The sequence below is a fragment of the Bacillus pretiosus genome (assembly GCF_051294775.1).
GTDB classification, from domain to species: Bacteria; Bacillota; Bacilli; order Bacillales; family Bacillaceae_G; genus Bacillus_A; species Bacillus_A wiedmannii.
Window position 1 is genome coordinate 1454907 of the sequence record NZ_JBPPHF010000001.1, and the last position, 57671, is coordinate 1512577.

The 57671-nt window shown below is 33.5% G+C and carries 58 protein-coding genes, 3 pseudogenes and 1 riboswitch (2 of these 62 cut by a window edge); of the genes and pseudogenes, 14 read left to right on the forward strand and 47 right to left on the reverse strand.

Going from position 1 to position 57671, the window contains the following annotated elements:
- Window positions 1-643: the start of an MFS transporter gene (locus tag ACSG5Z_RS07285; protein WP_435711183.1), read on the reverse strand. The gene continues 815 nt to the left of window position 1, outside the view; 643 of the gene's 1458 nt are visible here — the first part of the coding sequence; it begins with the start codon at window positions 641-643; the stop codon falls past the left edge of the window.
- Window positions 644-1046: 403 nt separating this feature from the next.
- Here ACSG5Z_RS07285 and ACSG5Z_RS07290 point away from each other — a divergent pair, with 403 nt between their 5' ends.
- Both ACSG5Z_RS07290 and ACSG5Z_RS07295 read left to right on the forward strand, forming a co-directional pair.
- Window positions 1047-1307 carry a hypothetical protein gene (locus ACSG5Z_RS07290; protein WP_087984622.1) on the forward strand — a complete coding sequence of 87 codons (261 nt, stop codon included), beginning with the start codon at window positions 1047-1049 and terminating at the stop codon, window positions 1305-1307.
- A gap of 87 nt (window positions 1308-1394) precedes the next feature.
- On the forward strand, window positions 1395-2882 hold the full coding sequence (locus ACSG5Z_RS07295) for a glycosyltransferase (RefSeq protein WP_435711184.1): 1488 nt from the start codon (window positions 1395-1397) through the stop codon (window positions 2880-2882).
- Window positions 2883-3023: 141 nt separating this feature from the next.
- Here ACSG5Z_RS07295 and ACSG5Z_RS07300 read toward each other — a convergent pair whose 3' ends face one another.
- The 6 genes from ACSG5Z_RS07300 to ACSG5Z_RS07325 form a co-directional block, all read right to left on the reverse strand.
- Window positions 3024-3266, reverse strand: coding sequence for a hypothetical protein (locus ACSG5Z_RS07300; RefSeq protein ID WP_431148607.1), 243 nt, complete (start codon window positions 3264-3266; stop codon window positions 3024-3026).
- Window positions 3267-3375: 109 nt separating this feature from the next.
- The gene (locus ACSG5Z_RS07305; protein ID WP_431148608.1) at window positions 3376-3576 is read right to left on the reverse strand and encodes a hypothetical protein; all 201 of its coding nucleotides are present in this window, start codon (window positions 3574-3576) and stop codon (window positions 3376-3378) included.
- A gap of 261 nt (window positions 3577-3837) precedes the next feature.
- Window positions 3838-6159 carry a glycosyltransferase gene (locus ACSG5Z_RS07310; protein WP_435711263.1) on the reverse strand — a complete coding sequence of 774 codons (2322 nt, stop codon included), beginning with the start codon at window positions 6157-6159 and terminating at the stop codon, window positions 3838-3840.
- 52 nt (window positions 6160-6211) lie between these two features.
- A complete protein-coding gene (locus tag ACSG5Z_RS07315) occupies window positions 6212-7729 on the reverse strand; it encodes a glycosyltransferase family 2 protein (protein WP_435711185.1) in 1518 nt (505 codons plus the stop codon).
- Between the two features lie 223 nt (window positions 7730-7952).
- Window positions 7953-8975 carry a hypothetical protein gene (locus ACSG5Z_RS07320; RefSeq protein ID WP_327971100.1) on the reverse strand — a complete coding sequence of 341 codons (1023 nt, stop codon included), beginning with the start codon at window positions 8973-8975 and terminating at the stop codon, window positions 7953-7955.
- A 296-nt stretch (window positions 8976-9271) separates the two neighbouring features.
- Window positions 9272-10489, reverse strand: coding sequence for an aspartate aminotransferase family protein (locus ACSG5Z_RS07325; RefSeq protein ID WP_435711186.1), 1218 nt, complete (start codon window positions 10487-10489; stop codon window positions 9272-9274).
- Between the two features lie 271 nt (window positions 10490-10760).
- Here ACSG5Z_RS07325 and ACSG5Z_RS07330 point away from each other — a divergent pair, with 271 nt between their 5' ends.
- A complete protein-coding gene (locus ACSG5Z_RS07330; protein WP_435711187.1) occupies window positions 10761-12140 on the forward strand; it encodes a catalase in 1380 nt (459 codons plus the stop codon).
- Window positions 12141-12348: 208 nt separating this feature from the next.
- On the opposite strand, the gene colA is transcribed toward ACSG5Z_RS07330, so the two are convergent.
- The 4 genes from colA to ACSG5Z_RS07350 all read right to left on the reverse strand — a co-directional run bounded on the left by colA (window position 12349) and on the right by ACSG5Z_RS07350 (window position 19046).
- A complete protein-coding gene (gene colA, locus ACSG5Z_RS07335; RefSeq protein WP_435711188.1) occupies window positions 12349-14985 on the reverse strand; it encodes a collagenase ColA in 2637 nt (878 codons plus the stop codon).
- Between the two features lie 512 nt (window positions 14986-15497).
- On the reverse strand, window positions 15498-16010 hold the full coding sequence (locus tag ACSG5Z_RS07340; protein ID WP_087984613.1) for a hypothetical protein: 513 nt from the start codon (window positions 16008-16010) through the stop codon (window positions 15498-15500).
- A gap of 118 nt (window positions 16011-16128) precedes the next feature.
- Window positions 16129-17877, reverse strand: a complete 1749-nt coding sequence (locus ACSG5Z_RS07345) for an adenine deaminase C-terminal domain-containing protein (RefSeq protein ID WP_435711189.1) — start codon at window positions 17875-17877, stop codon at window positions 16129-16131.
- A gap of 290 nt (window positions 17878-18167) precedes the next feature.
- Entirely contained in the window at window positions 18168-19046 is an 879-nt protein-coding gene (locus ACSG5Z_RS07350; protein WP_087984611.1) for a LysR family transcriptional regulator, read from the reverse strand.
- A gap of 124 nt (window positions 19047-19170) precedes the next feature.
- Here ACSG5Z_RS07350 and ACSG5Z_RS07355 point away from each other — a divergent pair, with 124 nt between their 5' ends.
- Complete coding sequence (locus tag ACSG5Z_RS07355) at window positions 19171-19746, forward strand: sugar O-acetyltransferase (protein ID WP_087984610.1); 576 nt, start codon at window positions 19171-19173, stop codon at window positions 19744-19746.
- Window positions 19747-20032: 286 nt separating this feature from the next.
- Here the strand turns inward: ACSG5Z_RS07355 and ACSG5Z_RS07360 are convergent, their stop codons facing one another.
- From ACSG5Z_RS07360 to ACSG5Z_RS07395, 8 genes are all read right to left on the reverse strand, one after another.
- The gene (locus ACSG5Z_RS07360; protein WP_000624898.1) at window positions 20033-20671 is read right to left on the reverse strand and encodes a LysE family translocator; all 639 of its coding nucleotides are present in this window, start codon (window positions 20669-20671) and stop codon (window positions 20033-20035) included.
- Complete coding sequence (locus tag ACSG5Z_RS07365; RefSeq protein WP_087984609.1) at window positions 20664-21425, reverse strand: YqcI/YcgG family protein; 762 nt, start codon at window positions 21423-21425, stop codon at window positions 20664-20666. Before ACSG5Z_RS07365 ends, ACSG5Z_RS07360 begins: the two co-directional genes overlap by 8 nt.
- 23 nt (window positions 21426-21448) lie before the next feature.
- Entirely contained in the window at window positions 21449-21925 is a 477-nt protein-coding gene (locus tag ACSG5Z_RS07370) for a YbaK/EbsC family protein (protein WP_087984608.1), read from the reverse strand.
- A 737-nt stretch (window positions 21926-22662) separates the two neighbouring features.
- Entirely contained in the window at window positions 22663-23829 is a 1167-nt protein-coding gene (locus tag ACSG5Z_RS07375; RefSeq protein ID WP_087984607.1) for a serine hydrolase domain-containing protein, read from the reverse strand.
- Between the two features lie 213 nt (window positions 23830-24042).
- Window positions 24043-24549, reverse strand: coding sequence for a DUF3902 family protein (locus ACSG5Z_RS07380; RefSeq protein ID WP_087984606.1), 507 nt, complete (start codon window positions 24547-24549; stop codon window positions 24043-24045).
- 404 nt (window positions 24550-24953) lie between these two features.
- Window positions 24954-25247 (reverse strand): putative quinol monooxygenase, encoded by a 294-nt coding sequence (locus ACSG5Z_RS07385; RefSeq protein WP_087984605.1) that lies wholly within the window; start codon window positions 25245-25247, stop codon window positions 24954-24956.
- A gap of 44 nt (window positions 25248-25291) precedes the next feature.
- Window positions 25292-25930 carry a nitroreductase family protein gene (locus ACSG5Z_RS07390; protein WP_087984604.1) on the reverse strand — a complete coding sequence of 213 codons (639 nt, stop codon included), beginning with the start codon at window positions 25928-25930 and terminating at the stop codon, window positions 25292-25294.
- Between the two features lie 17 nt (window positions 25931-25947).
- On the reverse strand, window positions 25948-26376 hold the full coding sequence (locus tag ACSG5Z_RS07395; protein WP_087984603.1) for a MarR family winged helix-turn-helix transcriptional regulator: 429 nt from the start codon (window positions 26374-26376) through the stop codon (window positions 25948-25950).
- A gap of 264 nt (window positions 26377-26640) precedes the next feature.
- Between ACSG5Z_RS07395 and ACSG5Z_RS07400 the strand changes: the two genes are divergently transcribed.
- Window positions 26641-28584, forward strand: coding sequence for an elongation factor G (locus tag ACSG5Z_RS07400; protein ID WP_098082541.1), 1944 nt, complete (start codon window positions 26641-26643; stop codon window positions 28582-28584).
- Between the two features lie 31 nt (window positions 28585-28615).
- Here the strand turns inward: ACSG5Z_RS07400 and ACSG5Z_RS07405 are convergent, their stop codons facing one another.
- From ACSG5Z_RS07405 to ACSG5Z_RS07460, 12 genes and pseudogenes are all read right to left on the reverse strand, one after another.
- Entirely contained in the window at window positions 28616-29275 is a 660-nt protein-coding gene (locus ACSG5Z_RS07405; RefSeq protein WP_000679141.1) for a hypothetical protein, read from the reverse strand.
- A 20-nt stretch (window positions 29276-29295) separates the two neighbouring features.
- Window positions 29296-29763, reverse strand: coding sequence for an NUDIX hydrolase (locus ACSG5Z_RS07410; RefSeq protein WP_000366257.1), 468 nt, complete (start codon window positions 29761-29763; stop codon window positions 29296-29298).
- A 360-nt stretch (window positions 29764-30123) separates the two neighbouring features.
- A complete protein-coding gene (locus ACSG5Z_RS07415; protein WP_048526222.1) occupies window positions 30124-30417 on the reverse strand; it encodes a YfzA family protein in 294 nt (97 codons plus the stop codon).
- 29 nt (window positions 30418-30446) lie between these two features.
- The gene (locus ACSG5Z_RS07420; RefSeq protein WP_000933342.1) at window positions 30447-31064 is read right to left on the reverse strand and encodes an ABC-2 transporter permease; all 618 of its coding nucleotides are present in this window, start codon (window positions 31062-31064) and stop codon (window positions 30447-30449) included.
- Entirely contained in the window at window positions 31052-31924 is an 873-nt protein-coding gene (locus ACSG5Z_RS07425) for an ABC transporter ATP-binding protein (protein WP_000432454.1), read from the reverse strand. Before ACSG5Z_RS07425 ends, ACSG5Z_RS07420 begins: the two co-directional genes overlap by 13 nt.
- Window positions 31912-32301 carry a GntR family transcriptional regulator gene (locus tag ACSG5Z_RS07430; RefSeq protein ID WP_001167593.1) on the reverse strand — a complete coding sequence of 130 codons (390 nt, stop codon included), beginning with the start codon at window positions 32299-32301 and terminating at the stop codon, window positions 31912-31914. Before ACSG5Z_RS07430 ends, ACSG5Z_RS07425 begins: the two co-directional genes overlap by 13 nt.
- 432 nt (window positions 32302-32733) lie before the next feature.
- Window positions 32734-32823: pseudogene (locus ACSG5Z_RS07435) on the reverse strand (SMI1/KNR4 family protein); the annotation flags it as partial.
- A 41-nt stretch (window positions 32824-32864) separates the two neighbouring features.
- Complete coding sequence (locus ACSG5Z_RS07440) at window positions 32865-33890, reverse strand: SDR family oxidoreductase (protein WP_098082542.1); 1026 nt, start codon at window positions 33888-33890, stop codon at window positions 32865-32867.
- Window positions 33891-33989: 99 nt separating this feature from the next.
- Window positions 33990-34925, reverse strand: a complete 936-nt coding sequence (locus tag ACSG5Z_RS07445; RefSeq protein WP_098082543.1) for a serine hydrolase domain-containing protein — start codon at window positions 34923-34925, stop codon at window positions 33990-33992.
- 23 nt (window positions 34926-34948) lie between these two features.
- Window positions 34949-35839, reverse strand: a complete 891-nt coding sequence (locus tag ACSG5Z_RS07450; protein WP_098230651.1) for an AraC family transcriptional regulator — start codon at window positions 35837-35839, stop codon at window positions 34949-34951.
- A 48-nt stretch (window positions 35840-35887) separates the two neighbouring features.
- Complete coding sequence (locus tag ACSG5Z_RS07455) at window positions 35888-36358, reverse strand: GNAT family N-acetyltransferase (protein WP_098082545.1); 471 nt, start codon at window positions 36356-36358, stop codon at window positions 35888-35890.
- 17 nt (window positions 36359-36375) lie between these two features.
- A complete protein-coding gene (locus ACSG5Z_RS07460) occupies window positions 36376-36777 on the reverse strand; it encodes a DUF3980 domain-containing protein (RefSeq protein WP_097858987.1) in 402 nt (133 codons plus the stop codon).
- Window positions 36778-36873: 96 nt separating this feature from the next.
- Between ACSG5Z_RS07460 and ACSG5Z_RS07465 the strand changes: the two genes are divergently transcribed.
- A complete protein-coding gene (locus tag ACSG5Z_RS07465; protein ID WP_098147947.1) occupies window positions 36874-37341 on the forward strand; it encodes an NUDIX hydrolase in 468 nt (155 codons plus the stop codon).
- Between the two features lie 18 nt (window positions 37342-37359).
- Here the strand turns inward: ACSG5Z_RS07465 and ACSG5Z_RS07470 are convergent, their stop codons facing one another.
- Entirely contained in the window at window positions 37360-38271 is a 912-nt protein-coding gene (locus tag ACSG5Z_RS07470) for a DMT family transporter (RefSeq protein ID WP_088063852.1), read from the reverse strand.
- Between the two features lie 125 nt (window positions 38272-38396).
- On the opposite strand from ACSG5Z_RS07470, the gene pdxR reads away from it, so the two are divergent.
- Both pdxR and ACSG5Z_RS07480 read left to right on the forward strand, forming a co-directional pair.
- Window positions 38397-39839 carry a MocR-like pyridoxine biosynthesis transcription factor PdxR gene (gene pdxR, locus ACSG5Z_RS07475; protein ID WP_097890260.1) on the forward strand — a complete coding sequence of 481 codons (1443 nt, stop codon included), beginning with the start codon at window positions 38397-38399 and terminating at the stop codon, window positions 39837-39839.
- A gap of 232 nt (window positions 39840-40071) precedes the next feature.
- Complete coding sequence (locus tag ACSG5Z_RS07480) at window positions 40072-40512, forward strand: YaiI/YqxD family protein (RefSeq protein ID WP_016077523.1); 441 nt, start codon at window positions 40072-40074, stop codon at window positions 40510-40512.
- Window positions 40513-40598: 86 nt separating this feature from the next.
- Here ACSG5Z_RS07480 and ACSG5Z_RS07485 read toward each other — a convergent pair whose 3' ends face one another.
- The 10 genes and pseudogenes from ACSG5Z_RS07485 to ACSG5Z_RS07530 all read right to left on the reverse strand — a co-directional run bounded on the left by ACSG5Z_RS07485 (window position 40599) and on the right by ACSG5Z_RS07530 (window position 48208).
- A complete protein-coding gene (locus tag ACSG5Z_RS07485) occupies window positions 40599-40913 on the reverse strand; it encodes a DUF3892 domain-containing protein (RefSeq protein WP_435711190.1) in 315 nt (104 codons plus the stop codon).
- Window positions 40914-40976: 63 nt separating this feature from the next.
- Entirely contained in the window at window positions 40977-41972 is a 996-nt protein-coding gene (locus tag ACSG5Z_RS07490; protein WP_426706287.1) for a sensor histidine kinase, read from the reverse strand.
- Window positions 41969-42640 carry a response regulator transcription factor gene (locus ACSG5Z_RS07495; RefSeq protein ID WP_088609207.1) on the reverse strand — a complete coding sequence of 224 codons (672 nt, stop codon included), beginning with the start codon at window positions 42638-42640 and terminating at the stop codon, window positions 41969-41971. Before ACSG5Z_RS07495 ends, ACSG5Z_RS07490 begins: the two co-directional genes overlap by 4 nt.
- 34 nt (window positions 42641-42674) lie before the next feature.
- A complete protein-coding gene (locus ACSG5Z_RS07500; protein ID WP_435711191.1) occupies window positions 42675-43661 on the reverse strand; it encodes an alpha/beta fold hydrolase in 987 nt (328 codons plus the stop codon).
- A gap of 106 nt (window positions 43662-43767) precedes the next feature.
- The gene (locus ACSG5Z_RS07505) at window positions 43768-44592 is read right to left on the reverse strand and encodes a DUF2785 domain-containing protein (RefSeq protein WP_097890263.1); all 825 of its coding nucleotides are present in this window, start codon (window positions 44590-44592) and stop codon (window positions 43768-43770) included.
- 236 nt (window positions 44593-44828) lie between these two features.
- Complete coding sequence (locus tag ACSG5Z_RS07510; protein WP_098147946.1) at window positions 44829-45371, reverse strand: GrpB family protein; 543 nt, start codon at window positions 45369-45371, stop codon at window positions 44829-44831.
- 99 nt (window positions 45372-45470) lie between these two features.
- Entirely contained in the window at window positions 45471-45602 is a 132-nt protein-coding gene (locus ACSG5Z_RS07515) for a hypothetical protein (RefSeq protein WP_435711265.1), read from the reverse strand.
- Window positions 45603-45713: 111 nt separating this feature from the next.
- On the reverse strand, window positions 45714-46457 hold the full coding sequence (locus tag ACSG5Z_RS07520) for a metallophosphoesterase family protein (protein WP_097858963.1): 744 nt from the start codon (window positions 46455-46457) through the stop codon (window positions 45714-45716).
- Window positions 46458-46470: 13 nt separating this feature from the next.
- Window positions 46471-47396, reverse strand: a pseudogene (locus ACSG5Z_RS07525) (aminoglycoside phosphotransferase family protein).
- A gap of 14 nt (window positions 47397-47410) precedes the next feature.
- On the reverse strand, window positions 47411-48208 hold the full coding sequence (locus tag ACSG5Z_RS07530) for a VOC family protein (protein WP_435711192.1): 798 nt from the start codon (window positions 48206-48208) through the stop codon (window positions 47411-47413).
- Window positions 48209-48306: 98 nt separating this feature from the next.
- Here ACSG5Z_RS07530 and ACSG5Z_RS07535 point away from each other — a divergent pair, with 98 nt between their 5' ends.
- Window positions 48307-49317, forward strand: coding sequence for a sulfite exporter TauE/SafE family protein (locus ACSG5Z_RS07535; protein ID WP_435711193.1), 1011 nt, complete (start codon window positions 48307-48309; stop codon window positions 49315-49317).
- Window positions 49318-49356: 39 nt separating this feature from the next.
- Here the strand turns inward: ACSG5Z_RS07535 and ACSG5Z_RS07540 are convergent, their stop codons facing one another.
- A complete protein-coding gene (locus tag ACSG5Z_RS07540) occupies window positions 49357-49806 on the reverse strand; it encodes a GNAT family N-acetyltransferase (RefSeq protein WP_435711194.1) in 450 nt (149 codons plus the stop codon).
- A 385-nt stretch (window positions 49807-50191) separates the two neighbouring features.
- A riboswitch (Lysine riboswitch) is annotated at window positions 50192-50384 on the forward strand.
- 112 nt (window positions 50385-50496) lie between these two features.
- Between ACSG5Z_RS07540 and ACSG5Z_RS07545 the strand changes: the two genes are divergently transcribed.
- From ACSG5Z_RS07545 to ACSG5Z_RS07560, 4 genes are all read left to right on the forward strand, one after another.
- Window positions 50497-51963 (forward strand): amino acid permease, encoded by a 1467-nt coding sequence (locus ACSG5Z_RS07545; protein ID WP_001083377.1) that lies wholly within the window; start codon window positions 50497-50499, stop codon window positions 51961-51963.
- Window positions 51964-52076: 113 nt separating this feature from the next.
- A complete protein-coding gene (locus tag ACSG5Z_RS07550) occupies window positions 52077-52382 on the forward strand; it encodes an iron-sulfur cluster biosynthesis family protein (RefSeq protein WP_137014358.1) in 306 nt (101 codons plus the stop codon).
- Between the two features lie 33 nt (window positions 52383-52415).
- A complete protein-coding gene (locus ACSG5Z_RS07555) occupies window positions 52416-53186 on the forward strand; it encodes a DNA alkylation repair protein (RefSeq protein ID WP_262746459.1) in 771 nt (256 codons plus the stop codon).
- 307 nt (window positions 53187-53493) lie between these two features.
- Complete coding sequence (locus ACSG5Z_RS07560) at window positions 53494-54255, forward strand: methyltransferase domain-containing protein (RefSeq protein ID WP_435711195.1); 762 nt, start codon at window positions 53494-53496, stop codon at window positions 54253-54255.
- Between the two features lie 49 nt (window positions 54256-54304).
- Here ACSG5Z_RS07560 and ACSG5Z_RS07565 read toward each other — a convergent pair whose 3' ends face one another.
- Both ACSG5Z_RS07565 and ACSG5Z_RS07570 read right to left on the reverse strand, forming a co-directional pair.
- Complete coding sequence (locus tag ACSG5Z_RS07565; RefSeq protein ID WP_376903893.1) at window positions 54305-55162, reverse strand: PhzF family phenazine biosynthesis protein; 858 nt, start codon at window positions 55160-55162, stop codon at window positions 54305-54307.
- Between the two features lie 150 nt (window positions 55163-55312).
- A pseudogene (locus ACSG5Z_RS07570) lies at window positions 55313-55498 on the reverse strand (hypothetical protein).
- Window positions 55499-55723: 225 nt separating this feature from the next.
- Between ACSG5Z_RS07570 and ACSG5Z_RS07575 the strand changes: the two are divergent.
- Window positions 55724-56347, forward strand: coding sequence for a CmcI family methyltransferase (locus ACSG5Z_RS07575; RefSeq protein ID WP_033658741.1), 624 nt, complete (start codon window positions 55724-55726; stop codon window positions 56345-56347).
- A gap of 178 nt (window positions 56348-56525) precedes the next feature.
- Here ACSG5Z_RS07575 and lepB read toward each other — a convergent pair whose 3' ends face one another.
- Together lepB and ACSG5Z_RS07585 are read right to left on the reverse strand one after the other, a co-directional pair.
- On the reverse strand, window positions 56526-57047 hold the full coding sequence (lepB, locus tag ACSG5Z_RS07580) for a signal peptidase I (protein ID WP_000806886.1): 522 nt from the start codon (window positions 57045-57047) through the stop codon (window positions 56526-56528).
- 82 nt (window positions 57048-57129) lie between these two features.
- Window positions 57130-57671 carry the 3' end of a peptidoglycan D,D-transpeptidase FtsI family protein gene (locus tag ACSG5Z_RS07585; protein WP_435711196.1) on the reverse strand. 1612 nt of this gene lie beyond the right edge of the window, so 542 of the gene's 2154 nt are visible here — the last part of the coding sequence; the start codon falls outside the window, past its right edge — the gene reads right to left on this strand; it ends in the stop codon at window positions 57130-57132.

The window sequence follows — 57671 nt, forward strand, 5'->3', positions numbered from 1 at the left end:
AACCGACCAAACCAATTGGTGCAGCTATTAAGAAAGGAATACGCCAGCCCCAGCTGAGCATTTGCTCATCTGTTAACAATAACGTCAAAATGGTAACAATTACCGATGCAGCAATGTAACCTGAGAGTGTTCCAATTTCAAGACCACTACCGAGTATACCACGCTTTTTATCTGGAGAAGATTCTGCGATATAAACCATTGCTCCTGAATATTCGCCGCCTGTAGAGAAGCCTTGAATCATTCGCGCAACTAAAAGTAGTATTGGTGCCCATGCACCAATTTGTTCATAGGTTGGTAGTAATGCGATGAATAATGTAGAAAGTGCCATTAAAATAATAGTAGTACTTAACACGATTTTTCGGCCGTACTTATCTCCTATTCTACCAAAGAATACACCTCCGATTGGTCGAACGAGAAAGGCTGCTGCAAATGTACCGAATGTAAGTACAAGTTGCAATCCACTATTATCAACACCTGAGAAGAATAATTGACTTAAGATAACCGCTAAATACGCGTATAATCCGAAGTCAAACCACTCCATTGCATTCCCTATACCAGTAGCAATTACTGCTTTCCTGGCTTGTTTAGAATTGACAATATTAACGTCTTGAGGTTCAAAATTTAAATCATTATTTTGTTGCATATAATAAATCAGCTCCTTTTTTAATTTAACTTCTTTAAGCACACCTTCTCTTATTGAATAAAATTAATTCGAAGCACTTAAGGAAAATCAACGTCTCCTTGTCTGTTATTATTATTTCACATAATTAATTATTTGTCCAATTAAATGCTCTTTTTGTATAAATTTACACCCTATTTAACTTTTTATAAAATGAAGTTTAGGCTATATAATATATACCTTTACACTACAAATGAACCTTTCATTTATTTATATTTATAACGTTTCTATAATTGCTTCCTATAACCTAGAAACCAGTAACTTTTACTAAAGATTTGCATATATTTAAAAAGTGAACTCATTAGCTCGAATTCTGTTTTATTACATTCAACTATAATATTATTATAGTTTTAAAGGAGGCTATTTTATGTTGGAAATAATACTTTCACTTACTACTGTTTCTTTTCTCTTAATTATTTCTGGATTTTTCATTACCTTAAAACAATATAAAGAAATTAAAAATATAAAGACTATATTAACTACAAAAAAAGAAAATGAGAAAACTCCATCCGAAAACTCCATCCCTCTGCAATTAGACCTTAGCGTTCTCAATAATTTACTCGCTTCTGGAATAAATAAAGGTTCTAATACAAGTAAAGAAAATTGTGAGTCTAATAAAACTAAATGATTGTTATGCTTATAACAAGAAGAAAATATATCTCCTCTTTTATCTAATCTTATTAACAACTACCTCTGATTAAAAAGGAGACTGCTTATGTGTAAAAATTCAATTTCTATTATTATCCCCATACAACATAAAATAAAAAATTTACCTAAAATTTTGAAAGCATGTGAACAACTACAACCTTTTGAAATTATCCTTACTATTATCAGTAGTGTCGATGATTCTATTGATATTGCGCGATCTTACAATTGTGAAATTATTACACTAAAAGAGCCGATAGAATCTACTAATTGTTATGTAATTGGTGCAAAAAAAGCAAAGGGAAAGTACCTCTTATTTTTAGATGAAAATTACATTATTCACTCCCCCTCACTTATACAATTTCTTCAACCATTACTAAAACAATCGGCTGACGTCGTATTAAATAATTTAGATAATTTTTTCTATCAAAAACAACAGCCAAATATAGCAATGATTTGGCAGCAAGTTACGAATCATTTTTTTCATCGCCCAGATTTAAATGTTAACTCCTTATTATTTCCTCCCTATGCAATGACAAAAGAAGTACTTGAGGTAATTACTTCAGATAGTTTATCAAATCCAATATTGGCACAAATGAAAATTATTGAACATAAATTTCGGATTTGCGATCAATTAAACATTTCTATCCCTCAAGTTCCCTTTTTTCCTTCAACTCAACTCATTCATTATCATCTTGCAGCCATTGCAAATTGGATCAATCTAGTGCGAGATCAAAGAGGAAACTATACCGATAATAATCGAAAGCGGGATATTATTTTAGGGCTTCACAACGGGGAACAAAAATCCACTCCAAAAATAATTACAGGTAAAGAGTTTTATTCGAATACTTATGGAGATAAACAATTATCAGTTATCATCCCTGTTCAAAATGAAGAAAAAACGATAGAATCTGTCATTTTTGAGGTGCAGAAATTAAAACCTTTTGAAATTATCGTTATTGTTAATGGATCAACAGATAAAACAGAGGAATTGGCGAAGGATTGCGATGCAACAGTTATTAGTTACGAAGAAGCACTTGGAAATGATACGGGACGTGCTGTTGGTGCCTATTTTGCCAAAGGTGACATATTATTATTTATAGATGGAGATTTCTTAATTTCTAGTTGTGATTTATTACCATTTGTACAATCTATTCAAAATGGAACGGACTTAGCTTTAAATAAACTAGATTACTACTATATGTATCGTCTCCCCTATTCTATCGTCACCGCATGTAAATATGCTATTAACTTAGCATGTAATCGAAAAGATTTAGGTATGGGATCCACAATTGCTGTCCCTCATGCTTTTAGTCGAAAATGCATTCATACAATTGGGTTTGATTCACTTCTTTCACCAACCTTAAGTCAAGTTAAAACAATTTTAGCAGGCTTTCATGTGCAAAATGTCCATTCTGTCGACGTCGATAAAATGAATCGTGTTCGACCTGAAAAACACTTCTCTGAGCAAGGTTGCCTTTCATTAGCAACACAACAAATCATTGGTGATCATATAGAAGCAATTTCTTACTTGATCGAACAAAAAGAGTACTTTTAATTATACATCCTGCCTACTAAATACTATATTATCTCATTTTTAATATATCACAGAATAAAAAAGATGGTTTGTAACCATCTTTTTTATTTTTACATCAGCTCAAAAGAAAAGTAGAAGGCAGGCTTTTCATTTCTTATTTTCTTAAGAAGTTTGAAAAGAGAGGCTTGTTAATGAAGATTCAACACTTAAATCATCTTTTAGTGCAATTGAGAAACATGCAACTAATGGTAAAGTAATAACAATTGATCCACTAGGACTAATTACAATTGTAGGACTTGTCCCACATGTGCCCCCACAATCCACTTCTGCATCAATTCCACTACCAGGGGTAATTGTAATTTTAAGACACACATCTAAACAAACATTATTCGTAATACATGCCATAACTCTCCCTCCTTTCCTTTAACAATATATGCAGTTAATTAAATTCGGACACGACTCTCTTACTAAATTTTATAAATTAGATGTTATTTTACTATTCGTTTTATAGCAATTAACGTTTTATTAAACTATCTAAATCAACTAAGAAACTCAAATCATCTTTTACTGAAATAGAAATACATGCAATAAATGGTATTACATTAAAATTAGATGAACATTCATCATTGCACCTTACAAATATTTCTGCGCCACCATTTGGATTGACTTTAGTTTCTAAACAAATATTAAAACAACTTTTATTGACGCAAGACAAGGTATTCCCTCCTTTCCTGTATCCGATATTAATTTATGCAGAAATAAAAATACGGTTACAGCTTTATTTAACCTTTACTTTATTTACTTAAAATAAATTGAAATAAAAAAGTAAAAACCTCTTCATGTATTTGAAGAAGTTTTTACTTTTCACTTACACTTGAATCAAAAAAGTAATTTTAAAAATTTTGTTTTTATTCCAATACGTAACTCATACTTTACCCGTTGCTATTTCAAGCCTATTAATAAAGTAGCTTCCAAATTAAAATAAATCTTTAAACTCCCTATTCTTTAGTAAATAAGAAAGCCCTTCTACATGATCGCCGGTAATTCTCAATACAGCTGGTGGATGTCCTACTGTTGCAAAGTGCTCATTTGGACGAATACGATTTGGTTTCATTACATCTACAAAATGGACACATTCAACTTTATATCCTTCTAATATTGCCTTTACTTGCGCAACACACGCTGTATGAAGAGTATCCCAGCCAATTCCCTCTAAACATTTTCGACTAATAGCGTGGGGAACAGCAATTGTAGATCCCACTCCTAAATCTTTACGGTTACAAGCAATATTCAACATATATTTATATAAATTTACAATATATAGGGGGAATCTAAGATTTAAATTTAAATCGTTTAAAGCTATATCAACACCATCCGTAACAGCCTGTGTTAACGGATGAAGATCTTTTGCTGGAATAGCAAAATCAGCATCAATAAAGAGAAGTATATCCCCTGCGGCTTCTTGTGCACCAATTGCCCGTCCTACATCATGCCCTAATGCTTCTTGATAAACAATTACGGTTGCCCCTAATTGCTTAGCAATTACTTCTGTCCGATCTGTTGACCCATTAATGACAACAATTATTTCTTTCGGTTCAACTTTTCTTGCCTCAAGAATAACTTCTTTAATCGTCGCTTCTTCATTTTGTGCTGGTATAATAATTGATAACTGTTTCCCATTATAAATCGATGAATCCATACCCCATCCTTTATGAGAACTTGAATAATTCTTTTGTTGTTTTAGTTGCTCTATAATTTCTCTTTTTCTTCCTCCATCTGTATAGTTACCTCTAGCATTTTTTCGTTGTAACCAACTTTCCAAAGCTTTTATGTTCTCTTTAATCTCACATACTTCTAATTTAGTTAATTCATTTTTATAGAAAGAGGTTTTGTTTGCGGTTATATTATTCAAAGAGGTGTTAGTGATGGCTGACGAGGATTGTAGTCGCCACCCTTTCTCAATAAGAGTTATTTGCGCTAGAACGGGATTTTGCAAGGTGTCATATCCAATGTCTTCAATTGCTTTTTTTATAATGGCATATGGCATAGATAACATCGAATCATATTTTAAATTCATATGCCCCAATACATCATTTACTATTTTTCTATACACCATAGCAATACTTGGCCATTCTACTCTCATCTTTTCAAAACATACAGAGTCTATGTTATTCAAGATTACATCCTGTTCCTTTTTCAGTAGTGGTTCTATAAATCGTTCTAATTCTACCGAAAAAATAACATCTTCTCCATTTAAAAATAAAATTACATCTCCATTAGCGATTTTCGCCCCATGAACTGGTGCTTTCCATTTATTTTTTTCTTCAATCACAACAACGTTACTCTCAACAAATGTAGGTATGGATTGTATCGCACTCATTCTATCATCAGCTACAATGATAATTTCTAATGGTTTTATATGGTGCACTTTGTTTAAAATTTGATTCAATTTCGATTTTTCTTCTCCTAAAACTATAACGACTGACAGTGCCACTTCTTTTTGTTCTTTTTTTACAGTCTGATTAGGCTTTACTTTTTTTATATATTCAATTGTTTCACTCTTACCTACCGCTGCATGCCCTGCTTTTTTATCGAAATATAAGTCTATTACAATTTGATTTACTTCTGTATCTTTATCCAGTTGTTCTAATTCAGAAATGAATGGTATTAAATGATTTTGCACATCAAATTCACACGCGAAATTTTGCAAAAAATAAATATTCGGTACATATTTAATGTGATTAAAAAATTTCACAACATTAATTCTTTCGCCAAATTTCTCCTCAACTTCTTCTCTTGATAAACCTGGATAAGACAAATCGAAAACTAGATTTATTGGTACAGGTATCCATTTTAATAAATTTGTTTGAGGATTATTAATTAAAACTGTGGAGCCCTTAACGAATCCAGCTAAAATTAAAGACATAAACCCTCCCCCGGAACTGCCATAAAACAACACATTTTTCGAATCAATTTTTAACTTTGTAAATAATATTTCTAAAATATTTGCTATATCTTGTAAGTAAAATCTATCTAACTCCCCTTGTCCCCAACCTAAAGATAATTTTCCAAGATATAATGTAGGATCATTATAATATATAACAGTATCTTCAAACTCTTCCATCCAAGAATGTCTATGAAAAATAGGTGGACCGATTGGCTGTTCTTGAAATCCACCTGCTCCGGATCCAAAAACAATAGTGTTAGAAGCACCCGGCTTAATACGAATTAAAAATTCATACGTTACTTTACCCCAATCAACCTTGAGTATAAATGGTTCTGTAGTTTGAAAATCCATTTGCCATAATTCTTCATATGAAATGTTAATTTTTTTGTACTGGTCTAACAGTTTAATCACCCTTTCCATCTATTTCAAGGTGTTCTATTAAGTAAGAGAGAGCTTCAACGTGATCACCAATTATTCTTAATACCGCTGGAGGATGTCCATTATGACTTACATTCTCCATTAAGCGAATTCTATTCGGTTTTACAACATCAACGTAATGTACACATTCTACTCTATACCCTTGTAATATAGCTTTTACTTGTGCAAGACTAGGGCATAGTAAACTTTCCCAGCCTATTGCATCTAAACATGATCTACTCATAGCATGTGGAATTGCTACTAATGAGCCATTACTTAATTCTGGACGATTATATGCTAAATTAAGCATATACTTTACGACGTCTACAACATAAAACGGAGGATGTAACATCGGATTCAAATCATTTAATGCTATGTCTACACCAGCTGAAACTGCTTTTGTAAAGTGATGCAAATTACTTCCTGAAACACTAAAATCACCATCAATAAATAAAAGAATATCTCCTGTAGCTTCAAGCGCTCCAATAGCACGTCCAACATTATGACCAAGTCGTTCGTTATATTCAATAATAGTAGCACCAAGTCTTTTAGCAATATTGGCCGTTTGATCTGTCGAACCATTTACAACGACAATTATTTCTAGCGGTTCTATTTTTCTTGCCTCAAGTATTACTTGTTCTATAGTCTCTTCTTCATTTTGCACTGGTATAATGACAGATAGTTGTTTCCCGTCATAAATTGAAGAATGCATTCCCCAACCTCGATGATACGAAGGATACTGCTTGCTTTCACCTAATCTTTGAATAATATCTCTTCTTTTTCCTGCATCAGTAAACCCTACTCTTTTTCCCTTTTTCTCTATCCATTTAGAAATACCGATTAAATATTTTCCCACTTTCTCCCTTTCATTTTCTGACAATTCTTTTTTAACTAAATAACCTTCCTCTTCTAACGTTTCATCTCTAGATAACGTTTTTATTGCATATTGATCGTTAATCCGCCAGCCTTGATTAACTATGTTCATATGAGCTAGAACGATATCTTTTATATAATCAAAGCCGATATTTACCACTACTTCTTTCGTAAGTGCATATGGTAATGAAAGTATTGAATTGCTTTTTAAATCTGGTCGACTTAAAATTTCATTTAACATTTTTCTCCAAACAATATCCGTATTTGGACATTTACCAACTTCTATAAAATTATCTATTTTGTTTAATACTACATCAGCCTGATTTGTAACAACTGGCTCAATAAAATTCTTCATTTCATTTGAAGATAATAAAAAATTACTATCTACAAATAACAATACATCTCCTTTAGCTGCCTTTACAGAAGCTTCATACCCATCATAATACGTACTATATTTATCCATCAAAACAATATGGCATTTATGTTTCTTTACTATTTCATACAAATTACTTCTATCGTTAGGAACGAAAATTATAATTTCAAGAGGATTTAGCTTCCATATAGATTGAATTGACTCTTCTAATATTTGTGCTCTTTCACTATACAAAATAATAACCGTTAACGATTTCATTACACGCCCCCTTTACACATCATGTGACATAAAATATTAAGTATTACCATTTCCTATGAATTTGCTACTTTATTAACATATTCAAAAGTGAATTATACTGTGTAAAAACAACCGTCTATTTTTGAAAATATAAGTTCTGCACTTACCTCCTTCCTCTTATCATTGTTTGTTACAACTCTCACCATTTAAAAACAAAAAAAGTCCTAATTTCTTTAGGACTCTATTAAACAAATTTATCAATATTATTAATTTTATATACTACCTTTTTCCATGTTATACCGCGATCTGTTGTAGTAAATATTTCTTTTTTATTACACGCCCAACCTTTACGCCGATTAAAAAAATGCAAACAAAATACATTTTTTAACAATGGATTACTTGCTACTTTTATCCATTTTGATCCTTTTTTTATTATTTGATATACACTTCCATTTTCACTATTTATAACCCAGCCATAATAGGAACTAAAAAAAGAAACAGCCACTTTACTAGTATTTATTGTTTTATTTGAAATATGCCACGAATTCCCCTTATCAAATGAGTAATTCATTAAAAATTTATCATCATTCATTTTAGTTGGTATTACTAATAGGTTATTTTTGTAGATTGCTTTATAAGCCATAGCAGTCCCAGTATTAATCCCTTCAAGACTTGGAATATCTTTTATAGCTTGCCAACTTTCCCCACCATTTATTGTTTTAAATACCGTTGATGTTTCATATTGTTTTTGTAATGAAATAAATCCGACTAAATCGTTTATAAATGTTATCCCTGAAATACTATCACTAATACTTATATTTTTTATTACTTTCCAAGCTTTCCCTTTCGTTTTCAAATAGTATAAATTATGTTCAAATTTATTTGATGCAAGCTTTCTAGATAATACAATCCATATACTATCCATATTCGTAGCATGCAATTGCACTTGAACATCAGTCGATTTCTCCCAATCTTCTTCAACCGGTAAAATAAACTCACTCCATCTTTCCCCTCTATTAACTGTATAAAATATAGCTGGCAATAGATCGTCATTCGTTTTTGTTAAACCATATGCCCAAGAGCTTCGAGCGTTTATTGGATATACAAATAATACAATTGAATTTAGAGGATTAACAACATCCCATTCTACTCCTCCGTTTCGAGTATATAAGATGGCTTGCTTTTTATTTGTATATTGAATACTAGCCCAACCATATTTATCCGTTCTCATTTGTAAAGAAGTAAATTGAATATCATTATTTTCCAATATATCACCTCATTCTTATTATTTATATATTCGTATGCTATTATTTTCAAAACGTTCTATCACTCGTTGTTAGTACCACTCGTTTTATCTACTATCTTTATATTTACTTTCTCTTTTCTTCAACAGTAAAATATCATTCAATCATGTATCAAATATAATGGAATCCCTTCTATTTTTTTCGTTATCATTTACCAACAACTGTATTTTACAAAATTCAACTATAAAAAATGCACCCCAATTGTAAAACTATTTTTAACAATTAGAGTGCACTTTATATAAAATTTAGCTTTTAACTTTTAAGCACTTACTACAGCAGCAACTTTATCCATACAAGAAATAAATTGAGTAATAAATGCATCAATTTCTTCTTTTTTAATTATATATGGAGGAAGTAAACGGATGATATTCCCTTGTGTAACATCAACTAACATCCCTTTCTCCATTAGCTCTACCTGTAATTTCTTTACATTTTCATTCGTATCATTCAAACTAATTCCAAACATCATACCAGCATGGCGTACTTCCTGAATATAATAAGAATTTTCTTTCTGAATTTCTTGCAATTTATCATTTAGATAGTGTGACGTTTCATACGCTTCTTGCATTAAACCATCGTCAATCAATGTGTTTAATACCGTTAACCCTAAAGCGGTTCCCATTGAAGAATGAGCAAACGTTGTGCCGTGATCTCCTGGTGCAAACACATCACATAACTTTTCACCTACAATAATTCCGCCAAGCGGTATCCCGCCTCCTGCTCCCTTACCAATTTGAATAATATCCGGAGTAATATTGAAATTTTGATAAGCAAATAGTTTACCAGTTCTCCCCATACCACTTTGAACTTCATCAACGATAAGAATAACATTATATTTATCACATAAGTTTTGAACACCATGTAAATATTCACTTGATAAAGGGTATATCCCCCCGCTTCCTAATACAGGCTCTAGCATAATCGCAATTGGATTTTCTTTAACGATTGTTTCTTCTAATTGCTCTATATTCTCACGCTCTACTTCATATACCGGAATCGATGTTTTAGGAAAATTTTGATATACACTTTCTTGTCTCGTAAAATGAAGTGCTCCTAACGTACGCCCATGGAAACTATTCTTCAGCACTACGATTCCTTCACGTTCCTCTCCCGTATTAGCTCTATATTTATCAATTAATTTTAATGTCGTTTCTGTCGCTTCCGTACCAGAGTTTGTAAAAAAGACCTTTCCGTTTTTTAAAGAGCAGTCAACTAATTTCTTTGCATACTCAATCGCAACTGGATTTAAAAAATGAAATGGAAGATGCAACGATCTCGTAACTTGTTCCATTGTCATTTGCACGATTTTCGGGTGATTGTATCCTAATACATTCACTCCGACACCAGAAAATAAATCTACATATTCTTTACCATCCACATCATATAGTTTGCAACCTTCTCCTCTTTCTATCGCAACCTTCGTACGACAATACGTAGACATCATATATTCTTTATCTAATTGAAACCAATCCGACATTTTAAATTCCTCCTAGTTATTTTCCCTGTTTATTTATGTTCATTCTCTATAAAGTCATGTATAAATTCATTTTTCAGATTAAAATTTTCATAGTAATTTTCTTCACGATATTCATTTTTCCATAATTTCTTCTATTTCAACAGGTCCACTACATGTACATTTTTTTCATCTAGCGGTCTGTTACCATTTTGGACTTTGCGTGTCATACATAATCAAGGCTATGAAATCATATTTAGTAACAATGGACAAAAAAGATTTGGAGGCTATATAGATGGATGAAAACTATGATAAACAGGGGCAATCTTTACTAGGGAATGACTTTAATGAAAATAGAGAACGTAATGAACAAGCTATACTTCACTCACAAACAGTTGGTTCACGTGGACCTATTCTAAAGCAAGATAGTGTACTTCACGAGACGCTACAAGAATTTATTCACGAAAAAATTTTAGAAAGACCTGTTCATGTAAAAGGATTTGGTGCGTTCGGTTATTTTCAAACGATCTATCCAATGTCTGAACATACTAAACTACGTTTTTTACAAAATTCTAATGCGAGAGTTCCTGTTATGGTGCGATTTTCATTAGCCGTTAGTACGAAAGGAACACCTGACACTTCTAGAAATGTACGCGGTTTTTCTACAAAGTTTTATACAGAAGAAGGCATTTTCGACCTTTTATGTAATCACATCCCTGTCTTTTCCGTTCGTGATCCGATGCGTTTCCCTGAAACGATTCAAGCATTGTTACCTTCACCTATAAATAACTTAATAGACCCTAATAGATTTTGGAGCTTTGTCGCTAGAGCGCCTGAATCCATTCATTTCGTTGTTCATTTATATTCTGATGCTGGTACGGCCAAAAGTCTTCGCCACATCCCAGGACATAGTGTTAATACATATGTATGGAGAAATGCAGAAGGTAATCGAAAGTATGTAAAGTATCATTGGTACCCCTTTGAAGGTGTACAATACATTACTAGTGAGGAAGCGAATAAACTGGCTGCTGAAAACCCTGATTATAGCGGGAAAGATTTATATGATGCAATTGCAAATGGTAAACCAGTAGAATACGGTTTATATGTCCAGCTCATGGATCCGAAAGATGAAGCACATCTTTCTTATGACCCTTTAGATGATACAAAAGTATGGGATGAAAAGAAGTATCCTCTTATACCAGTAGGCAAAATGGTATTAAATAAAAATCCTGAAAATTATATGGAGCAAGTAGAAAAAGTCGCCTTCTCCCCTTCTAATTTACTAGACGGTGCAGAACTATCAGATGATAAAATGCTGCAAGGGCGTGCTAACATTTACAGTGATTCTCAAAGAAGAAGAATTGGTTCCGAATTTCGCAAATTGGCGATTAACAAACAACAAAATTGGACGCCTGCTAATCAAATAACGAGCGGTGACGGAAGATACGTTGAAGGTAAATTTGAAAGAACTTCTATTACGAAACAGGATGACTTTACGCAGCCTACTGAATTTTATACGAAGTTAAAACCGATAGAAAAAGAACATCTTGCTAAAAACTTAGCTAGTGATTTGAAAGTTATATCCCATGATATTAGGAAGATAGTTTTGGGGTATTTCAATCAAGTATCAACTGATTTGAAAACAAGCATTGAGACAAAAATGAAAGAGCATTAAGAAGATTAAAACATGCTTTACGAATGAGAATTCAAATCTATATTAATTATTTTCTTGTCAAAATCCAATGAAGTTATTTAATTTAAAAATATAAAGCCAATATATCCCTGTTCTATAATTAGAACAGGGATATATTGAAGTAGTTTAATGTTTAACATTAAATACTTTATTTAGCTAAAAAATGCAATAAGCAGCCTTTCAAAACAAACTATTTTACTTGTACCGTATAATCCCCTGTTCCACCACCATACTTATATACACTTAAGTAATATTTCCCTGGCTTTGCATTATAATTTCCAAGTAATTTGTTTCCATCACGTTTTGTTGCATAAGCTACATAATTATTTAGATCTGATTCAGAATATAATACCCAGTTCAGTCCAAGATTTTGTTCGTTCGTAACAGAAATCTGTAAATCTTTTTGATCCTTTACATCAATAACAAATTTATCCCCCTGATCTTGATCGCTCAAGGTTCCTTTTAACAAAATATTCAAGGATAGTGGATTTGCTGTTTCAAATGAATTATTTGGTTCTTTTTCTACAGCCGTACCTTCTTCTGTATCCACTCCGCTAAACACAACATCATATTCATATTGTCCAGCATTATTTACACGGTAATTTACAAAATAAGCAGTCAATGTTTTATATCCAGTCCACTCTTTTCCTGAAAGGCGTTTCAACATATCATTTGTTGCTTCATTCATCACTTTCCAGTCCTCAACTTCTCCTTTAGCCGCACTTCCTGTATATGTCCCCTGTAGTGTAAATGTATTAAAGAATTGTGATTTATTCTTTGTTACTTTCACATCTTTTAATTTCGCTTCATTCGTAATATCTGAAGTAACGTCCGAAAGCGATTTTGGATCATGCTGAGTTAAATACTCATCTGATACTTGTGGAATTGTATACTTATCGCGATTATCAATAAGCATTTGCATATAAGATTGATATTCTTCATTTAACTTATTATCTTTGCTTAATGTAACACGGTATGCATCGTAACTTGAAACATCATTTGCGCGAATTAAATCATGTACTTTATCGAACATTTCTGGGCGTTTATTATACATATATGATTGCAGTGCAAACGAATAATTATAAAAATCCCACGTTCCATATTTCGCATTTAATGTTTGTGATGCTGTATAACGTTTTGCAGGATCATTAGATAACCCACCAATTATACTTTTTCGCGGTACTACACTATCTAATCGCGTTGCACCTGCAAAGAACTCTGCATTCCCTTCTTCAAACCATGTTAAACGTTCATTTTGATACATTTCTCCTTGTCCCCATAATCCCTGAACTTCGTACCTTCCTTGTAAGTAGTGCGTAAATTCATGGCGGAACAATTCTTCCAAACTATAAATACTTTGCTCTGGTGTACGTTCATATGTAAAGAAAGTCCCTGTCCCTTCAATATAAATCCCACCATTATTCGTTTCATATCCGTACAGTTGACGATTAAATTGATACTCATCTGGGCTATTATAAATAACCATCGTTAACACATCATCAGCATGTCCACTTTCAAGTGGTTTATCGCTACCAACTGTACGATAAAATTGAGAACGCACTTCTTTTGCCGCCCAGTATAGACGTTTAATTTTCTCTTCGCTAACTTTATCCCCAGCTTTAAAGACAATTGCTCCATCATCAAACGTATACGTTTTCGGTAAATATTTCTCTTTACCCTCTTCTCGAATTTGATCTAAATTTACAGTTTTTCCGTTCGCATCTATTCCTCCATAATTTGTAGTAATTTGTTCTGCCGCAACAAAGTATTGCTCTCCTAAATATGGATAAATTCGCATTGCATCTGTAACAACTTGTTGTCCTTTTGTCGGCGTGCTATGAAGCTTGCCCAATCGGCCAGCATAGTAAATTCCGTTATTTATTAACCATCCATTTTTATCTGATACAGTACCAATAAGTGCGAAACGACTTACTTCATTAATAAAGTTATCGATATTTCGATACCACATCGTATCTTTCGGCTCTTTTCCAGTCGTGTACATATCCGTCTGAATATCAAAGTCAATTCCCTTCATCAACTCATATATAGCGTCTCCTTTTGTTCGGTCTTCAATGAAAGTTGCAAGATTATCGTTATATTGTTTAAAAATTTCACCTGCATATAAAACCGTTTCAACATCTGCTGATGCATTTCCGATTAATTTTCCATATGATGCAATTACTTTATTTTGTTCTGATGTACCAAGTTTGAAATTTGGATTTTTTGCAATTGTTTTTAAAGCTGGTAAACATTTATCATGGTAGCTACGCTCATTTAGTTTGCTTAATTCATCATGGTAAAAACCTAAATAAAATGCTGCACGTAGAGCTTCTACTAGTGTTTCAATCCCTTTTGAATCATCTTTCGCATAAGCTTGTCCTTGTTCTGCTAGTTTATTAATAATTGCTTGCATTCGGTTATCATCTTGATAGAATTTAAGACTATCACTATTAAACTGAAATAATTCCGGAATTTGATACCATTTAATTGTCACAAGAAGATCAGTTAATTGTTTGTTATTTAATTGATTTAACTCAGCCATCGAATACTTTTTTTCTTCAGCTAACGGTTTAATATTATCGGTTGGTGCTAGTGGACGCTGCGATAAATCCGCTAATTTTAACCGTTTTGTAAAAGATGCATTTTCTTGTACTTTTGAAGGGTGCGCCAATTCATCAACAGATTTCTGTATTCCTACCGGCTCCATTTGTAATACATTCTTCACATTTTTCTCTTTTGTCTCTGCTTGAATCTGCAAACCATTACATGTTATTGTCACTAGTCCAACACCAAGAATCCACTTAGAAATTTTCGAATATTTAACCATACCATTGCCCCCTAGCGCTTTAAAAGAAAATTCTGAATTTTAAAATCAAAAAAACAATTATTTGTATGTATTTACAGTTCCGCTATAAATACAACTATGATCAATAATGCAATAGTAGCTTGTTTTATACTATTACGAGTACAGATTCCTTACATACAATCTCCCTTCCTTACATTTAGTACAAGCAAAAACTGTGCCAATCATATTAATCATATTTCTTATGAATAGCCAACATTCTTTTATAAATACTGTAGAATAAAATATACATAGGTGGTTCGGCAATGTATAAATCATTTGACACAAAATCTAATGTTTATGAAGAACAAATTCATTGAATGTTATAAGTTCATTAACCAGTAAATAATTTTCAACTAACAACATTCCCAATTTTTAAATCTCTCAAAAAAGGTAAACAAACATATTCCATAAAGCTAATATGTTCGTTTACCTTTTTCTATTTCAAATCAACAGCAAATTATCGTTGAATAAAAATAGTATTAATAAGTATTTTGTTATTCATTTCTCTTTTTTAGATAATCTTTTTCACATTGTAACGGTTTGAATTTCACTTTTTTCCCTTTCTTCTTTTTCGTTTTTATAACGAGCCATTCCCCTTTTTCAACGTCTAGTTTAAGGCGTTTCATTACATTAATATTATCTTTTTCTTTATAAAGTAAAAATGCTTCTTGCGCCCTCACAAATAAGCTGGGCTGCTCGCTAAATCCACCACTATCATAAATTTTAGTTAGCGAATTATAATAAGAATCATTTTCCTTTCCACCATACATCAAATGGGCAGCCTCCAGATCTCTTTTACTTACTTTCCAAAAACTGTGTGCATCAATATTTAAATCAAACGTAGATTTAATGTCCCTCATAATGTTTTTCACATACTTCTCATCTCGAATTTTCCTTTTTTCAAGACAATCAGAAGATAACCTTGGTGCATCTGATTGGGAATGTACAACGTGTTGTATCGATACACACAAAATAAATACGCTTAAAATGTAAAATATTTTTTTCATATTTACATATCACCTCAAATGATTTATATACTATATCATTTGAGTCTTACAATATTCTTATGCTAACAATGTGAAAGGCCCTATAAATTGGACTTTTATAGAGCCTTTCATATTAACATTACTTTATTAAATTTACCGGTGAAGCCATTACCTTACTATTTTTCACATCATATAGTCCTATAGGCGTTACCCGTATAAAAGGCAAGTGCGTCGCAGAAAAGAATAAAATGGTAAATGCCGGATCGTCATACCTGTAGCCACGCTCTTGCAATAATTTCACCAACTGTTTCTCTTCCTGTATTAATTCACTCATTTTTAAATTAGACATAATCCCGAGCAATGGTAATGCGATTTCGTGTAATACTTCATTCTTTTCAGCTATTACCATTCCTCCGCCAATCTCTTTCACTCTATGAAAAGCTGTAAGCATATCTTCTTTATTCTTCCCAATAAGAATGATGTCACCGGTACCAGAATAAGAGCTAGCAAGACCACCTAGTTCTTTCGCAAAACCTTTCACAACTGTATTCACTCGCCACGTACCGTCACGAGCAATCATCATAAGAAAACACTCATCATGATCTAGAGAAAGTTCATCACAGTTTAAATCAATTTCACTCGTGTATGGTTTAGTTATAACGTTATTCAATAAATGTATACCCATTTTATGAGAAAAAATCATATCCTCTTTTTCTATGGACCAGTTTAATAATAATGGAGTTACTTTGAATTTACTCCAGTCTATTTGTAATGATTCATTTTTGTTTATTCCGTCACGCTTCACCCATTTCCCTTTTGCAATTACACTTATTGGAACCGGATTTTCTTTACTTTCCAAAATATTAATATTAGCTATTCTACCTGTCGCAATCGATCCATGTACATGTTCCATATTGTAATAACGAGCAATATTATAACTTGCCATATGATAAGCATCTATTATTGGCACTCCTTGTTTTATCGCGGTAGCTATCATTACGTTTGTCATTCCATTTTCATAAAACGAAGGATGTGAGCCGTCTGTAGTAAGAATAAATCTATCAAACTGTTTTACTCCTAGTTCCAGCAATTCTTTCAGTAACACTTCTAAATCTGGGCGTATTGAAGAATTTCTTAGGGAAACCGTGTAACCTTGCATAAGACGAGTGAAAGCTTCCCGCCCTGTCATCGCTTCATGATCACAATCTGTACCTAACAATTTTAACTTTGCTAAAGTCGTTTCAGATGCTCCTGGAAAATGTCCTTCTACTTTTTTATGTAATCGTTTCGTTTCCTGCACCCAACGTAACATTTCATCATCGCCATGTAATAACTTTGGCCACGCTGTTAGTTCGCCGCCTTGAAGAACTGCTTTATGCTTAAGCCACTCTATTATTTCTTCACGATTAAATAAAGATTCCCCGTTTTGCAATTCAGTTTGTCCATCAAAACGACACCACCAATACATACTTGCAGGAATCTTTTCAAATTCATCTAATAAACGAAATGCTTCTTCACGTTGTAATGTGAAAAATAAAGTTAAATTATCATTAATAAAAGTCGTCGTCCCAAACTGCATCGCATAATTTGCTAACGTTTCTGGATTATATAATTGATATGGATGTGCATGCGGTTCTATGTAACTTGGAACTATATACTTTCCATCACAATCAATGACTTCGCATTCTTGTAGTTGCGCTGGTAGTTTTTCTCCTACATAAATAATGCGATCATCATAGATCCAAATATTTGCTTGTACCCACTCGCGCATATAGGAATTTAAATAAGTTGCATTCTTAAATAAAATGTGCGGACTTCTTTTGCCATCTATTACTTCAACATGTTCTCTTAATTGCTTGTTACTCCACCTGAAATACTTTTGTTCCACTGTATTCAACTCCAATGCTATATTAGTTAAGTTTAAAAATAATTAATTAACTAAACTATTTTCTATTCATGCCCCGCAATACGTACCCCTATTATATTTAATAATTATAAAAATAACAATTTTCAGAACTCTAATCTTTTTTATTGTTCACTACTTCTCCTTTTGAACATAAACATCTCTGTGCAGTTGTTTTACTGAAATCTTCGAAAGAATAACGACTATTTCGTAAAGTAAAAAACGTGTCGCCTTAATACGATGGCACGTTTTTTACTTTGCATTTTAAATTGTGATTAGTTCATACTATTTCGGAGCTGATTTATAAAGGTATGAGCTGCATTTGAAAACACTTGATTCTTTTTCCAAATAATATTTAAGTTTGCTTCTAATTTAGGCTGTAATGGTTTAAAGCAAAGCTTACTATTTCCTGACGTGTTAATTATTTTATCTATACATAATGCATACCCAATACCTTCTTCAACCATAAGCGCTGCATTATAAAGCAAATTATAGGTTGCGACGATGTTTAAGTTATCTATACTTTGTCCAAACCATCCTGTTAATTCATTACTAACAGTAGCTTGTCGTGAAATGAATAATGGTTTATTTATTAAATCCACTGGGCTAATAACTTGTTTATCCGATAAAGGACTATCTTTACACATTAATACACCCCAAGTGTCTTTAGCTGGCAATTGTGCATATTCATATTTTTGTTTATCAGTTGGCTCTATAACGACACCAAAATCTAATAATCCACTATCTAATTTACTCTTAATGTCATCAGCATTTCCGCTGTACAAATGAAATCGAATATTTGGATAGTCTTTTATTAATACTTTTAATGTTTTCGCAATAAGATGCATCGCTTCAGTTTCACCAGCACCAATGTAAACTTCCCCGCTTACCATTTCTTTTGAATCTTTTAAGTTTGCTTCCGTTTTATCTGCTAAATCAACAATCTCCTTTGCCTTTTTTAATAAGTATTTCCCCTCTTCTGTTAATGAGATTTTCCTATTTCCTCTTATAAATAAATCCGTTCCTAATTCCATTTCTAAATCTTTCAGTTGCCTTGATAATGTTGGCTGTGACAAATGTAATTGTTTTGCAGCTGCTGAAATACTTTCTTCATTTGCTACAGCAATAAAATAGCGTAACACTCGAATTTCCACGATAGTCTCCTTTTACATATAGCTAATAAGCATATGAATGTATTTAATATAGGTATTTGATATTGGAATCGTATCATTTTATGATTGTATTGAAAAGATTAGCGTTTTAGAGGGGAGTATAACAATGAATATGAAAGATTTTATAAATTTTTGTAAAACCGACAAGCCTATTTCAGGCGAGGATAAAGAATTACATGATCTACTAGTTCAATGTAGCTATGAAGCCCGGAAGATAACAATGAAATTAAATACATCTTATCATTCTAAAGAAGAGATTGTAGCAATATTTAGTGAATTAACAGGTAACAACATTGATCCATCTTTTATGTGTTTTCCACCGTTTCATACAGACTTCGGTAAAAATATTACAATTGGAAAAAACGTATTTTTTAACACTGGATGTTCTTTTCAAGATAGAGGCGGAATTCATATAGGAGACAATTGTATGATTGGTATGAATGTTACAATTGCCACACTTAATCACGGGCTAACTTTAGAAACAAGAAATACGACATACGCTTCCCCTGTTATAATTGGTGAAAATGTATGGATTGGTTCTAGCGCAACAATACTTCCTGGTGTTACAATTGGGAACAATTCAATTGTTGCTGCAGGTTCAGTTGTTACAAAAGATGTACCTGCAAACACCGTCGTTGCAGGGGTGCCGGCAAAAGGTGTGAAAGTCATTCATAGCAATTAAAAATATTCTAGATTTTTGAAATGCAAACAAGCTACTTGATTGAAATTTGCTTTACTGCTTATATATTTATGTTATCGCTCTTGTTAAGAATTTTATTTCTCCTGGTGGGAAGAGAATGTACCTATATATTTTTCTATACCGCAATAAAAAGACTTATAGAATGATTCTATAAGTCTTTTACTATAAGGAATTGACCTATACCCATCGATTAACAAATTCAAACACCAAAAGATTCGCGATGAATAAATTTCTAATAAATCACCATTCTCTCTAATCATCGAAAAGTTCACAATAGTTGAGCAGTTCCTTTTACTGCCTCGTAGCCAAAATATATTCCAAACAGAATTAAAACAATGCCTGCTACTATAGAAATCCATTTCATTACTGTATGATTAATAAATCTTCTACCAAAATGAATAGATGTAGCCATAAATATATCCCAAAGCATAATCCCAGCAAAAATGGCTGCACTATACCATAAAGCTTGTTCTTTTCCAATAGTATTCATAGCACTAGTTAGAACTGATCCATATATCCCTATCCAAAAAATAATATTTAATGGATTAGAAATTGCGATAGCAAACCCCGATAGAAAAGATTTTAAAGGATGTTCTTTTTCACCTGATGAAATATATTGAACTTGTTTAGTAGCTTCTTTCATACTTTCATAGCCCAAATAAATCATCGTTACAAAACCAAAAATCCAAATGCAAAGTTGAGCAACTGGAGTTGTTAAATAAGTCGAAATACCAAAGTAAATTAAAAACATCATTACAACATCTGCTGACATTGCCCCGACTCCTACTAACCATGCACTCAAAAAACCATTTTTTATTCCTTTATTTATTTGAGCAACATTAATCGGACCGACTGGTGCAGACAATGAAATCCCTAATAATATATAACTGAATATCATGCTAATCATTTTTCTTCAACCCCGTAATAGGACATCTCATTACACTTTCTTCATTTGTTTCTGGTAACATATATTGTTTCCATTCAAAGGTTTCTTTTATTCCGTAATCCCCTATATCTGGATGCATTGGAATATCATCATATGCTAACAAACGTTTTCTAATCACTTTCCGCACTTGTTTCCCTTGTTTTGTATCACCTGTAATATCATCCAAAGTACCTCGAGGTTGTAACGTAATTTCAAGGCCGGTTCCTGTATGTCTACTTTTTCTCTCAGAATATATTGGAGCCCTACAAACGACAAATATAGGTTCACCACCAAAACAAAATTCCCATTTAGCGTTATAAGGATCTATTGGTATTTCTGCATTCCATGGCTCCGGATCATTTCTCATTAAAAATTGTAATACATTCCAAAATTGTTTTTTGTATTCTTCAGCCAGTAATTGTTTATTAGATGGTTTAAAAAATATTACTAAAGTAGTTCTCTTTGCAATTTGTTGATATGTTTTAATATATTCATAAATCCCATCTCTTAGTTTGAACAATTCATTTTCATCATAAGCCGATTCTGAAAATATATATCTAGACCAACCATGTTTCTCAGAATCCACTGCAAAATAACACGGAAATGGTTTAGATTGATCTAAAATGCTATCGTGAAAATTATTGAAAGATACAGTTTTCCACTCATCTAAAATCCCTTTATTTTGTTCTTCAATTATTCTCTTTTGATCGTATAAATACATTTTTGTAGTTGGCATTACTAAAAGCCCCCCTAATATATTTATGATTTTTTCTCATATAGTAAAATATTATTCTCAACAATATTTAAAATTTCATTTATACTTTTTGTAGGTATTTCAATTGTTATCTCAGGTATACCGGGAGATAATAAAAATTTATTATAGTTATAAATTTTTCGATCTATAATAAGTGTGATTTCATCTGAATAGCCAAATGGAGATACGCATCCTGGAACACAAGAAGTTTTTTCTATTAACTCCTCGGCTGAACAAATAGAAATCCTTTTTCCAACCAACTCTTTCATAAGTTTTGAATCTAATTTTTCTCCTTCAACAGTTACAAATATGTAATAGTTATTTGATTTATCTTTTAAAAATAAACTTTTACTGGGTACACCTTCTAATTTAAACCTTTCTCTAATTTTTCTATCTGTTTCATAATCTAATATTGGTTCATGTGTATATTGTTTATACGATATAGCCGCTTCTTCTAACAGTTCTACTACTTGTTTATACATATTTATCCTCCCTTTGATTTCATTACACAATTTGAAAAGATAGCCTTTTCTATTGCTGTTCCCGCTCCCTATTCTTTTTCACAATATATTCAATTATAGTTTAAAACATAATTTAAATTGTAATAAAATACATATTTGTAATAAAAATGGAATAAATATATAAAACCTATATTAATCATTAATTTCATAATAGTCAATCATTTAGACACGAATCATAATTATCTATTTTTGTATACTTAATTCTATTTGTTATTAATTCATACATATTGTTTCTTTTGAAAAAGGACTTGTATATGTGTTCTATTTTTCATCTTCCAAAAATGTTTTGTTTTATCCTTCGGAAATCCGTCAACATTAATACGCTTTAAGATATTAATTCATACGATAAAAGTACATTATTATGTAAATTAAGGAAATACATTCGAATATTTTTCAACAAAAATCAGAATTTACTTATTATTAACTCTAAAATCTAGAACTACTTACCTTTGTATGTTCCAATATTTTAAAAATGTAAAAGTCACTATAAATAAGAAATATCAAATAAATATAATAGATTTATAGTAAAATAATAAAATTCAAATACATCATTACTTTTCTTGTAACAGCACATAAAAACCCCGAATCATGGGAAGTAAATTGCTCATGATTCGGGGGTTTTTTAAGACTATATTTTAATAACAATTAAATCACATACAAGTGCTTATATACCTCTATAGTAGAACTCTTTTCATCTATTATTTCTTAAATTCAATTTGCATCATTTTATTAAACTGCGTACCAATATCAATCACACCTAAAGAATTAGTACTGACAGCTAATGTATGTTTGCCACCCATTACTCCACCAGCAAAAGTAGTAAACCCAGGAATTCCCCCTGTATGCCCCCAAACTGAAGCACCGTTTGGAAGTTTAGTTTCATAAATTCCAAGACCATATCCATGACCAATGTCTTCTCTTTCTGTAGGAACTGTTGTCATCATTTCTTTTAGCTGAGTTTCCTTTAGTAACTTACCACCGAGTAAAGATGAAAAGAACTTATTTAAATCGTCTGCATCTGAAATCATATCTCCCGCTGAATTAGCTAAACTCGGATTATAATACGTCATGTCTTTCAATTCACTTGTTTCGTCAATTTTCATATACCCTCGAGCATGATTCTTTCCTGGGATGACTGGTGAATTACCTGGTAAAAACGTATTTGACAAGTCCAAAGGTTCAATAATGCGCTTTTCAATTTCTTCCGCATAACTATTACCAGTTATTTTTTCAATAAGCATTCCTAGTATTACGTATCCTGTGTTCGAATACGACCAACCTTTACCTGGCGAAAAATCTGGAGGTAGAGCAAGCCCTATTTTCACTATTTCTTCTGCTGTATACGTTTTTTTCGAATTCATAATGTCAGCGTCTTTTGACTTTAAATATTCAGCTATACCACTCGTATGGTTCAAAAGTTGACGTATCGTAATTTGATTACCATCATACCCATTTCCTTGAATGAGGCCAGGTAGCCACTTTTCAATTGGATCGTCAAGTTGCACACGATTTTCTCCTACTAATTGAAGAACAGTCGTAGCAGTAAAAGTTTTCGTCACACTACCAATTCGAAAACGATAATTCGATTTCATCGATTTCTTTGTACTTAAATCTGCCACGCCAGCAGTGTAGCTACTAGTTTTTCCGTTATTAAAAGCCTTAGCTAATATACCTGGTGTTCCAAGCTGTACCGTTTCCTGCATTACTTGTTTCCAGCCATTCCGATTCTTTTGATCATACGTTTGTGACGGACTAGAAATATTTTGAGTAGACTCTGCTTTCATAATAAAACCTGGTGTGAATAGAGCAGTACTCGCTATTAACACTGCCAAACTTCCTAACTTTATTGAAGTACATTTTTTCATAAGGTTCTCTCCTCTTTTAATATCGTATTGATTCAAGTTATACCTTAATCCTAAATGATAAAGCTTTCTTTTTCCTTATCCATTCCTTACGAAATACTTACTTTCAAAATTAGACGACCAGATGGAAAAAGTAATGTATGAGAATAAAAAAAGAACGTGTTTTCAATTTACCAAAACACGTTCTCTTACATACTAAAAACCCTATATTCACTTTTACCATCCTGCACTAGCGTTCATGCCATTTCCGATAATAGTAAGAAATAATGGCCATAGTACTGGTGCTAACGTAAGAAATAGATTAAGCAGTATAAGTATTCTATATGTCCCAGGAATATTATAATTTTTACGATTAACAAATAATAGAAAAACTAATAATATTATGGTCGTTACAAACAAAAGTAACACTAACAACCAATACCAAACCATTAAACTGAGACTCCATGGCTGTAAAAGCTCGTGTACAATACCAAAGGTGATTCCCAATACTGCAAAACTAAAGGTAGTAACCGCTGCGTTGATAAACAATTTGCTCGATTTTTTATCGTATATATACTTACAATATAAATCTATTAACGTGTATAAAGATAAAAATGCCATTAATACACCTACCCAAGACAATAACCAGTCTCCGCCTCCTCTAACTAACATAAATAGAAACCAACACATCCCTGCTGCAGAAAAAATAAAGGAAAGGAGTATGTTTTTCAATACCGGTTTCATTCTATTTTCACACCCTTACAAAAATTTTAAAATAAATAATAATTTTTTTATTTACATGCTACTCGTAATTGCTTTATCTCCTTTTCATTCTATATGGATGAAGTGAAGATAACCTCACAAAAAATTCAACGAGCAATACTCTACTAAGGCAACCTTTCTCCATTGGTATCGATATAAAAAAGTAAGTATGGATTACCATATAATTAAATATAAGTAAATAAAATTAATATTGTTAATAATTTTATTTAATGTATTCATATATTTATCTCCTAACTTTATTTATTATGAAAATTAAGAATTATTTATTTCCAAATTATAACACATTACTATAGAAGTAAATATGTTCCTATCAAAATAAAAAAGATGACCTTAGCTATACGCTAAAATCATCTTTTTCTACCTTATTATTTCACTAACTCTCCATTATAAGCTTTTATATTAAGTGGAGCAGTTAAAAACTGTGCTGCTTTACTAACGAAAGATGTAAAGTGTTCACTCGTATTATGACTCGCAACTGCCTTTTCATCTTTCCATACTTCTACCATCGTATATACATTTTCATTTTCTGTATCTTTATATAAGTCATAAGATACATTTCCACTTTCTTCTCTTGAACTATGAATCAGCGGACGAATTTCTTCTAAAAATGATTGTTGTTTTGCTGGATCTACTTGAAATATTGCGTGAATAATAATCATGGTGTTTCCCCTCTCATATCTCACTTATTTCTGTATTTATAAAATTACTTCCACTCAGCAACTTTTTCAACTGGAAGACGTACTGATTGGTAACCACTATCAGCAGCTTTTCCGATTGAAATTAACATAACTGGTACGTGACGTTCTTTATCTAATCCGAAAGCTTCTGCGATTTGGTCTTTTTCAAATCCGCCAATTGGGCAAGTGTCATAACCGTGAGCACGAGCTGCTAGCATAAATTGCATTGCTACAAGACCACCGTCAATTAGTACTGTATCTTTCATTACTTCTGGTGTAACCATTGAGAAGTAACCAGAAAGTTTTTTCATTTGATCTTCTTTTACTTCTGCTGGCATTAAACCACGCTCTACTGCTGTACCGTAAATTTCTTCTGCGTTATCAAAGTTGTTTAAATCACCAAATACAGCAATCATCGCTGAAGATGTTTCTACTTGAGATTGATTAAATTTCGCTAGTGGTGCAAGTGTTGCTTTCGCTTCGTCACTTTCAATTACTAAAAATCTCCATGGTTGCATGTTTACAGAAGATGGTGCAAGTGTTGCTTCTGTAAGAATTTCTTTCATTTCTTCTTTGCTAATTTTCACTGATGTGTCGTATTTACGAATTGAACGGCGTCCTGTTAAAATTTCGTTAAAATCATTTGTTTTTACTGAGTTAGTCATAGTTGTATTCTCCCTTTTTATAGTTCTTTTATGTTTTCTTGAATGTGATTTAACATATTTAAAAGATTATCGCGTTCTTCCTCACTTAATCCTTTAAATGCAGATGCTGCAAAACGTTCTTTTTCCTCCTGATACACTTGAATTTTATTTCGTCCCTCTTCAGTTAGAGAAACTAACGTAATTCTGTTATCATCTGGATTTTTACGCCTTGTAATCATTCCGTTTGCTTCTAGCTGCTTTAAATGCCTCGTAATCGCTGCATTATCAATATTCACTTCTTGCTGAAGTGCTTTTTGGCTAATTTCACCTACTTCATATAACTGAAGTATAAGTTCTAGTCTAGATTGACTCATACCCGTACACCCTTCAAATTTCGAACTTACGTCTTTATTTAGAAAGTGTAATTTATATAAAATAATTGCTTCTTTTGAGCATGAACTTGTCAAATTACCCCTCCTTTATATCCAATTTAAAAATATTTGATACATCAATAGTTGATATGTCAATTAATATAATCTATATCGATTTAAAATGCAAGCATTTTGTTTTCATTTATATTTTTCCAAATTAAGGCGCTTTGTAGCATTACAAAAAATGTAAATTACATTATAATAGTAATAATTCAAATGACTGGAGAGTGATTGTAATGCGGCAATACACAAATAGAAATGAGGAATTAAAAATGGAAAATGAAATGAGGATACTCACAAATGACAACAATAAATATAGGGATTGTCGCGCACGTAGACGCTGGCAAGACGAGTTTGACTGAGCGTATTCTTTATGAAACGAATGTGATTAAAGAAATTGGCCGAGTAGATAGTGGTAATACGCAAACTGACTCAATGGAATTAGAGAGACAACGCGGAATTACGATTAAAGCATCTGTCGTATCTTTCTTTATTGATGATGTAAAAGTAAATGTCATTGACACACCTGGACACGCTGATTTTATCGCTGAAGTGGAGCGATCATTCCGCGTTTTAGACGGTGCAATTTTAGTTATTTCTGCCGTTGAAGGTGTGCAAGCACAAACAAAAATTTTAATGCGGACATTGCAGAAACTAAACATACCAACAATATTATTCGTAAATAAAATTGATCGTAATGGCGCAAATACTGAAAAAGTTATGAAACAAATAAAAGAGATTCTTTCAAATGAAGCATTCCCTTTCTACTCTGCCCAAAACGAAGGAACGAAAGAAGCCCGGATTCTTGCATACAAATCATATGACGATTGTATGGAACTGTTAGCACCATATAATGAATCGTTACTTGCGTCATATGTAAATGATGAAATCGTACCGGGCGTATTATTAAGAGAAGAACTCGAAAAACAAATACAGCAAGCAAGTGTGTACCCAATCTTTTTCGGTTCAGCCATGACAGGTATAGGTGTAACTGAACTGCTCGAAAATATTTCAACTTTATTTCCGGCTAATAAGTCGGCAGAAAACGAAACATTATCCGGTGTTGTGTTTAAAATTGAACGTGAACCTTCTGGAGAAAAGATTGCTTATGTAAGAGTTTTTTCTGGTCGTTTACACGTAAGAAAATATGTTAATATACAGCGCGGAAACGTTCTGGGGCATAAAGAAAAGATTAAGAAAATATGTCTATTTCATAACGGGAATGTTGTTCAAGCTTCTATCGTTCCTAGCGGAGAATTTTGCAAAGTGTGGGGACTGAATGATATTAAAATTGGTGATATTATCGGTGAACGGACGAATTATATAAAAGACATTCACTTTGCCGAACCACAAATGGAAGCTGCTATTGAAGCAGTACCAAAAGAACGAATTCATGATCTATACGCTGCACTTATGGATCTATGTGAAGAAGATCCGCTCATTAAAGTGTGGAAAGATGATATTCATAATGAACTATATACTCGCCTTTTCGGGGAAGTACAAAAAGAAGTAATTGAAACAACACTTTTTGAGAAATATAATTTGCAGGTGACTTTCTCAAATACGCGGGTTGTATGTATTGAGAAGCCAATTGGCGTAGGTAATAGCGTTGAAGTAATGGGTGAAAAAGCGAATCCATTTTACGCAACAATTGGCTTTAAAATCGAACGTGGTGAGCTGAATTCTGGCATAATATATAAGTTAGGCGTTGAACTTGGATCGCTGCCTTTAGCATTTCATAAAGCAATTGAAGATACAGTATTTCAAACGTTAAAACAAGGTTTGTACGGATGGGAAGTTACAGACATTATCGTCACGTTAACACATACTGGTTATGCAAGCCCTGTTACAACAGCGAGTGACTTTAGAAATTTAACACCACTCGTTTTAATGGATGCTTTAAAGCAAGCCAAAACATGTGTATATGAACCAGTAAACGAATTCGAATTAACTGTCCCGGGGTATGCAATTAGTACTGCAATGTATAAACTAGCTGCTATTCCAGCAACTTTTAGTGAGCCTATATTCAATAATGATTCCTACCATTTAACAGGATTATTACCTGTTGCGAAAACGGAGAACTTTAAGCGAATGCTTCATTCATTCACTGAAGGAGAAGGCATTTTTACAACGAAGCCAGCTGGTTACAAAGAACTGAAGGCTCCCTTCCCTACTCGAAAACGTGTTGATAATAATCCGCTGAATCGTAAGGATTATTTACTTCATGTGCTTAGAGCTTATTAAAGTAAAAGAGGTGCAAATTGCACCTCTTTTTTTATGTATTGATAGGTTGGTTTGTCCTAATAACTTCTTTAAGTTTTTTTATTATATTTGCTATCGCCTCAATTGAATTCTCTGTTTCATATTCCCCAACATTTACAGAATGAGTTGCATTTTTGACAACTTGGATCTGTAAATTTGTTTTATATAACGGATCGATTTGATCTGCATTATATTGGTGATCTTTATCTCCAATTACTAATAACCCTTCATGACGACTATGTAAAATCGAATCAAAAATTGAATCAAAAGTAAGCAAAGGTGTAAGTAGTATCATCTTTGACTTTGCAAACTCTTCTCTCTTCATTAAATCATTTGCAATCGGAATTGTTCCTAGTGACTTCCCTAAAAACATCGTCTCGTTGTATTGCTCACCTTTTAATACTTCCTTCATTATAGGATTAATATCATCCATCATTACTTTCGTTATTTCTTCCATTGGTTTATTCATTACTTGTTCGTCATAAGAATAATGAATATGTACTACATCTATTTTATTTTCGAGCATAAGCATCGTCGCATAATAAAATAACGGTTTATCGTAATTGTATCCCGAGCCTGAAAACATAAAGCATACTGTATTAGAACCTTTTTCAATATGTGTATACGGAATTACTTTTCCTTCTATAAGAATTTCTTTTTTAGTCCCTTTCATCCTTTTCCCCTCCCATACATTTACTTTTGTAAAATGATATGTTCTGTATGAACTAATACATCCTTTACTTTCTCTTTTATAAATGATGGCTGTAAGTTATATGTATCTAACTCTTCTACCGGCACCCACTTAAAGAAATACGTTCTACCTTCTTCTTCCAAAACATATTGCTCCGCTCCATTCGCAGGTAATTGTTTCAGCTCTACTTCATAGTAAAAACTAATTTCATGAAACTTTCGTTCAGAAAGTGTAAAGAAATTTTCTACCGACCATATTAATCTCTTCACCTCAATAGGAACCGCTAACTCTTCCGCAAGTTCTCGTGTTAACGCGTCTTCACTATTTTCTAGCATTTTCACTCTTCCGCCTGGTACATACCAAAAATCTTCACCGTCACCTTGCAGAATGAGTATTTTATTATTCTGTTTACAAATTGCTCCGACTCGGTAATTAAAACATGTTTCCTCTACTTTAAATGTTAGATCCACACCATTTCCCCCTATATTTCATTTGAAAATCGCTATAAAACTATTATGTATGTACTGCACAAATAAGATTACTGATTTTTTCCATTTCTTTCAATGATTTTTTAACTTTCCAAAAACAATACACATCATTTATCATCACGAGTATAAATACATATGTCACAATCACTGCATACACTAGAGAAGCATTATGGGGGACGAATGGAAACATTGTCAATATACAAAACTGAAAAATCAAATAATTCCTAAGGAATCATTATAAAAGATAAAGTAAAACTTCAATAAATGGAGTTTTATCTTTCCTCTGTTGTTTTTAAATATTGTTAAGACATTATTAAAAAAGATGCAAGGTCAACTTATGTGCTAATTAATTTTTTTTCTAGAAAAAGCGTCTTTTATTACACTTGTTAATACATTTAGGAATAGTAAAATAGCCATAACTACCGTTAATACGTTAAATTGCTTTGTTTTATAAGGAGCGAACCATTCCGTAAAGAACTCTGAATTAACGAGACGCTCCCCAACTCCTCCTTCCTTGAAGTTCGGTATCCACGAATTCATATCAAGGATGATAAAAATTAGTTGCATAACGAAAAATGCTCCAAGAGTTTTTAGCCAATTTCGTATTCGAATAGGACGCCATTTTTTTGATGTCATGTAAATGATCCTCCTTTTAGAACTTGCTATTAAAGGGCCTTGTTCTGATAGATACGAATAGATAATATCCATGAAACCCCATAGCACCCTACTGCTATGACAGCAAATATAAGAAATAATTTCAAATCTGAAATCTCTTTTAAAAAGGTCAGTACGCCATTAGCATATTTATTTAATAAATATGGAGTATTTCGCATTAAATATATAACTCCAATAGATAAAAATATAAAAACTGGTACCAGTGTTTTCACTTTAAATGCAACAAAAAATGGGATGTAAAATGCAGTAATCAGCATGACTGCCAAGAAGCCTAGGATGTAACTTTCTAAGGAAAGTTGAAATTCCATGCTGTCTAAAATGAAATATTTCCCAACCAAACAAAATGGAATGATTACTATTGTAAAAAATAAGGTTCCAACGTATTTTGAACTTATAATTTCCTTCCTAGTATACGGTAATGAGTTTACTAAAATATTAGCATTATCTTTATCATCAGATTGATATGTGTTAATTACAAAAACGGCACTACAAATGATTATGACATATGCAACATCCATGCCGGCCCACAAATAGGTAACTAAAAATAAGAGATAAGCAGGTAAAAAAGTTTTTTGTAAAATCAAATCCTTTTTAATTAAATTAAGCATCTTGACTCCCCCTTTTTCATGAAATACATAATATCCTCTAAACTTGGTTTTTCAATCACCACTTCTTTATTAAATAAAGTTTCGATAGAATTTACATTTTCAATCAATCCCTCGAAACCTGTATTTGCCTTACATACAGATATAAATTCACGCTCAGTATCAAAATCTAACATATCTAGTGGTCCTTTGACCAAAATATAATCTTCTGCAATGGCATAAATATCTTTTGTAAAAATATGCTTCCCATTTTGAATAAATGTAATATAATCGGCAATGCGGTCTAAATCCGTTGTAATATGAGATGAGAAAAAGATAGTTTTCTCACCATCCTGCATAATATTTTGTAAAACATCCAATAATTCTCTTCTAAATACCGGATCGAGTCCGGAAGTAGGCTCATCCATAATAATTAGTTCAGCATGATGTGAAAGGGCAATTGCAAGAGAGGCTTTCATTTTCATTCCTTTGGAGAATGTTTTCATTTTTTTATTTAATGGTAATTCGAACAGATCTTTATAATATGTAAATTGGTTAAAATCCCATTTTTTATAAGCAGGCGCAATAATTTTAGTAATTTCCTTTAATGTGAGTTCATCATAAAACACATTATCGTCATAAACGAAACCAATTCTTTCTTTAATTCGCTTCGCATCAGTCGAATAGTTCATGCCAAATAAGGAGACATTTCCACTATCCGGGTTCATTAGATTCATAATCATTTTAATCGTTGTAGATTTACCTGATCCATTTCCCCCAATAAAACCCGTAACAAATCCTTTTTTTACTTCCATCGAAAAATTTTTAATTTGAAATCCTTTAAAAGATTTACTGACATTTTGAAGTTCTATTACGTTTTCCAAGAGTTTTCCTCCTCGTATAAAATTGTAAGCATTTCTTTTAGATCATTTAAAGAAACATCCATTTGTTTAGCATTTTGAATCGCTTCACACAACTTTTCTTCAACTGTCTTTAATTTTTTTTCTTTCATAGTTTCAATGTTTTGTTCTGCTACAAAGGACCCCCTTCCGACAATTGAATAAATAAAACCGTCTTTTTCCAGTTCTTCATATGCTCTTTTCGTTGTAATAATACTTACTCTTAAATCTTTTGCTAACTGACGCATTGAAGGAAGAGCATCTCCTTGCTTTAAATCACCTAGTAAAATAAGTTTTTTTATTTGGACGCCAATTTGTTCATAAATAGGTTCCTTTGAAGTGTTCGTAATAACGATTTGCATGCAAATACCTCTTTTTAAAAATATTGTATATATACTTTATATACAATATATACTATCGCATATTGTAAATCAACAGAAAATTTCCAAAATATAGTCACAAACACAATCTAATAATAGTAATTCATACAACTTATTTATACGGGGCTTCCTCATATTTGCTCGACTTTGAGGTGGAAGTCTTACGCGGTATAAAGACTACGTTGTGTTTTAGGCACAGCCGGTAGTGTGAAAGCAATAGAGTTTGAAACAGAAGAACAATCTGAGGGAGTTGATATGAAGTTAGACTGGAATGAAGATGACGAAGAAGGATTAAAAAAGATGTTTCCTAAGTTATAGGACATGTACGGGGAAGAATCGATAGAGTGGTAGATTTTTTAATTGCAAAAAACGCCTTGTTTCTTTCGTAACAAGGCGTTTTTCATGATACTATGTTTAAATTGTTATCTTCCCACTTTCCCACCACTTCATGAAAGTTTCTAACGAAGGAGCAACCCAAGTTCTACTATTATTTTTATGATTCCATCTTATGTGCAATCAAGTATATTCAAAGGGCTCATCTAAATTTATTGATACCACTTTTCTAACAAACCTTTCTCCCTCTCGCCTGAAATACCTGCTTTTAATTCCCATTCGTCCACACTCTTCATCCACTCATACACATCTGTAACTGTATGTTCTAATCTTCTAAAAGTAAGCCCTTCTTTCACAGCACTATCTATACTAATAGAAAAACCACCTTTCCACGGCTTCGTCTCACCTTCTAATGAAAAAGTTTCTGGAAGCCATAGTGGCATCTCTGTCCAAGGCTGTACTTTATGTTCATTCATAAATGATTCATCTACCCAAACGAATGCAGCATCACTACTCGTAACCTTTTTACACGTATTTAATAGCTCTTCCATCGTCAATTCATAACTTGGACCTGTAACATTGAATATACCTGCTTTATTGTTTTCTGCCATGTTTAGTCCCCAGTTTGCGACGTCTTTTATATCAACTACCTGCACTGGGCGGTCTTTTCTTCCTGGAACTAACACTTCTCCTCCCTTTGCTACACGCCCAATCCAGTATGGAAGCCGGTCTGTATAATCATACATACCTGAAAGAAGTCCTGCTCTTACGTGTAGAACACGCCCCGGCCAATACTTCTCTGCTTCTTTTTCACACAATACTTTCAGCGCACCATAATACTCATAAGGAGAAACTTCACCATTCTCCACAGCCTTTAATTGATCACCCGTAGGTTCAGCTTGTAATATATAATCTTCTTTTATTTGATGCGGAATCCAATCTTTATATACAGAAAGACTTGAAATGAATATATAATGCTTTATATTATCCCGTAACACTTCTCCAACATTTCTAATATGATGCGGAGAAAATCCACACGTGTCGACTACCGCATCCCATTTTCGATTTTCTAAACTTGAAACATCATTATTTCTATCACCAATTAACTGCTCTACTTCAGGAAAAATTTCTTTATTCGTTCCGCGATTAAATAATGTAACTTCATGCCCTCTTTTTAATGCCTCTTCTACAAAAGCTCTTCCTAAAAATCGTGTACCACCTAGAATTAAAATTTTCATGGTTCTCCCCCATTCGTATTAATAACCCTTCCTAATGTTTAACGATTTTTTATTGAGGAAAGTTACGGAGAGCATTTAAATTTTTCTACAAGTTCACCATTACTCTTTCAAAAGTATATACTCTTTAATTAATCTCCATCTATCCTTTGCTTCTGGCACAACTTCAGAAGCAATCACCACCACCAAATCCTTCTCCGGAATACAACAAATCATATTCCCACCATCACCCATGGCACAGTATGAAAAGATTCCATCCTCTTCTCGTAACCACCATAAGTAACCATATTGATTTTGGTTCATTTCTGTCGATTCTTTTATCCATGATTTTGATAGTAGTTGTTTTCCATTATGAATACCTTCACTCAAATACAGCTGTCCAAACTTAGCCATATCTTTAACTGTTAACGTTAGTCCCCAGCCGCCTGTCGAAATACCATTTGGATCATGAACCCATCCCTTTACATCTTTTCCAAATAAGTCATCGAATCCAAATGCTTTCATATTATAGTTTGGAATTTCTCTCATGCCGAGTGGCTGAAATAAGTATTCATTCGCAAATTCACGTGCATTTTTTCCTGTTACGCTCATTATGATTGCCGATAATAAATGAGCTCCTGCAGATGAGTATTTAAAAGACCCAATTTCTCCGCCTTGTCCAATCCTATTCAATGTATACTGTACCCAATCTCGTTGCGTACATAGTTCTTCTAACGGTTCCTGCCAGTCTACGAAAGGATGTGGAGCTGTCATCGTAAGAAGATGACCTACTGTTATTTCAGGTGAATGAACGTTATATTCCGAGAAAAATTCTATTACTTTTTGATCAACACTTTTTATATAGCGCTTATCTATACATATCCCAATTAACGCAGAGATTATCGTTTTTGTAACTGACGCTACATGAAACGCATCATCTGGACTGTAGCCATTATAATAATTTTCAAAAACAACATTACCTCTCTGCACTACTAACATACCATTAATATTTTTGTATTCTTCTTTTATAATACAGTCTAGCTTTTCAGCAGTTTGCATTGTTCCTCCCCCTTAATCAACGATTAAAAAGGTTCGATAGGTACATATATATCAACTATATGTTTCTTTTCCGGGTGCTGCCTTGGGTCATTTTTATACATTTCAAAAGGATATGAATCCCTCGGTTTATATCCGCTATTTGGAAGCCACTCACCATATAAGAAATCCCATGCTCCTTTATATTCATCTTGGAATATTTCAAAATGACCTACCGCATACTTTCCAGAAGGTATTACCATTATTCCAATGTCGCTCGTTTCTACTGCGGATTCATTCGGAATTGTTATACATAAACTAGTTCGTAAATGATTGCCCTCAGTAAATTCATGATGATCGTGATAAATGGTTAATACTTTCGTATGCTCAAATACATGACAGTTTTCCTCCGCTGCGTAATGAAATAATTTCTCTATCATTTTTGGAAAAGCAATCGTTAACTCTTCATATGTACCGATATGTCTTTTGTATGCGACGTTTATATTATCCGCTGTTACAATTTCAACATTTCCTCGAACCTTCTTACACTCATTGTATTGAGAAGTTTCGCTTACGTCTTTGCAATTCTTGCTATTGTCGTTTCGATATTGAGATGGACTTATTCCGTAATGACTTTTAAATGTACGGGAGAAAACTGCTGAATCTGTAAATCCGAAGTGATACGCAATATGTGTAATTGTCATATCCAAACGGTATGTAAGTAAATTTGTTGCTCTTTCTAATTTTAATCGGTTTACATACCGTGATAATGGCTCCTCTACTATCCCCTTAAAAATACGATGAAAATGAAACTTTGAAAATCCTGCTACATCCGCCAGCTCTTCAATTGAAAGTGAATCATCTATGTGTGATTCTATATAATCTTGTACTTTGTAAATGCGTCGTATGTATTCATTTCTACTTTGTTTACTCTCCATATTATTATCTCCTCACAACAAAAAGGCTAACGTTAAGCTAGCCTACTTTTATACATTTTTTAAAAACAAAACTCTACTACCGCCGTTCCCATCATAATTTGTATGTACCGATACACCCTCTACCTCATCATCCCCAGCCTCAATCCGAAAACCGATTTCTTGATGAAACTGTATCGACTTTTTGTTAACTGGTGAGGTAATTGCTTTTACAACTTTACGGTTATTTGCACGAGCGGCATCAAAGAAATAAGAATACAATGTCGATGCGATTCCTCTTCTTCTATACTTCGGATTTACACCGATAAAGTGAACGTATGCTTCATCTTTATATGTTTGTGAAAAAAATCCACATAAGAAACCTAACGTTTCTCCATCTTCTTCAATGATAAAACTTGTTTCTTGAAAGTGAACGAAAAACAGTTTTGGCAACATAGCAGACATATCTCTCCCGCCCCACCAATCATTTAAAACAGAATTAATCTTTACATAATCTTCCCCTTGGATGTTTCTAACTCGCATATGTTTCTCCCTCTCACTCACTTCATTTTTTCATATATTTTAATGACTGTTTCTACTAATAGGATGAATACCCATATCCCGCAAAATATAAGAACAGACTGGAATATCAATCCAATTATCATAACACCAACTGCACCTGTTATTGAAAAGGATATTCCACCAAGCCCTGGATCCTGTATAAATGCTCCAGCAGAAAAAGGGGTTATAATAGATACTATTAAATAAATAACACTCATTATTTTTAATATTTTTATAGAAAGATACGAAGTTTTTTCTTGCTCCACTTGTGATAATTCGATTTCCCCGTTCGCAATTCCTTTTTGCAAACAGTCCTCACATAAAAATTCTTCCTTAATTTTTTTACCACCGTGCAGCGTACCTGTTATCTCTTTACACCTTGAACATTTTCGATTTATCATGTTGTTACCACTCCAATCTATTAAGATTATAATTATACCATTCTGCATTTACCTTAATATTCCTTTTATGTATTTTATAGAGAAAGGTCGTATTTTATGATTTCAAAACTTACGTTTGGCTTGAAAAAATCTACAGCTCATTATGTATTAAGACCTAGTTGTTATGCGATTATTTTCCATTCATCTTCTTCAATGATTGCTGTTATCCAAAAAGGAGACCGTTACTTTTTACCTGGTGGTGGTATGGAAGGTAATGAAACAAAAGAAGAGTGTTTGCACCATGAACTACTAGAGGAATTAGGATGGGCAATTGAAATTGATCAATATATTGGTAATGCGGCTCGATATTTTTATGCAGAAAAGGAAGATATATATTATTTAAATGACGGGTTCTTTTATATTGCGAACGTGGTGCAGAAACAAACTGAAAACTGTGAGGATGATCATGTTCTAAGGTGGATGTCTCCTTTACTTGCTGTCCAACTTCTCCTTCACGATCATCAAAAATGGGCTGTTAAACAAACCCTTTTATTACGAAAACAAAAAGGATCTCCTTCTATATGAAAGAGATCCTTTTTACTGTTAACTTACTTTTTTCAAATTGAGAGCTGGCTTTTTCATTCCGCCTTTTTTTACAACATATAGACCCACAAAGATAATAAGTCCGCCAACGAGTTGCATCATATTAATTTGCTCCCCAATTGTTACTGCTGCAAAGATAACTGCGAATAATGGTACGAGATACATATAAACCATTACTTTTGTTGAACCTATTTGACTAATACCGACATACCACATTGCTAGTCCGAAGATGGTTGCAAAGATGATTGAATATGCTAGTGATCCCCAGCTTGGCGTATCTACTGGCCACGTTAAAGAATTTACGTTGAATAAACAGTATATAACAAGTGGTACTATCCCAATTAAAGTAGACCATGATGTGACTCTCATTGCGGAGTATTTTGTAATAAGAGGTTGCGCTAATATTGGATACCATCCCCACGCAATTGCTGCGACTAATCCAATTACATTTCCGAGCCACGCATATTCATAAGTAGCTCCTCCTGTATGTCCTGTTAATAAAACGAATGCTGCACCAATAAACGCTATTATTGAACCAATTTGTACTTTCATCGAAAAACGTTCTTGTTTGTGTAATACTGCTAATATCCCTGTAAATATAGGTGACATCGCAATTAATAATGAGGCGTTCGTTGCTGAAGTATATTTCACAGATAGCATAAACATCGTTTGATACATTGCCGTACCAACGATACCGACTGCTACTAATCGTAACCAATCTTTTCTTTCAATACGTAATGAGCGTTCCATCATAAATGTAATAAGTAATAATACCGGAGATGCTACTAAAAATCGTAAACTATTAAATTGAATGGATGACATATATGCCACGCCATACTTTCCAATTGTATAATTTGCTCCCCATACTAATGCTACTGATACTAGGAGCCATTCCATTTGCCATCGTTTCATCCGAATCTCCCCTTCCATATTTAGCATAGTAAAATTGGCTGGATATAACACCGTCCAATTGGCTGTTTTTTTACCCAGCCAATTTGTTATACTTAATTGTATATAAGAGATGCGGAGGTGTTTGTATGGAATGGAAGCTAGATAACGACAGTAAAATTCCTATTTATCAGCAAGTTGTTGACTTTATTGAAAAACGTATTACATACGGAGAACTTCCTCCAGGTAGCTTCCTCCCTTCCGAACGGAAATTAGCTACACAGTTAAATGTAAACCGAAGTACAGTAACGACTGCTTATAATGAGCTACGCGCTATGGGAATTGTAGAAAGTACGACTGGTAAAGGGACACGTGTAAGTACACATATGTGGGGCGTTTCTCCAACATTAACGCCGAACTGGAGAAATTTCGTAGAAGGTGGTACTTTCTTACCAAACTTACCTTTACTTCGCCATATTCGAGCGGAAGTACAACAAAATAAAAACATTATAGATTTTGCAAATGGAGAGCTCGGTTGTAACCTCTATCCTCACGATCAACTACAAACGATTTTACGAGAACAACCGTTAACGCATTCATTAAGTTACGATCATCCGCAAGGCTATCTGCCGCTAAGACAAGCGGTCGTAAAATATATGAAGGAATATTTAAAAGTTGAAGCGACTGAACAATCCATTATGATTACATCTGGCGCACAGCAAGCACTTCACCTTATCGTTCAATGTTTATTAAATCCCGGTGATGCAGTTGCTTTTGAAAGTCCTTCACACTGTTATTCCTTACCGTTATTCCAATCAGCAGGTATTCGTATTTTCCCGTTACCTGTCGATGAACATGGTATTAATCCGGATGATGTGCAAGAATTATATAGAAAGCATCGTATTAAAATGATTTTTTTAAATCCAAACTTCCAAAATCCTACGGGAACTATGCTTCATCCAAACCGTAGAAAAAAACTGTTATCACTTTGTGCAGACTTACGAATTGCGATTGTGGAAGATGATCCGTCCAGTTTACTTACGCTAGAAAAGAAACAGCCTTGCCCTACTTTAAAATCGATTGATGAGAACGGAACTGTCATTTATGTACATTCTTTATCAAAAATGATTGCACCAGGTTTACGAGTCGGCTGGCTTGTCGCCCCGCAGTCTGTAGTAGAAAGATTATCCGACGCAAGACACCAAATGGAATTAGGCATGAGTATTTTCCCGCAGTGGCTTATGCAGCAATTTTTCGAAACCGTACCATTTCAGTCTCATATCGTGCCGTTACGAAAACAACTAGCAGAAAAAAGAGACGTTATCGTTCGTGCCCTAAACGAGCAACTTCACGATAAAATCTCTTTTTCAAACCCGACCGGTGGTATATACATATGGGGAAAATTAAAAGAACCAATAAATGAAAAGCAACTTATTATGCAAAGTTTAAAACAAGAAATCGCCTTTATGCCAGGTAGTATTTTTGGCGCGAAAGATGGTTATATTCGTTTATCTTATGGAAAAGTGAATATTGATCAAATTGAGGAAGGTATTTCTCGTTTGCGAGAAGCTATTTTAGTTTGTGAAAAATAACTTTACATAAAGCTCTATCGTTTGACAAAAGAAAAATCTACCATTATTATCAACACGAACCTAGTTCCCCCGCATTAACGGGCAATAAAACTCCCAACTCAAAATTCAGCTGTAACAAAGAAGTTAGGTGGGAGATCAACTGCCCGTAAATGCCCGATTGGTTCAACTAATAATCAGTGGAGGATGAATCCCCCCCCACTGATTAAAGTTTCACTTTATAGGAGTGGTAAAAATGAAAATTTACGTTGATGCAGATGCTTGTCCTGTAAAAGATGTAATTATTTTTGAAGCTACGAGTGCAGAAATTCCTGTAACTCTAGTTACTAGCTTTTCTCATTATTCTAATGCTCAGCAGCCTAAAGGTGTGGAAACAATTTATGTTGATTCTGGAGCAGATGCTGCAGATTACCGAATTATGCAGTTAGCAAAAAAAGAAGATTTAATCGTAACACAAGATTACGGTCTTGCTTCGCTCGCTTTAGCAAAAGGTTGTATCGTTCTACACCATAAAGGCTATAAGTATACGAATGATAACATTGAACAATTGTTACAAACACGATATTTAAGTGCAATGGTTCGAAAAAGTGGTAAGCGTACAAAGGGACCGAAACCATTTACAGCAGAAGATAAAGAGAAATTTAGAGCGCTCTTTAAAAGTATGATCGCACTTTAAAAATGAATTGTCTATTTGCTAGGAAAACTTCGCAAAACAAAGAAGAGAATATCCAAATGAACATTCTCTTCTTGAGGTTTACCCTTTTAAAATGAAGGTAAATTATCTAAGTTATTTTCTTTTATTCCATCCGGTTCACTACGTATAATATCTCTACCATACTTATGAAATACATCTACATGAGCTAACTTCCCTAATTTCGCTTCACTAAGAGCAGTCATATAATCTAACTCTCTCCCGCTACTTGTTTTAAACGCAATTAAATCACCATCATCATTTTTACGAACGGCAACAATTTCTTCTGCTCCTGAATTGACTTCATTGTCTACTTCAAATTGAGCTTGCCCTTCTCCTTGATGTAAGTAATCATTATAAACTTTTTCAAAGTCTTTTTCGTCCATAACATTCACCTCCAACACATTTTATTAGTATGGTTGGGAGGTGTTGGTTTTATGTAATTTGCTCTAAACTTTAGTATTTTCAAATGAAAACATAGTACCCCCACTATTTGATTGTAAAGTGTATTTTACATCGAACATCTTTGATATATCTTCAATATTTTTCAAACCAAGTCCCGTACCTTTACTGTTTATATCAAACCCAATCCCATTATCTCTAAAGGAAACAATATCTTCATCTATAATAATTTTGAGTTTTTTAGCTTTAGAATGTTTAAGGACATTTTGAAAAATATTATCAAATAACCTTTGCATCCATAACTCATTACTATTCCATATCAACTCTTTATCTTGTAGATTATATGCTAATTCAATTTTATGAATGCTATACAAATAGCTCCATTTTTTAATCATATTTTCTATTAAATTATGTATATTAACTTCATCATTCACAATATAAGTATTCTCTAAGGTCTCTGTAGATTGAATATTAAATTCGTTAGTTAAATCACTTATATATTGTATCTGCTCATACATTGATTCAAGTACTGGTGCTTGTTCCTTGTACTCACCTTCTAAATAATATAATTGTAATCTGACTGCTGTTAAGGGTGTATTAATATCATGCCGTAATTTATTTAATAGTTCCTTTTTTATTTGTTCCTGTTGTTGTAGTTCTAATTCTCGATAAGTTGTTCTTTCTATAAGCAAATTTACTGATTTAATCAGCTCTCCCATTTCATCATCACTTTTAACATTTATTATATTAGGGATTTTTTTATCACTTGCTAAATCTCGAATCGTTTGATTTAATACATTAATTTTATTTAATACTGTGTTAATCGATTTTGAAAATACAAAAGCTAATATTAATAGTGATAATAAAAATATGATTAACATCGTAGGATATGCATAGGATTCGTGAAAAGGAATGTTCTTATTTTTAGTTTTAAAGACAACATTATAAATAACTGATACAAAGATACTAATTGACAATAATAACAGTGGTACGCTAATAATAGCGGAGAGTAATAGTAACTGATATTTTTTCTTTAAGTTCATTTCTTCATATAGGTATTTAGTCTATACCCTTCTCCATATATGTTCTGAATAATATCACCCGTTTTATCATCAATTTTGGTCCTGATTTTCTTTATATGTACGTTCATGATATTTTGATTTCTATCTTCAAGTTGCCATAGGTAATCATAGAAGTGTTCTTTCGATAAAATTCTATCTCTATTTTCATATAAATAGAAGAATATTTTACGTTCGATTGCTGTAAAAGCAACTTCATTACGCAAATCATTAATGAAAACTCTTTTATATTCTGCATCTATAAATAAATGGTTAATTTGCGTGAATGTACCATATTGATTATCTAACATTTTCTGAATCCTTAACAACAACTCTCTAGGATCAAAAGGTTTTATCATGTATTCTTCTCCAATAGTCAAACCTTTTAGTTTACTATCCATATCATTCCTAGCTGATAGAAATATAATTGGAATATTTAATCCTAGATTTTTTATTTTCTTTGTAATTTGATAACCATCTTCGCCTGGTAACATAACATCCATTATGACTAAATCTATTTCATGAATTACATCAAGAACTTTCCTTCCCTCTTTTTCCCAACACACATTATACTTCTCGCGCTGTAAAATTTTTTGTAATAATTCTCCTATAATCAAATCGTCTTCAACAATTAATATGTTATATACTTTCATTATGTAGACCTTTCATCACTAAAATAACAATAGCTTAGTTCTTCATTACTTTATTCTTAATAAAGTCCATAGTAAATTTGTATATTTCATCAGGAGCGTATAAATAAATGCTATGTGTACCTTCAATTATTTTTACATCAGCTATTAATAACTTGCTAGCAAACTCCTTATAATCTTCGTTTTTTTGCTTTGTATAATTCGAATCTTTATATTGCCTAGCAATCGCATCTATAAATAACATTGGTGTTTCTTTTGGGATCGATAAGGAATTTGATTTTTTACTGTTATTGTAGCTTTGTAAAAGTTCTTGCTTCATATCATCATTAAAAGCCCTCTTAAACGTAAGCGCTTTATAAATATCTTTTTCCTGTTCGTTTAAAAAGGATTGACGAATGACTTCGGGATTATAAGTAATAGAGGGAGCTAATCTCTGAAAACCAAATTTCGTTAAAATATTCATCCCTTTTATTTTTAATGAATCAAGCATACCTATTTTATTAGTTACGTACTGTTTAGGTAAACCAATATCTAATGCAATAATCCCTTTTACTTCACTTGGATATTTTTGTGCCCAATAAATAGCCTCTATTCCCGATAGAGAGTGTGGTACTAAAATGTAAGGTGGTTTATTTCCACTTTGAATAAGCGCTTCTCTCGTTTGTTCTAATATCGTATCAATATCTCTATCATCTTGAAAAACATCACTGTATCCATAACCCGCTCTCTCAATTACAGAAATCTTGTTTTCTTTTGAAAATTTACTATATAAGCCTTTCAATTCATAAACAGGAGCGGCAATTCCAGATCCGGCCATAAATACAAATGTATCCTCCCCGCTCCCCTCATTATAAATATTCACTTTTTTATTATCGAAATTAACAAGTTCACCTTCATTCTTCATTAATTTCGATTCGATTTTTAATTGATAGTTATGATATATAAATACAGCGCCTGTTCCAAAGAAAATCATACTAATACACATTAAAAATATTATTTTCACTGACTTCAATAATTTTTTCATTTGACACCCCTTTCAACCTATATTGAAAGGGTACAATATAAAAATAAATTTCTAATAAATTTTTCAAAATTAATATCTATTCATTGTTTCTAAGGATGAATCACTTTTAATACCTACGCAAACCCTTCAAAGTCTCCAATATATCATCTGTAAAGGCTGTACTACCTTCTGCCTCTAAAACTCTGAAATAAAAACTTCTTAGGAAAGTTCTAATATTTTGTACTAAAATAGCATGCTGCGGATGTCGAATGTCTTCAACAGTTGCTATACTATGTAACCAGTTGCTCCACTCTTCTTCAGTTAAAAGATTTTGGTTACGTAAAGACATAATCGGCTTTACTAATCTCTCATCTTCAAAGTGCACATACACGTAATCACTTAATCGAACCTTCTGACGAACAGCTGCAAGAATCGCATATGAAAACTCACGATTTTGTATAGTACGTGCTAAAGCATCAAGTGCATCAGCAGCGTGTGCTGTAGAATGTGCCCAACCTTTTCCTTCTACGTAACCTCTTACATCTTCTTCTAAATATACATATTCCAACACTTGTTCTGCCACACTGTACAGTTGTTCTTCAGATAAAAGTGGTTCTCTTTCATGAACAGATAAAATAAGTGGTGGAATTAGTACGGAGAATGCACGTTTAAATACAGAGTCTGTGCCCTTTTCACCAATTTTATAAAATAAATAATCAGGACTAATTGCTTGTAACATTAATCCTCGTAACTCTTTTTGTCTAAATTCATCATTTGTAATCCATGTGTGAAGCGTACTATAAATTAAATCATCACGTAATTCAGCATCAGGTGAACCGATATAATCTAACATCCACTGCGCATATGGATATGCATCTACGTCTTCTGGTACAGCATAATTATTATTTTTAATTTGTAGTAGTTCTTCTTTTAGTTCTAGTACTTCATTCATTATATTTCCTGTCCCCTTTTTACTTTATTAACATATTTTCGCCTTATCCCCTGTAATTGCCTATCCTTATATGAACTTGATTCAATTATATAAAATTTATCCTGATAAATAAAAGGAAATACATTAGAACATCGCAGTCTCTCACTTTGTTTACATGCATTTCATGTCAGTTTAAGTTATAAAATACAGTATGTTTTTTCTTTTATATTCAAACGTAGTTACAATAAAAGGTTGCATCATTTTAGAACTTGTTTAATAAACTCTGTTTTAGCTTTTGTGTATGCTTCTCTATCTTGGTTATATCTTTTAGCTAAATCTTGTTTCAGATTTGAATAATCATAAACTAATTGTGGATTTTCTCGTAAGCGGTTACGAAATAAAAGTTGATGGTCCCATCGCTCAGTTCCTTTAACCATTAAATGCAGGTGTGCTACACGCCTATTATTCTTAACTTTCACAAAGAATCTTCTCCAAGGTCTTTCATCTAATTCTGGGCTTACATAATGCCAATTATATATGGCCAATGTAGCTGAAATATCTAGTACTCTTTCAAATGAGTCTATTTCAGCCATTAGATCAATGATAGGTTTTGCAGGTAAACCAGGTATGGATGTACTTCCTATATGTATTACTTTGCTTATACCTAGAGGAGCAAGCAGTTCATATAATTGCTGCTCTTCACATTGGCCTTTATCTTGCCAATCAGGATTTGCATTAACTATCTCTACTGACTCATTCGCCCATACAGGCCAATCGTTCAGATTATCTTTCTTATCCATCCAAAGCAGCCCCTTTCACGATTTTAGATTCCTTTAAATACAATTACCGGATCATCAAAATTACTATTTCGAAATACAATATCCGCACACTCTTTCGGATTATGCTAGTTCGTTTGCAAATGTTGTTTTTCCTGAAGCTGTAATACCACTTACTCCAACTCTTATTGGATGTGTTAAATTTAATTTTAAAATATGATCTGCAATTTCTTTCATGCGTTGTATTCGGTTCATGATATTTCCTCCTACAATTAGTTTACATAACATGATTACAGGTGACAATTCATACCATTATTTGTCGGTAAGTCGATATATCGAAAAAATCGTTGATATATTATGATTGGCTTACTTTCCCTTAAACCCTCGATATAAAGCAGTCCGTAATTCTTGTTTGTATTCTTCAATTTCTGGCATATCGAGTTCTTCTGCTAGTCTGATGGCTAGTTCAATATCATATGGTACACGTACGAGTTGAATAGAAAAGCTCGCTGCTTCTTTTTCATTATAAGTTCCTTCAAATATTAAATAGGAAGCTTGTGTAATTTCAAGAGGATTACCTACACTACCAGAATTACATAACGTTTTCCCTCTGAAGTTTTGAACGAATGCTTGGTGAACGTCACCGTAGCAAACGACATCGGGTTTTCTTTCCCCTTCTATATTCTCTGTGAGCTCACTGTTTTCGAACATACTAATACGTTCTTCTCTTGAGGCATGTGGTTGAATTCTTTCATATAAACTTCTCGGTGATGCGTGGAACATACGAATCAGTTTGCCGCTCATAAAAAATTCGATTGAAAATGGTAAGCTTCTTAAATAGTCATTTTGTTCTTCTGATAATTGTTTTTGATGCCATTTTAAGGCTTCAAATTCAGTCGGTTTTGTAATGAAATCATCCCAGTTTCCCATTACAACTCCATCACATTCTTTACGAATGATTTTAATCACTTCGCTAGAATGAGGGCCTTTTCCGACTAAATCTCCAAGACAAATGATGCGCTCAATTCCTCTTAATTTAATATCTTGCAGCACAGATTCTAAAGCTGGAATATTACCGTGAATATCTGAAATTACCGCTATTTTATCCATATAAATCCCTCCATTACTTATTGTTTATTATATCCTCATGTTGTGATTGATACCATTTTGGAATATAGGATGAAAAATTGTTATGATTTTCTAAAATTCCGTTCAATCTTTCCTTCATATCATCTACTAAATGTGGCGTGCTTCGGTTTGTCCATACGATATCAGCTGGGAATGTCATTGCTGCATATAATGAATACAGTTGCCAAAAATGAAGTGACGGTTCTCCCCCGCAATAACCGTAAACTTGTCCAACCGCAAATGGTTTACTTATTCTTGTAGTAAAGATCGCTACGTTATAAAAATCATGTATTGGATCGCCAAAATCATATCCACCAAAATCGATAACGATAAACTCCTTATTATGAATCATACTATTTGCTGGATGGAAGTCATCGTGTAAAAATGTGATTGGGCGATTTTTCAATAATTGTTTATGCTCCCCTACAAAACTTAATACTGGCTTCAAATCAAGGAAGTCTATTTCATAGTTTGCTAACGCTTCTACGTATCTTTCGTATTTATTCCATCGAACCGTTTCCCATTTATTACTTGCACTTTCTCTTTCAATTGAGTGGATTCTCTTTAATACTTCTCCTGCTTTTCTTCCTGCATAATACTGTTCTTCCACCGATAGTTTCCCTAAACCTTCTTCACCATTTACACCTTGGATCCATTCAAATACTTGAATACATTTATTTAAATCCTCCAGCTTTATAAAATGAATGAACTTAGGCGTAGGAATATGTAATAACTCTAATTGTTTCATATACGTATATTCTTCTTGTTTACGTTCAAAATGAACAGCATCACATATTTTTACAAAATATGTCACTCTATTTTATATTTCTCTTCATGTGAAAAACCTTTTGAAATAGCTGTACACTTTGTAATACGAGGCCATTCTAGTTTTCTCTCTATCTCTCTCAGTATTTCTTCCACTATGTTCACCTCTATCAATATATGTACAAACTACCTAACACTTCATGCTCTCGTTTATTTTCCCCATTACACTCCACTGCAAATGGATATTCGCCATGATGATTCAAACGTTCTAGTACTAACCCTTCTCCTTTTGGTTCACAAAACTGCACATGAACATCTCCGAATGATACGCTTTGGCACTCTGCATTCCATTCTTCATTCTTAACGACCTGGCTTGCAGTTAGCCCCATTACTTCTTTCCATTTCCGTACTGTTTCTCGAACATTTTTCACTGCGTAATGAATCGTTTCAATTTGTTGTACTTTGTTTTTATGTTCAGTGATCGTCCCTATGTTACGTAAATCGTTTCTTCTTTCTTCATCCGTTTCATTCCATTGTATAAAGAATGGTAATTTCGGTCCGTTTTCCTCTTGCTTTACAAATAACATTTTCCATTCTAAAAGGCGGCCATCTTTTCTCATACGTTTCCCTTCAAATGGTCCTATCGTATGTAAACCTTGCTTACTAAACTTAACTGCTAGGTCTTCAATGGCATCTGCTCGAATTGCGATTTGTAGCATTCCTTCTCCGTCTTGTAATTTCACTACTGTTTCTTGTACTAATGGATTGTCTGCTTTCTTCGCTTTTTCTTCATGCTGAATTGCTAAAAATTCTATATAGGATAAATCAAAATAACATAAACTATTCCAAGTACCCCAGGTCGTATGCTCTCCGCCTAGTGCAGTATGAAATCCACGCTTCTGCATTTGTTTCGCCGCTTCCTCCGGTGTACCATGTACTGCGTGTACGAGATGATCAAATCGTAACATGTCTTTCTCCCCTTTCTCTCCATCCTTTTATTGTATATTTTATTTTTCTTTCATTCAATTCAAAAAACTTTAAAACCCAGTTGATTTATACGATTAATATGTATTATAATGAAACAAATTTAATTATTGCTGATTGGAAAAACCAAAGGCACTTTTCTCATACGGGAAAAGTGTCTTTTTCATTTATTATTACAGGGGGATTATTTATGCAGAAATTAATTGCCTTTGCTATTATTGGATTTTTCGCTCAATTGATTGATGGGGCGCTTGGAATGGCGTACGGGGTAACATCTACCTCACTATTATTAATGTTTGGTATCGCACCGGCTGTAGCTTCCGCATCTGTTCATTTAGCTGAGGTCGTTACAACCGCCGCTTCTGGTGCATCTCACCTCAAATTTGGAAACGTTGATAAATATACCGTTTCCAGGCTTACATTGCCAGGAGCAATTGGCGCATTTATTGGAGCATGTTTTTTAAGTAATTTACCTGGCGATGTAATTAAACCGTACATTTCCGTATTTTTATTTACTTTAGGGGTTTATATTTTATTACGATTCCTCATTCAAAAACAAATTGTTACTTCAAATAAGCGTATGTCTGCTAAACAGCTTGTTCCGCTTGGCTTATTTGCTGGATTCGTTGATTCAACTGGTGGTGGTGGCTGGGGTCCAATTACGACACCTGTGCTTTTGGCAAGAGGAAATGAAGCTAGAAAAGTTATCGGATCTGTAGACACGAGTGAGTTTCCTGTCTCACTCGCTGCAACAATCGGCTTTTTCATTTCTCTTGGCTGGGAACAAGTAAGCTGGGTTTGGGTATTTTCTCTTATGCTCGGTGGTATCGTTGCGGCACCGATCGCTGCATGGCTAGTGCGCATCGTTCCTTCTCATTTACTTGGCGTATTAGTTGGCGGCCTTATTATCTTTACAAACATTCGTACACTGCTTACTACATTTAAAGTTGATCCAACTATTATTTCACTTTCTTACGTGGCAGTTGGTCTTGTCGTTATTATTTCTATTTTCATTGCTGTTCGCAATCATTCCAAGCGTTCTAACGCATCGACAGCTGGATATCCGAATGATCAAAAACAAATGCTACCATAACGATAAAAATACCGCCCGATATACTTCGAGCGGTATTTTTTATTGTTCTATTTTCCAATTAATCATCGTTTCTGTAGTGCCAATTCTCTTCATATGTAGTTTCTCTAATACACGAATCGAGCTAATATTTTCAAGAAGTGTCTCTGCAATAATCGTTTCTACCTCTTCTGTTTGAAAAGCCCAATTTATTAGCTCTCTTACAGCTTCTGTCGCATACCCTTTATTCCAATATTTCTCAATAAATCCGTAACCAATTTCTACTATATGTTCCTCATTTGGTTTCCCTTTAAACCCTATATCACCTAGAACGATGTCATCTTCTTTTCGAATGACATACCACGCCCCCCAAGGTAATACTTCCTTATCTTTTTTTACAGTTTCTACATGTCCTACAATATGTGGACCACTATCATATCCTTGCTTGCTCGCAGCGTGCATCCTCTCTTCTGTACACGGTACTATATAGAGCCTTTCTGTTTCTAATTTCATGTTGATTTCCCCTTTTCAATTAAACAATACTTCAATTTTACCAGAAATAAAAAGAATATTCATTCTATTTATCAGATTTATACTTATTCTTTGAAACGAATTTAAGGAATAATCCTCTTTTGATACTTATGTCGAATTATATTTTCTGAATTTTCTTTTAATTTTAGAGGGTTTTTCAATATTTTTTGCGAAACATTTGTATAACAATTTTTTCTTTGCTTATTGTTACATAATAGTAGGTTCGAGTGGAGTTTCGCAAGCGTTTCCTATACAATAACCGATATTTTTTGACTTTTCCTAACAAAATATCTTGCAATATATTCAGAAAGTCATTACAATTGCCATATATTAAAAATCTTAGCAATATATCAAATCCTCATCAATCCGATGAGGTAGAGGTTGCGACTTTTATGAGTAAAACGGACGAGACACAGAGAATGTCACCGACTCCGTTTGAAAGGAAAAGTTGCCGAAGTTTATATTTCTTCTCTGGAATTATGAGCTGGGTCTGTCTCCGAAAGGAACAGAACTGTCACGTTTACAAAATTACCGTGTAAACGTGGGGTGCTATCTTAACGGAAGGGTATGATGGGGTGGTTATTTGTGAAACGTTCCGCCAAATTCCTTTGGCGGTTTTTTGTATTTTTCTCCCCCGTTCCTTCCTATCTTACAAGAAAAGGAGTGTTGAACATGAATAGCGCAACGAATCAAGCTACCTCTAAAACGCAAACTACACAAGGACAAGGTGAATTAAAACGCGGATTAAAATCTCGTCACCTTACGATGATTTCTCTCGGTGGTACAATCGGTACCGGACTATTTCTTGCCAGCGGTGGTGTCATCCATTCAGCTGGACCTGGTGGCGCATTAATTGCATACGCCGCAATTGGGATTATGGTTTACTTTTTAATGACAAGCTTAGCTGAACTCGCAGCTTACATGCCTGTTACTGGATCTTTTAGTACTTATGCAACAAAATTTGTTGATCCGTCCCTTGGCTTTGCACTTGGATGGAACTATTGGTATAACTGGGCCATTACAATTGCTGCTGAACTCGCTGCTGTAACATTAATTATGAAATTTTGGTTCCCAGATACCCCTTCTCTTATTTGGAGTGGATTATGTTTAGCTATTATTTTCCTTTTAAACTATTTATCTGTTAAAGGGTTTGGTGAATCTGAATATTGGTTCGCACTTATTAAAGTAGTTACTATTATTATCTTTTTAATTGTCGGCTTCATGATGATTTTCGGAATTATGGGCGGCGAATCTGTTGGCTTTAAAAACTTCACTGTTGCAGATGCACCATTTAATGGCGGCATTATGGCAATTATCGGTGTATTTATGGCTGCTGGGTTCTCCTTCCAAGGAACTGAATTATTAGGAGTTGCTGCTGGTGAAACTGCTGATCCAGAGCGTAACATTCCAAAAGCAATTCGTTCTATCTTTTGGCGTATTCTTTTATTCTATATCCTTGCGATTCTCGTTATCGGTTTATTAATTCCTTATACAACTGAAAGCCTTGCCGCAAGTGATGTTACAGTAAGTCCATTTACACTTATTTTTGAAAAAGCTGGCGTTGCTTTTGCTGCTTCTGTTATGAACGCTGTTATTTTAACGGCAGTACTGTCTGCTGGTAACTCTGGTATGTACGCATCAACTCGTATGCTTTGGGACTTAGCTCGCCAAGGAAAAGCACCGAAGTTTCTTGGTAAATTAGATAGCCGCGGTGTACCTGTTAACGCATTAATCGTAACGTCAATTGTTGGTAGTATCGCGTTCATTGCTTCCTTATTCGGTGACGGTGTTGTATACATTTGGTTATTAAATGCATCTGGAATGTCTGGCTTTATCGCATGGGTCGGAATTGCAATTAGTCATTACCGTTTCCGTAAAGCATATATTGCTCAAGGTAAAGATTTAAAAGACTTACCATATAGAGCAAAATGGTTCCCGTTCGGTCCAATCTTCGCATTTGCACTTTGTGTCATCGTAATTTTAGGACAAAACTACGGTGCATTCATGGGCGAAGCAATCGATTGGAACGGTGTACTCGTTTCTTACATCGGTTTACCACTCTTCTTAGTACTATGGTTAGGATATAAATTTACGAAGAAAACAAAAGTGATTCCACTTGATAAATGTGAATTGAAATAAAGTGAAACGAGCAAACAAATATGTTTGCTCGTTTTTTATTCCAATGCTTCTCCCTTCCCTATTCCTCCTGTTTTTGCAATAATAAAGGAAATATACATAAAGGTTGGGATACCATGAACATTCGCATTACTGATGAAACAAAAGCAGCTATACATAGATTAGAACGTGAAGACAAAAAAATCATTCGCATTAGAGGAACAATGACAAACTCTTGCAGTATTTTCGTTGATGTTGATTTAATTTGGGATACATATGATGCAGATGATGTTGTATATGAAGATGCTGAGTTTATCGTACAAATGGATTCATTTACGAAAGACTACACTGGTGATACGGTGACACTTGATTATAAAACGACAGGTTTTAGTATTACGACTCCGAGTGAGACTTTAGTTTATGGATTGTCGATTAAAAAATAAGAATTGTTTTCAGCTGACAAATGAGGTGAAAAAATGGGTAATTATGTTCCGTTAAAATTTTTATTTAATGAAGAATTAACAGAAATAATGGCTGATTCTATCTGTAAACACGACCCTAATTTCTCTAAAAGAAACTTCGTATCTTCCGTAACATGTAAAGTTGAAAATTTAGAGTTAAAGCAACGTATAGAAGTAATAGCAGATGAATTACACGATGCATTACAAAAAGATTTTAATGCAGCAATACATATTTTACTGAAAACATTGGGGCCAGAAAACACAACAGAAGTAGGCACATTTACAAACGGATATATGTACATGCCTATTGCAAAATACGTTGAAAAATATGGGCTTAACGATTTTGAAACCTCATGTAACGCCATGTATGAAATAACAAAAAGGAATACTGCTGAATATGCCATTCGGCCTTTTCTCGAAACATACCATGAAGAGACACTACACATATTACAACAGTGGATTCATGACGAAAACAGCCACATTAGGAGATTGGTTTCCGAAGGTACAAGGCCCAGACTTCCTTGGGCTAAAAAAATAGGAGCTCTGAAAGGTGACTTTAAGAACAATTTACAGCTTCTTGAACCATTAATGAATGATTCTTCTAAATATGTCCAAAAATCAGTAGCCAATCATATTAACGATATTACAAAAGAAGATAAAGAACTCGTTTTTCAATGGTTGCAGCAGTTACGTGATAAACAGCATCCGGTTAATCCTTGGATTATAAAACATGGGTTAAGAACGGTGATAAAAAGTGGTAATTTGCCAAAAGATTTTTCTTTTTAAGTACTTTATACAAAACCGCTTATACTTCATTTTTGAAGTATAAGCGGTTTTCTCTTTCAAACATTACCCTTGTCTTAAAATATTTTGAAACATTTTTGGCTTATTTCGTTTAAACAACTACCTTCCCTAATAACTTCAAAGGAATTCCACTCGGTTATCCCGAATATATAAATAACCACTCTAACAAGGAGCGAATGTATATGAATCTATTTGAACACGAAACGTAAAACCGTTCCCCTTTAATAAGAGGTCCTCCTTTTTTCTTTTCTCATCATATCATTTACTTACAAAATAGGAGGATACAATTATGAAACGTGATTTATTATTTTTAACTTTATTAGAAAGTGCTAATACAAATTTTAGCGGTTGGGATTTTTCTTTTATTTCAGAAACGGGTCGAATGAAGAGCGAGCCTTTATCGTGGTCATATGGCAGTACAGCTTTCCAACTTATGCAGCATGCAGAATCAATGGTAGATATGGGCACTGGCGGTGGAGAGTTTTTATCTATGTTACAACCGTTCCCATCAACTATTTTTGCGACTGAGGGCTATGCTCCAAACGTGCCGATTGCTCGGAAGAAATTAGAACCTTTAGGGGTTACAATTATAGAGGTAACGGATGATACTGCTTTACCATTTCAAGATAGTCAGTTTGATTTAATCATAAATCAACATGAATCATATGCTGCTTCTGAAGTAAAAAGAATACTTTCTACAAATGGAACATTTCTTACCCAACAAGTTGGCGACCTTGATTGCGCGGAACTGAATGAGCAGTTTAACACGCCGCTAAATAGCGAATTTGCAAGTTGGTCGCTCGAAGCGGCATGCATTGAGTTAAAGGAAAATGGATTTACTATTTTAGAGGAAAAAGAAGAGTTCCCTTTTCAACGCTTTTATGACATTGGCGCTATCGTCTATTATTTAAAAGCGATTCCGTGGCAAATTCCTGATTTTACTGTCGAAGGTTACTATGAGGAATTATATCGTATACATGAAATCATCTTACAAAAAGGTTATTTTGATGTGAAGCAACATCGTTTTATGATTAAGGCGATTCGCAGTTAATCATGGAGCATATGAAAAAGAGATGGATCCACCATCTCTTTTTTTATTTTCACTCAATATTTTCTATATTTAAACACTTCGTTTCACAGTAATAGCCTTTGCCACCAACATAAACTTTTTCTATTTTATTCTCACTATCGGTTGCTAACTTAACTAATATTTCGGAAGGCGAGTGTAAAGAATAACCTTGTTCAAATACATAGACTTCTTTTTGTAAGTAGCGCTGTTCATAAAGGTAGCAAGCTAATGCACTGTTTGAAGTTCCAGTCGCTGCTTCTTCATTGATGTCGTATAGCGGAGCAAAGTTTCTGCATATAATTCGATTGTCATTAAAAGTATATAGATGCATCCCGACAACATTATAATACTTGCTGATTTCTTTAATTTTTTCAAAATTAGGTTGCATTGTATGTAATTGTGTTTCGCTTTTTATAGGAATTAAAATATCTTTTAAGCCCGTGGAGACAATTTGAATTGGGTATGTATTGTCTATATCTTTAATGTCAAAGCAGTCGATAAACTCATTTGGAGATATAACATCATAGAATATCGGTTCGTTTTGTTCCATGAATATGATGTCATCTTTTATGGTAATAGTAAGAACACCGCTGTTCGTTTCAATCGTATAGCGATTCTTGAAAAGTTTATTTACATGCATCAGTATCGTGAAAGAGCCAATTGTGGCATGACCACATAAATCAACTTCCTCTTTTGGTGTAAAATACTCAATTTTATAATCCGCAATTTCAGATTCTGATATAAATGCGGTTTCCGCATAGCCCAGTTGTTTGGCTATTGCCATTTTTTGAGTAGTGGTCAATGTATTCTCCATAAATACCACTCCTGCTTTATTTCCACCTTTATGATCCTTGCTAAATGCACTTGCAACATAAACAGATATTTTCATAAGACACCTTCCTTCCTCACTTATAGTAAATTGTAGCATAGAACGTACTACGTATATATATTGTTGGATAAATTTTCTATAAAGCAAGAGACAAACTATTTTTTTAGTATCTGAACTCTCCCAAAATAGTTTGTTGCGGCCTCTAGTTCGTTAAGTAAGTTCGCTTCTCCCAATCGCATCAGCTAATGTAATAAGTTGCTCGTGCGTTATCTTTCCGGCTAACTTTTCTTTTATAACTTTTTCCATTTCTTTTGTAATGGTCATACATTCTATTTCTAGGCTCGCTTTAGCTGCCTAGAAAGCTTTATTCAGTTCTTCCTCGCTTTTGAATGCCATAATTTAAGTTATCTCCTTCACATCATTTTCATTTCCTTTTCTAATGAAGCAAATTGTGTACTTATACATACGTCCATTTCCTTCCCTTTACACATGAGTTATTTAGCTTATTTTTAAGTAAAAACACTCGCCTTACAATTCCTTATCACATAATATATAGTACAACTTTCATACGTAAGCACTTTACGTAAAGCGAAAGAATCCTTGTTAGAAAGGAGAATTAACATCGATACTATAAGCAATGAATTTCTAAAACTTTATTACGACAGCAACGTTTGGTTACATGATACACACTGGCTCGGGGTCCCCATTTTCAAACTTCCCTCTGATCTTTTTTTGTATCAAGAAATTATTTACGAATTAAAACCCGATTTAATTATTGAATGTGGCACTTGTTATGGTGGTAGCGCATTGTATTTAGCTTCTATATTAGATTTAATTGGAAAGGGTCACGTTGTTACTATTGATATATTCCCTCAACCAAATCGTCCATCCCATGACCGAATTACGTATGTAACAGCTTCTTCTGTTTCTGTACATGCTGTTCAAACTATATTAAATATGCGCAAACCTGATGATGTGATTTTAGTTATTTTAGATTCTGATCATAGTAAAGAGCATGTATCAAAAGAACTTTTACTTTATAAATCTATCGTTACTACTGGTAGTTATATTATTGTAGAGGATACATCTATTAATGGAAATCCTGTTTCTCCCGATTGGGGTCCTGGCCCAATGGAAGCTGTAGAAGAGTTTTTAGCTAAAAACAACAACTTCATAATTGATGAATCTAAACATAAGTTTTTCATATCATTTAATCCAAAAGGTTTTTTAAAGAAGATAAAGTGAAACTAATAATAAGTGGGGGTTCATCCCCACTTATTATTAGTTGAACCAATCGGGCTTTTACGGGCATTTGATCTCCCACCTAACTCCTTTGTACAGCTGAATTTTGAGGTGGGGGCTTACTGCCCGTTAATGCGGGGTAAAGTGAAACTTTAATAAGTGGGGTTGTGTATAACCCCACTTATTCTATAATCTTCATTTTTGAAAAAGGATAATATACAAATTCCACTTTGCCTATTATATTATCTTCTTCAATATATCCTAAGCCATTTCGACTATCTCTACTAAGTTCACGGTTATCTCCCATTACAAATAATTTATTTGGCGGGATTTTTGTCTTTTGAAAGTTATAAAACACTTGCGTATTATTAAATAAATCTTTATTTGTATACGGTTCTTCTTGCTTTTTATCATTCACATATACTGATCCATTCGTTATGTTAATTACGTCACCAGGAAGTCCTATTACTCGTTTTACATAATATTTCGACTCATCCTCTTCCTTTATAATGACAATTTCTCCGTGCTCTAAATTTGAAAAATGTACTGCTGCTTTATTTACAAATACGTAGTCTTCTTCATATAAAGTCGGTTGCATCGATTTCCCTTCCACTTTACATAAAGTAAAAGAATGATAGGCTACTACCAAAACAAACACGAAGAGTATGTATTTCCCCCAGCCTCTTTTAATCTCCTGTTTCATATCCATTCCCACCTTATTTAAACGCTTTTTAACTCAAAAAATATATCACTGCACAATATGTCTCCATGCAGTGATACTATTTTTACTGGGTCTTGTTCGGCTGTTCTACTGGGACTGGATTTCCACCCGCTCTTTTCGTTTTCAATTCAAAATACGCATCCAAAATCTCTTTACCAATCGCGGAATTAATTCCTGATTTGTCATCATTCACCCAAGGTACAACAACTGAAAAAGCTACTTCCGGATCAGCATCATATGGTGCATAACCGGCAAGAGTTAAATTATAACATTTTTTTCGGTTATTGTTTTCATCTCTCCCAATATCACTTTCTCCACCGTATACAGTTTCAGCTGTTCCTGTTTTTCCAGCTGGTTTATATGGTAATCCTTTAAACGTTGCCGTACCTGTTCCGTCAGTTTCTTGAAAAACTCTTCTAAATCCTTCTTTTACATGATTAATGTATGAAGTGTCCATATCCACTCGATTTAAAATAACTGGTTCAATAGACCGAACAACTTTTCCAACATCCTCTGGTCTATGTGGTTGCTCTCTCACTTCTTGTACAATTTGTGGTTTCATTCGGTAACCGCCGTTTGCAATTGTTGACATATATTGAGCAAGTT

What these genes read in the sequence shown, in the direction of transcription:
- ACSG5Z_RS07545 (WP_001083377.1), top strand. Translation starts at nt 50,497, where the DNA reads ATGAATAGCGCAACGAATCAAGCTACCTCTAAAACGCAAACTACACAA.
- ACSG5Z_RS07560 (WP_435711195.1), top strand. Translation starts at nt 53,494, where the DNA reads ATGAAACGTGATTTATTATTTTTAACTTTATTAGAAAGTGCTAATACA.
- ACSG5Z_RS07325 (WP_435711186.1), bottom strand. Translation starts at nt 10,489, where the DNA reads ATGTCGGATTGGTTTCAATTAGATAAAGAATATATGATGTCTACGTAT.
- ACSG5Z_RS07375 (WP_087984607.1), bottom strand. Translation starts at nt 23,829, where the DNA reads ATGAAAAAATGTACTTCAATAAAGTTAGGAAGTTTGGCAGTGTTAATA.
- ACSG5Z_RS07540 (WP_435711194.1), bottom strand. Translation starts at nt 49,806, where the DNA reads ATGAAATTAGAAACAGAAAGGCTCTATATAGTACCGTGTACAGAAGAG.
- ACSG5Z_RS07360 (WP_000624898.1), bottom strand. Translation starts at nt 20,671, where the DNA reads ATGATTAGCATGATATTCAGTTATATATTATTAGGGATTTCATTGTCT.
- ACSG5Z_RS07555 (WP_262746459.1), top strand. Translation starts at nt 52,416, where the DNA reads ATGGGTAATTATGTTCCGTTAAAATTTTTATTTAATGAAGAATTAACA.
- colA (WP_435711188.1), bottom strand. Translation starts at nt 14,985, where the DNA reads ATGGTTAAATATTCGAAAATTTCTAAGTGGATTCTTGGTGTTGGACTA.
- ACSG5Z_RS07490 (WP_426706287.1), bottom strand. Translation starts at nt 41,972, where the DNA reads ATGAACTTAAAGAAAAAATATCAGTTACTATTACTCTCCGCTATTATT.
- ACSG5Z_RS07420 (WP_000933342.1), bottom strand. Translation starts at nt 31,064, where the DNA reads ATGCTTAATTTAATTAAAAAGGATTTGATTTTACAAAAAACTTTTTTA.
- lepB (WP_000806886.1), bottom strand. Translation starts at nt 57,047, where the DNA reads ATGAAACAGGAGATTAAAAGAGGCTGGGGGAAATACATACTCTTCGTG.
- ACSG5Z_RS07465 (WP_098147947.1), top strand. Translation starts at nt 36,874, where the DNA reads ATGATTTCAAAACTTACGTTTGGCTTGAAAAAATCTACAGCTCATTAT.
- ACSG5Z_RS07535 (WP_435711193.1), top strand. Translation starts at nt 48,307, where the DNA reads ATGTATTATAATGAAACAAATTTAATTATTGCTGATTGGAAAAACCAA.
- ACSG5Z_RS07415 (WP_048526222.1), bottom strand. Translation starts at nt 30,417, where the DNA reads ATGACATCAAAAAAATGGCGTCCTATTCGAATACGAAATTGGCTAAAA.
- ACSG5Z_RS07385 (WP_087984605.1), bottom strand. Translation starts at nt 25,247, where the DNA reads ATGATTATTATTCACGCAATATTTCAAGTAGATCCAGCAAAACAACAA.
- ACSG5Z_RS07365 (WP_087984609.1), bottom strand. Translation starts at nt 21,425, where the DNA reads ATGCCAACTACAAAAATGTATTTATACGATCAAAAGAGAATAATTGAA.
- ACSG5Z_RS07445 (WP_098082543.1), bottom strand. Translation starts at nt 34,925, where the DNA reads ATGCAAACTGCTGAAAAGCTAGACTGTATTATAAAAGAAGAATACAAA.
- ACSG5Z_RS07340 (WP_087984613.1), bottom strand. Translation starts at nt 16,010, where the DNA reads ATGAAAAAAATATTTTACATTTTAAGCGTATTTATTTTGTGTGTATCG.
- ACSG5Z_RS07290 (WP_087984622.1), top strand. Translation starts at nt 1,047, where the DNA reads ATGTTGGAAATAATACTTTCACTTACTACTGTTTCTTTTCTCTTAATT.
- ACSG5Z_RS07390 (WP_087984604.1), bottom strand. Translation starts at nt 25,930, where the DNA reads ATGACTAACTCAGTAAAAACAAATGATTTTAACGAAATTTTAACAGGA.
- ACSG5Z_RS07330 (WP_435711187.1), top strand. Translation starts at nt 10,761, where the DNA reads ATGGATGAAAACTATGATAAACAGGGGCAATCTTTACTAGGGAATGAC.
- ACSG5Z_RS07380 (WP_087984606.1), bottom strand. Translation starts at nt 24,549, where the DNA reads ATGAAACCGGTATTGAAAAACATACTCCTTTCCTTTATTTTTTCTGCA.
- ACSG5Z_RS07500 (WP_435711191.1), bottom strand. Translation starts at nt 43,661, where the DNA reads ATGAAAAAATTATTGAAGTCAGTGAAAATAATATTTTTAATGTGTATT.
- ACSG5Z_RS07405 (WP_000679141.1), bottom strand. Translation starts at nt 29,275, where the DNA reads ATGAAAGGGACTAAAAAAGAAATTCTTATAGAAGGAAAAGTAATTCCG.
- ACSG5Z_RS07515 (WP_435711265.1), bottom strand. Translation starts at nt 45,602, where the DNA reads ATGAACCGAATACAACGCATGAAAGAAATTGCAGATCATATTTTAAAA.
- ACSG5Z_RS07505 (WP_097890263.1), bottom strand. Translation starts at nt 44,592, where the DNA reads ATGAATGAAGTACTAGAACTAAAAGAAGAACTACTACAAATTAAAAAT.
- ACSG5Z_RS07310 (WP_435711263.1), bottom strand. Translation starts at nt 6,159, where the DNA reads ATGGATTTTCAAACTACAGAACCATTTATACTCAAGGTTGATTGGGGT.
- ACSG5Z_RS07480 (WP_016077523.1), top strand. Translation starts at nt 40,072, where the DNA reads ATGAAAATTTACGTTGATGCAGATGCTTGTCCTGTAAAAGATGTAATT.
- pdxR (WP_097890260.1), top strand. Translation starts at nt 38,397, where the DNA reads ATGGAATGGAAGCTAGATAACGACAGTAAAATTCCTATTTATCAGCAA.
- ACSG5Z_RS07295 (WP_435711184.1), top strand. Translation starts at nt 1,395, where the DNA reads ATGTGTAAAAATTCAATTTCTATTATTATCCCCATACAACATAAAATA.
- ACSG5Z_RS07450 (WP_098230651.1), bottom strand. Translation starts at nt 35,839, where the DNA reads ATGGAGAGTAAACAAAGTAGAAATGAATACATACGACGCATTTACAAA.
- ACSG5Z_RS07355 (WP_087984610.1), top strand. Translation starts at nt 19,171, where the DNA reads ATGAATATGAAAGATTTTATAAATTTTTGTAAAACCGACAAGCCTATT.
- ACSG5Z_RS07520 (WP_097858963.1), bottom strand. Translation starts at nt 46,457, where the DNA reads ATGGATAAAATAGCGGTAATTTCAGATATTCACGGTAATATTCCAGCT.
- ACSG5Z_RS07400 (WP_098082541.1), top strand. Translation starts at nt 26,641, where the DNA reads ATGACAACAATAAATATAGGGATTGTCGCGCACGTAGACGCTGGCAAG.
- ACSG5Z_RS07315 (WP_435711185.1), bottom strand. Translation starts at nt 7,729, where the DNA reads ATGAAATCGTTAACGGTTATTATTTTGTATAGTGAAAGAGCACAAATA.
- ACSG5Z_RS07440 (WP_098082542.1), bottom strand. Translation starts at nt 33,890, where the DNA reads ATGAAAATTTTAATTCTAGGTGGTACACGATTTTTAGGAAGAGCTTTT.
- ACSG5Z_RS07455 (WP_098082545.1), bottom strand. Translation starts at nt 36,358, where the DNA reads ATGCGAGTTAGAAACATCCAAGGGGAAGATTATGTAAAGATTAATTCT.
- ACSG5Z_RS07530 (WP_435711192.1), bottom strand. Translation starts at nt 48,208, where the DNA reads ATGTTACGATTTGATCATCTCGTACACGCAGTACATGGTACACCGGAG.
- ACSG5Z_RS07370 (WP_087984608.1), bottom strand. Translation starts at nt 21,925, where the DNA reads ATGTATAAACAAGTAGTAGAACTGTTAGAAGAAGCGGCTATATCGTAT.
- ACSG5Z_RS07495 (WP_088609207.1), bottom strand. Translation starts at nt 42,640, where the DNA reads ATGAAAGTATATAACATATTAATTGTTGAAGACGATTTGATTATAGGA.
- ACSG5Z_RS07485 (WP_435711190.1), bottom strand. Translation starts at nt 40,913, where the DNA reads ATGGACGAAAAAGACTTTGAAAAAGTTTATAATGATTACTTACATCAA.
- ACSG5Z_RS07550 (WP_137014358.1), top strand. Translation starts at nt 52,077, where the DNA reads ATGAACATTCGCATTACTGATGAAACAAAAGCAGCTATACATAGATTA.
- ACSG5Z_RS07470 (WP_088063852.1), bottom strand. Translation starts at nt 38,271, where the DNA reads ATGAAACGATGGCAAATGGAATGGCTCCTAGTATCAGTAGCATTAGTA.
- ACSG5Z_RS07300 (WP_431148607.1), bottom strand. Translation starts at nt 3,266, where the DNA reads ATGGCATGTATTACGAATAATGTTTGTTTAGATGTGTGTCTTAAAATT.
- ACSG5Z_RS07510 (WP_098147946.1), bottom strand. Translation starts at nt 45,371, where the DNA reads ATGGATAAGAAAGATAATCTGAACGATTGGCCTGTATGGGCGAATGAG.
- ACSG5Z_RS07460 (WP_097858987.1), bottom strand. Translation starts at nt 36,777, where the DNA reads ATGATAAATCGAAAATGTTCAAGGTGTAAAGAGATAACAGGTACGCTG.
- ACSG5Z_RS07565 (WP_376903893.1), bottom strand. Translation starts at nt 55,162, where the DNA reads ATGAAAATATCTGTTTATGTTGCAAGTGCATTTAGCAAGGATCATAAA.
- ACSG5Z_RS07430 (WP_001167593.1), bottom strand. Translation starts at nt 32,301, where the DNA reads ATGCAAATCGTTATTACGAACACTTCAAAGGAACCTATTTATGAACAA.